Genomic DNA, 57,671 nt, shown 5'->3' on the forward strand with positions numbered 1-57,671 from the left:
GCTTCCAGCCGGTGGGTTCCGCCGAGCGGGAATGCACGGAATACCGAGAGATCCAGGTTCCAGCCGCCACGACCGCGGAATTGGTTCAGGAGTGTGTTCCCGAAGCGGACACCCTCGGGCTGCGTCCAAGCGCTGGGATCGAAGTAGTAGCCCGCCGCACCGATCTCGCCAATTTCGTTCACCTCGCCGACGAGATCCGCCGTTTGCGTGTTGCCGGGTGTATTCAACACGGTGTCGTCTGCCGTGACCGTGAACGGCGAGCCACTGAACGCCGCAAAGATCCCGTTGATCTGCCAGTCGTTGATCAGGGCCTTCGCGAGACCGCCGTGGCCTCCGTCGCTGTGCCACGGAAGCTGATAGACAAACGCCATCTGGAGGACGTGGGGCCGGTCGGTGTCCGCGCGCGCCCAGTTGCGCGCTTGTGCCTCCGGCGTTGGAAGCTCGTACTGGCGCTCGGGATGAGGTCTGAGCGCCATCGACCGGCTATAGGTGTAGTGTCCCTTGAGGAGCAGCCCGTCGGTCAGTGGCCTGGTCACACCAATCTGTAACGCGTGGTACGTCGTCTTCCGATACGGCGCATAAGTGGTGATGTCGAGCTGTCGTCCGTGCGACTGGAAGTAGGGTCGATCCGTCTCCCCGCCGCCGAGCTGCTGCACGTTGTTGATGTTGATCGTCGTGCCTTCTGAAGGCGGGAGACCATCGACCAGCCTGTTGCCGACATAAGCGACGTCGATTGAGAGGTCGAACGGCAGCCGCCGCTCCAGCGCCACGTTCCATGAGTGCGTCCGTCCCCGATGCGTGGACCCTGGCACCGCCGTCTGCATGCCGACGGTGTTCGGCAGCGGCACGCGGCCGCTGCTCAAGTCCGGGCCTTCCAGCAGCGGTATACCCTGATCGAGGGTTCCGTACCAGCCGAACTGGGACATCTCCGCAGGCGTCTCGAAGCTCCCGTTGAGGACGAGCGGATAGCTGAAGTCTCCGCGGAATGCCTCTTGCGCAGCCATCCCTCGAGCGTCGAGCGTGCTACCGTAACCGCTCCGAATCACCGTGTCGTCGTCCAGGCGGTAAACCGCGCCGACGCGCGGCGCAAACGCGTCCTTCGGCGCCTCCAGACCCATGTTCTCTGGATTGCCGCCAACGCCGCCAATCAGGACATCAAGCGTCTCCAAGTCGAGCATCTCGATCTGCCGGTCCGCGCGCTTCATGATCGGGTAGTACTCCCAACGCATGCCCAGATCCAGCGTGAGATTCTGATTCACCGTCCAGCGATCGCGGAAGAAGAGCGCATGCTGCCACTCGCGTCCGGTGAACAGCTCGTATTGGTAGCTCTTGCCTGCGGTGCCCACGAGGCCGAGCAGAAACGCTGCGTACTCGTTGTAGAAGTTCGCTGTCTGCGATCCTGCCCCGAAGGTCCTGGTCGCGTTCTCGGCAAAAACGAAGCTCCCGCGCGGGTTGGCCCGCTCGGGCTGCCAGTTGTCCAGGGTGAGGTGGTTCAGGAAGTATCCGCCCTTCAGCTCGTGCCTGCCGGCAAGCTTCGTGATGTTGGTGCTGAACGATTGCGTCTTCTCGTCGCGATAGGTCGGGGTCCACGACGGTGTGTCACCGAGCGCGCTGAACCCCGTCGAGAATTGCGGCATGCCGGCGTAGCGCGGATCCCCACGCCCCTGGTCGTTCGTGCCAGGAATGCCCAGGTCCAGGCCCAGCATGCCCAAGCCGAAGTCAGGTGAGCTGACGAACTGATCGAAGACCGACGCACCGAACGAGCTGTCCAACAGCAGCGTTGGGGTGAGAGACCAGGTCTGCCCCGCGGTGACCAGATACACCTTCGTGTCGCCGCCATCGCCATCATTGCTGCCAATCGGGAACGTGAGCAGGTCGTCGACCAGCGCATTCATGTGGCTGAACTTGCCCCAGATCTGGTGCGCCGCCGTTCGGTTCCAGTTGATCTTCAGGTCGTAGTGGTGGCGATCGGTCGTATTGCGGCGCGTCGTCCGATAGTTGTCAGTGAGACCGCCCGCGCCCGTGCCTTCGACGTTGGGCAGGGGATACATCGCGAGCAGCTCCTTCGAGATCGGGTGAATCCGATCGGGCGCGATGACACTGCCGGGAAACGGCGTGCGGCCCGTGCCAGTAGTAGGATCGCCGCTCATGGGATCATAGATGCGCTGCCGCGTGCCGTCCGCATTCAGCGCGTTGCTGAAGTCGCCGTTGCGTAGCGCCGGATCCGGCACGTCGTAGAACTCGAACTCCTCGAGCCGGCTGATGTAGCCCTCGTACGATCCGAAGAAGAACAGCCGGTCGCGGCGGATCGGACCGCCGAGGGTCCCACCGAACGTCTGGCGCTCGATCGGAAGCTTTTCAGGCGCTTCACCGCGGCCGAAGTAATACGGGGTCGCGTTCAGCGACTCGTTGTTGAAGAACTCGAACGCCGAGCCCTTGAAGTTGTTCGTGCCCGACTTGGTCGTCACGGTAATCGCCACCCCGGCGGTCATCCCTTCTTCAGCGTCCATGCTGCTCGTCGTGACGTTGACCGTGTCGAATCGTCTCGGCGGGTGGGACGTAAACGTTGTGGTGCGGCAGCCCGACGTTCACGTTCCTGGCGCCGTCGATCAGCGTGGTGTTGGCGGCGCCACCTTGCCCGTTGACGTTCATGTTCAGTGTACGTTGCGGCGTGTCGGTCTCGGCGTTCTGGAAGGCCGGCGGCAACGAGCCAGGCACGAGCACCACCAGCGATTGATAGTTTCGGAACTGATTGAGCGGGAGGTTCGTGATTTCCGTGGAGTTCACCTCCGTGCGAACATCTGCCTTGTCCGTCTGCAGGAGCTCGGCGGCCGACGTGACGGTGACGCCTTCACTCAACGCACCGACTTCCAGTTTCAGGTTCACGCGGCTGATTTGACCGACCGTGACGGGCACGTCGGATCGAGTCGCTTCACGAAACCCCTCGAGGGCGACCTTGACGTCATACGGCCCAGCCAGGACGTTCACGAAGTTGTAGGCGCCCCCGGCGTCGGTGGTTGTCTCGCGCGTGAGGTTGGTTGCCTTGTTGACGATCGTCACGGTCGCGCCAGGGATCACCGCCCCTTGCGCATCGACGACGACGCCGAGGATGCTGCCGTACAGGAGCTGCGCCGACACGCGCTCTGCCGCAAGAAGGAAAACGGACAGCCCAATGACGACCAGACAGAAACGCGACCGGAACGGACCCGAGTGATCCCTCACAGCTCACCTCCTCACCTGAGACGTCCGGATTGTAGCAAGAACGGATCCGCTCTATCCCCTACATGAGTGGGGGGTAGCTGGCTGAGCAAACAACGGGGTACGCGCAGTTCCGGGCGGCTACCCAACCGTTGGCGCTGAGGGACATCTATGTCGGAGGCCGCGTTTGGTCCCGCATTACTGCGGAGATGTCGCTCGACGTGGCGGCGCCGGCATAGCGTCGTCCCTCGAGCGTGCGGGTGGCTCTGCCGTCACCGCAGCAGACGGTGTGACCGCCCCGGGATCTGCGGTCTTGGTTTTGGAGGAGATGTGGAGCTTCTCCCGACGGCCGCCTTTGTGAAGGGCGCCCCGGCGGCGGCCGTGCCGCCGGATCGGGACCGTGACCTTGACGCAGGTCCCGGTGCCAGGGGAGGAGGCCACCTCGAGCTCACCATCGAGCGCCCGGGCGCGCCGCTCCATGCTCGTCAGGCCGTTGCCTTCACATGCCTCCTGCTCGAGACAAAACCCCTTGCCATCGTCCCGAATCGCTAACGCAACGCTCCCCGCGTGGATGCGAAGGTCGATCTCGGCCGTTGTGCAGGCTGCATGGCGGATGACGTTGTTGACCGCTTCCTTGAAGATCAGGAACAGCTCGCGGCGGACGTCGGTGCTGAGCGGGAGGTCCTCGTCCGACGCCGGGGCGACGAAGCGCAGCGCAATCTCGCGCGCCGTGAACACGTCGCTGGCGAAGCGCCGCATGCGCAGCACGAGATCGTGGAGTCGGTCCTTGGTGGGATCGATCGCCCATACGATGTCACTCATCGCGTCGACCGATTCTTGAGAGATGTTGGCGATGGACGATAGCCGCTCGGCAACCTCGGGGGACTTCTGCGCCACCTGCTGCGACGTGACACCGCTCAAGAGCGCGACCTTGGAGAGGTTCGAGCCAATATCGTCGTGCAGATCCGTCGCGATGCGCACGCGGACGCGTTCGAGCTCGACTAGCCGCGACACGCGATAGCGGTGAACGACCACAGCCAGCGCAGCGATGGCCAGCGCACCCAGCACGAGGAACCACCAGCGGAGCCAGATGGGCGGGAGGATACGGAAGGTCACCGACGCCGGCCGCGCGCTTACGACGCCGTCTGCCGTGACCGCGCGGGTGAGAAATCGATAGCTTCCAGGCGCGAGCCGTGCGTACCGCACGCTTCGCCGGTCTGTCGGCGGGCTCCACTCTTCGTCGGCGCCTTCGAGCTTGTACTGGTAGCGAACCTGACCGCCCGTCCGGAAGCTCGATCCCACGACGTCAATCTGCAATGGCCCCGCGCCTGGGATCACCCCGAGCACGACGGCGGCCTCGCCAAGTACGCTCAGCGGTACGGCGCGATCATCGACAAGGGTGCGATCGATAGCGACCGCTGGTGCCCTCGTGGGCGGGTCGGGCGTGGGAACGTAGCGCGTCAAGCCGCTCGACGCGCTGCCGAACCACAATGCGCCGCGTCGATCGCGAAACGCGTTCGCAACTTCGTCGGAAGCCAAGCCATCTGACTCGGTGTATCGCCTGATGTGACCAGTGGTTGGATTCAGGCGGTTCACGCCCTGCGCGGTGGCGAAGTAGATGCGCCCAAAGGTATCTTCAGTGACATCGTACACTTGATTCGTGGTGAGTCCCTGCGCAGTCGTGTATCGCGTGCCTCGGAGCGGCACCCCATCAGGCCGATCAATTCGAAGAACGCCACCGATATTGCCCGCCACCCACAGTCGACCCGAGCGGTCGACATAAAGCGACGTGTATCCCGCAGGAATGCCATGACGCTGACCAAACACTGTGAAGCGGCCGTTGCGGTATCGGACCAAGCCGCCGGCGCGCAACCCGACCCAGAGCGTTCCCGAATGGTCCTCGGCAAAGTTCATTGGGGTGTCAAACGCTGGTAACCCATCGGCATCTGAGTAGATCACCAGGCGGTCAGTCGTGCGTTCCCATCGAGCCAGGACCCGATGGCCGACCTGGAAAGGGCTAATCCAGATGTCGCCCCTGGCATCCTCGTACAGCTGCGTGACGTCGTCGTTGGGCAGCCCGTCCCGAGTGTCGTAACTTCGCAGCGGGCGCGTCTGAGGCAGATCTGCTAGCCGAGCACTGGCTGGGAAGCGATGCAACCCATGGCTGGTGGCCACCCACCACTGACCGGTGCGATCCTCCAGAATGTCGCGCTGTTCCCACGACTGTCGCCCGGTCACGACGAACCGATCGCCGTCAAGGCAACCCAGGAACGCGCCTAGCGCGCGCGCGCACAGCCGGCCGTCACGAGTCTCGAAGAGCGGACCTCGCAGGCCACTAGCACCTTGCGGCTCGGTGAAGGGTTGAAAGCCGTTTCGTGCGAATCGCATGGCGCCATTGGCCAACGTCCCAGCCCATATATGACCGTCGTCATCTTGGATCACCCCTGCCACGTCGCTCCAACTCAAGAGAAACGGGATCTCGTGCGACCGGAAAGTCCGGCCATCGAACTCGACGAGCCGGTTGAAGCCCGATATCCACACGTGGCCATCACGGGCGAGCGCCAATGCGAACACCGCTGTCGGAATGTGATGAACCCCGCCGCTCCACGTCTGCGCCTCCCCGGGCCTCGTTGGAAGCACGATGGCACCGTCCTTCGCAGATCGATCCCCCACCCGAAGTGTGACAAGGTCGTTCTTGACGTTGAGTGATGCGGCCGGCTCCGGCATGATTACACTCAGGCCGTGGTCGTGTCCGATCCAAAGCCGACCCGCCGCGTCCCGCGTCAACGCCCATACATGACCGATGTCCGCTGGCCAGCGATAGCGCACGAGGTCGCCATCCGGCAGTCGTCGCGTAAGCCCAGCGCCACTTCCAATCCACAGACTTCCTTCCCGATCCTCAACCAAGGCGAACACACGTATCGACCAGTCTCGTGGCCGCTCGACGAGTGACACGCGAGTAGGTCGCAATGGCTCCCGCAAGTCATTCAGCACGAAGAGTCCGCCGTCGGTCCCCACCCACACTTGGCCCTGTCGATCCTCGAGGAGTACGTTCACGCGGTTGCTCTGCGCCTGCTCGCTGACGGGATGGGCGCGGAATCGCCAGGCATGCGTGCCTGAGGGCGGAGCGGAGCGTTGACGCGATCTCGCCGCGTCCGGCCGCGACGAAACGTCGAACGTGATGACGCCGACACCGTTGCTTGCGATGAGATATCGCCCGTCACGTGTAATAAGCAGGTCGTTGACGACGGAGAACGGGAGTCCCTGGTCAGGGCCGTACGTTGTGAATCGGCTACCGTCGAAACGACTCACACCGTTGGCAGTGCAAAACCAAAGAAAGCCTTTCGGGTCACGGACGATGCGGAGAACCCGGTTGGATGCCACACCCTGTGCGCGGGAGAACGTGCGCATCGGTAGGCCTTCAGCCGTGCTGCCAGTGGGCAGGAGCAGCAGGACGAGGAGTGAGCAGGCGAACGGCACCCAAAGCAGACCGAGGCCGTAGCTGCGCCGTAGCGCCGGGAGATGGCGTGCGGACAGGACCATGGTTGCACCCTTTAGTATGAGAACGCCCGGGCTCACCGATCCGAACAGGCGTAAGCTCAGAAATTGCGAAAGCTCAGCCGATAACTGCTTTGTGTTCTGATGTAAAGCAGAGCTGCTCGTCTATAGCAGAGATACAGTGCGTCCGCACCAAGATACATATCCTGCTGGCGGGCGGGTGGCTGGGTGGGCAGAACCGTGCTTCCGCGGCGGCGCTGCGCTGTCGCAAAGACCAGCCGCAGCACCGCGAAGGGTCCACAGTATGACGTTTCGAGGGTACCGTACGTTCTGCAGTGCCGTCCGTTCTCTACCTTTCGATGCCGTTCCGGGTGAGCGCCGTGCGCATCTCGGCATCGGTCTTCAGCTCGTTCTTCACCGAAAACGCGCTCGAGGAGCTTGCCAGCGATTGCGCCAACATGCGGTCCACGTCACTCTGCACGACCCCCGTCAGCGTTACCTGCCCGCGGCTCACGACGATGTGAATCGGCGGGTTGGGCTGCGTGGCGTACTGCCAAAACGACGGGTTGCCGTAGATGGCGCGCGCGATGCGGAAGCGCAGGTCGTCGTCGAACTGCGAGACCGGCAGCACGGTGATCTCGTTGCGCACGCTGCGAACGCCGTCAACCTTCGCGACAAGCCGCTCGATGTCCTTGACCTTGTACGGCATGGTAACGCTGCCGCTGAGCGTGACGACGCCATCGTCAACGGCCGCGCGGATATCGTCGAATACCGTGAAGTAGACGTAGTTGTTGGCTACCGCCGCCGCATCCCGAAAGATGCGCGCATCAGTGCGTGCGTCGGCGTACAGGGGAACCGCACCAAGAAGGATGCCCATCAGGCCTACAGATATGAAGTATCGAACAAACCGTCTTGCCATGATTGTTAGCGCTGTCGGTCGCGGGCCTCGTCCAGCGCCCTCCAACATCCCTGGAATATCAAAGGTCGTGCCAACGAGACAGGCGTCAGGCGTCAGGGATCAGGGATCAGCAGGCGTCAGGGGGGCAGGAAACAGGCATCAGTAGGGGCAGATCAGGGGACACTGGGAGGCGTGACGCCTGATGCCTGCTGGCCCCTGACCCTGACGCCTATCTCAATGGGTGAGGCGTTCGAGCAGAATTAGCGTTCCAAGTCCGGCGCCAATCAAGATGACCTGGGCGACAGGATGCACTGCCACGTGTCCGCGGTGGAGGCTCGGGATGAGGTCGGCCATGGCCACGTAGAGGAAGCTCCCGGCCGAAAAGGAAAGCACGTACGGGAGGACGGTCGGGATCGGTCCGAGCGCGAAGTACACGCTCAACGCTCCGAGCATTCCCGTCGCACCAGAAGCGAGGTTCAGGGTGAACGCGCGCCGCTTCGAGAAGCCAGCCCCGAGCAGAATCGCGAGGTCGCCCAGCTCCTGCGGGAGCTCGTGGGCGGCAGCGGCAATGGCGGTCGTGACCCCCAGGGCGGGTGAGGTGAGAACGGCGGCGCTGATGATCGCCCCGTCGACGAACGTGTGAAAGGCGTCGCCCACGATGACCAAGGATGCGGCACTGGAATGGTTGGACGTGTGGGCCGGTTCGTGAGAATGCCGCCAGAGCAGCAGTTTCTCGAGGATGAAGAACGTGAGAATGCCGGCAACGAGCGAGCCGAACACCTCGGTGGGGGGGAGCACTTCGAGCGCTTCAGGAACCAGTCCCAGTAGCGCCAGGCCAAGCAGCGTTCCAACAGCGTAGCTAACCAACCACGAGACGAGGCGATCGCGAACGCGACCGTCGAACAGAAACAGGATCGAAGCGACCAGCGCACCTGCGAGACTACCAAGGGCGCTGAGAAGCAGCGCAAAGACGAGTAAGGGCACGCGGGGATATTAGCAGGCGTCAGGGGTCACGATGCAGCAAGATAGCCTCGCCTGGCCCGCACGGTGTGGCCACGCTTGTCGACCTCGACCCGAATCGTGTGCCACTTACCATCCTTCTCGCTTCGCGGCGGCGCGTATGCAAGCAAGTACTGCCGGCTCAACTCGTCGGCGATGCTCGCCACTGCCGGATCGATGTCATCGAACTCCGAGACGATTTCCGTGCGTCCGCCCGTCTGGTCGGCGAACTCGCGCAGCGCGCGCACGTTCAGGCCGTAGTCGCCTCGCATAACCCGTCCCCGCGGCATGGTGGGCGGCCGTCTCGTTGGCGGCCACTGCGGCCTGCCGCCCGGCACTGGAAAGGGTCGACCGATCGGCGGGAACTGTTGACCGCCGCCACCGCCACCCATCAACGTGAAGCTCGAACCGCCGTTGCCCTCGATGCCAATCGCATAAACGAGCACCTCACTTTGCTGGATGAGCGTCTTGAGGTCGCCGACGCTGGTGTGGCTGGTCGTGTCGTTTCCGTCGGAGAGGACCACGACTGCCTTCTTGCGATTCCGGCCGCTCTGCGCTTTCTCGACTGCATCGCTGACTCCATCGTAGAGCGCCGTTCCGCCCTGCGGCCGAAGCTGGCGTAGCGCCTCACGCAATGACGCGCGATCTCGCGACCAGTCGTGCAGCTCCTCCACCTGATCTCCGAATATCGAGATGAAGACCTCGTCATCCGGACCGAGGCGCTCGAGAAAGCGTGCCAGCGCCCGTCGCGCGGCGACAATCTTCTCTCCCGCCATGCTGTTGCTCGTATCGACCACGAGCCCCAGGCTCACCGGAACACGCTCGGCGGAGAAATGCGTGATGGTCTGGGCTTCGTCGTCCTCGAAGACAGTGAAGTCTTCCTTGCGTAGGCCAGAGACGAACCGGCCGTCGCCGTCCGTCACGGTGGCGGTGACGTTGATCAGCTCGACGCCGCTGCGGAACCGAAAACGCTCATCCGGCTCTTGCTGTGCGGCCACCGTCCCAGACGAGACCGGCCCGGCAAGCACGGCGAGGACGGCCACTGACCTAAAGGTCCGGCGTGTCATGGCGCTCCTCCTGCGCGGCGAAGATCGACATGCGGCGCCGCGCTGCCGTTATTCTGCCGGAAGCTCACACGCAAGCGGCTCGCCCCGGCAGGCAGTGATGCGCGCACCGTGAAAGGCGCCTCGGTGCCAGGTGCGAGCGATGACAGTTGGTCCGGCGCGCCCGTGTGCCGCAGCGGCCGGCCCTGTGTATCGAAGAAGAATACAACCGCAGTAATCCCACGGCGCACATCCGCATCCGCAGGATTGCGCACGACACCGCTCACGACGACGGTGTCACGCTCCTGCTCGTGCTCGAGCGAGAGCAGCTCCAGCGGCGCAGAGGCCGCAGCGGTTGCGGCTGGCTGGCGGGCTCCTGATGACGACGATAACGCCGAAACCGCGACGAGACCACCGCCGAGCAGCACCGCAACCCCGACCACGAGCGCCCACAGCGGGACGGGCCGCGCCGCGCCAGGCGCAGTCTGCTGAGCGAAGAGAGTGGACACCAGCACTTTTTCGTCGTGCACGAATGTCTCTGGGTCGTCAGTGGGCGAGATCGGGCTGGATGCTCCAGCGGTCTCTGCTGGCACGGGAGGCGCGGCGTGCGGCTCGCGGCCAGGTTCGCGCGTCGAGCCATCCGCGTGACCCGGCGAGACAGCTTCCGAGGAGCCATGCGATGGCAGGGCCCCGATCTCCGCCATCAACACAGCCACGCGGGCGTCGGAGCGCCGCTGTGCCTCCTGTGTGACGCGCCACGCGAGCACCGCCGCGGCAACCGCCGCCGCGAGTGAGAGGAGGGTGATGAGCAGCATCGTGTTGATCCGAGCGCTATCTCAGGTTGAAGTCCACAGCCACTTCGACCAGGACATCCACCGGGACGTCCCTCAGTGTTGCCGGCCTGAACCGCCATTGCTTGACGGCTCGCATAGCTTGGTCGTCGAGGCCAAAGCCCAGCCCGCGCAGCATGCGAACGTCCCCCACGGTCCCGTCGCGTTGGACGACGACTTCGAGGAGGACCTCGCCAATGATGTTCCGGCGCCGGGCCTCCTCGGTGTAGTCCGGCTTGACCTCGCGCACGATGACGGGCGGCTCTACACCGCTGCCCGGTCTGTACGGTCCCCCTCCGGTGCCGCCGCCGAAGCCCTCCCCGGCACCCGAGCCTTCGCCGTCGCCGCGGCCGACGCCCGCACCATCACCTGCGCCTTTGTCTTGACCGGCGCCCTGGCTTTCTTCCTCGGCCTGCCGCGGCTCGAGCACGCCGGTCTGCTCCTCGGTTTCGGCGGGCACGGCAACGATTGGTGCGCGCAGCGGCTCGAGGTGCATGGGCGGCGGGGGCTCCGGCTCTGGGGGCGGCTCCACCGGAGGTGGGGGCTCCGGCTCGGGCACTGGGCTGCTCAACAGGCTCGTGCCCTTTCGCTTCGCGCGCGGCACCGGCTTCGGCTCCTGCTGGCCGCCGCCACCTCCGCCGCCACCTGGGCCCGGCAACGACAGGTATACGAGCCGCGCCGGTTCCTGCTGCAGGTGGCCCACGTCGGTCGTTTCTTCGCCGCCAACGCCCGGTATCGCCAGCAGAATCAGAAGCAGAGCGACGAGCCCATGAACGGCCGAAGACACCGCCACCGCGCCTGGCGCTCGCCGCATCGGGAGGCGTGTCGCGAAGAGCGCCACCGCCCTGGAAACAAAGGCGGATCCTGCATGCGGTGGCGAGATCGGCTCGCCAGCCTTCAGAGCACGGCCGACCCGAACCGCCCCGGCGTGCGCGATGAATTCGCCGGCGACCGTCGCAATACGTCCTTCGTCCAGGAGCGCGCGCACCCGTGCCACCGGTGTGCCCGCGGCTCGCGCCAGCTCATGCGGCGTGTAGACGTCAGGGCTCTCTGGCGCTGCCTCTCGTGTGAGCGCCGAACGGATGTGGGAGACCGTCGCCACGTGCTATTACCATGGGCAAAAAGCTTGCCTGGCGCCAAGGGGCAAAGGACACAGGGGCGACAGGCCAGGGACGGGGGCCAGGGACGGGGGTCAGGCCGCCGCGTCACCCACCGACGACAAGAACGGGCGACGAGTTGGCCCCCAAGGGTGACAGTCTGAACCTCCTACCCTCGTCCCTTCAAAGCTTCGACAAAGACCCAGCCATCACGTTCGGCGAGAATGCGCGCGGCGGGGAAGGCGCCACCCAGCGCCTGGCGCAGCTGTTCACCGCGACCCACCGGCGTGGGCGGCTTGCCCATGAGGCGCCGGCGTGCGCAACCGGCGAGCGCGACTACCCGGCCGCCGGGCCGAAGCACGCGGCGCACCTCGCTGTAGTCGAGCGGCGGCAACGATGCACTGGCGTCGACAATCGCGACGTCGAAGGCGTCAGCGTCGAACGGAAACCCAGCCTGGAGGTCTTCCGTGGTCACCTCCACGAGCACACCTCGTTGTTCAGCCGCCTGCCGGACACGGGCCGCGGCAGCTTCGTCTGCAACGAGTGAGCGTGCGCTGCCGCTCAACCCGGTTCGTGTCGCGAGGAGCGCGAGCAGCCCCATATCGGCACCGCCTATGTAGAGCAGCCGATCGCCGATCCGCACGCTGCTCATCGAGACAGGGAGGTCGTATTGACCGCTGTTCCCACTCAACCAACGGAAGACCGGACTGTCGCGAAAGACTCGCCCCCACATCCTTGACCCCTTGACCCCTTGATCCCTTGACCCCTTGACCCCTTGACCCCTTGACCCCTTGATCCCTTTGATCCGTCCCTGCCCTTGGCCCTAACCCGATGATATAGTGACCTGCCGTGAACAGCTCACCGGAGATTGCACCAGCGCACGGAAAACTTGGCGTCCTGCTGGTCGGCCTTGGCGCCGTCAGCACAACCACCATTGCGGGCGTGGCAGCGGTCCGCAAAGGCCTCGCAAAGCCGATCGGATCGCTCACGCAGATGGCGACCATCCGACTCGGCAAGCGGTCCGAAGGACGCTCGCCGCTCATCTGCGACTTCGTCCCACTCGCGTCACTCGACGACCTGGTGTTCGGCGGATGGGACATCTTCGAAGACAACTGTTACGAAGCGGCCACGACCGCCGGCGTGTTGGACGAGCAGCTACGAGCTGCGGTGAGGCCGGAGCTCGAAGCCATCACGCCTTGGACGGCCGTCTTCGATCGCCGATATGTCAAACGGCTCGACGGTTCGCACACCAAGAAGGGCCAGACGAAGCGCGATCTCGCCGACCAGGTGCGCGACGACATCCGGCGCTTCAAAGAGAGCCATGGTCTCGCGCGCCTTGTGATGATCTGGTGTGGCAGCACCGAGATCTACATGGAACAAACACCGGCTCACCAGTCGGTCGAATCCTTCGAGCGGGCGCTTGCAGCCAACGACGAGTCGATCCCGTCGAGCATGGTCTACGCCTACGCGGCGATTCGAGAAGGGGTGCCATTCGCCAATGGTGCACCCAACCTCACCGTCGACGTACCGGCGCTCGTAGCGCTGGCGGCGCGCGAGCAGGTGCCGCTCGCAGGCAAGGACTTCAAGACAGGCCAGACGCTCATCAAGACCGTGATTGCCCCGGCCCTCAAGGCCCGCATGCTGGGCGTGCACGGTTGGTACTCGACCAACATTCTCGGTAATCGCGACGGCGAAGTCCTCGACGATCCCGAATCGTTCAAGACGAAGGAGACCAGCAAGGCGTCGGTGCTCGATTACATTCTCCAGCCCGAGCTCTACCCGGATCTCTACGACGACATCTGCCACGTCGTTCGCATCAATTACTACCCGCCGCGCGGCGACAACAAAGAGGGGTGGGACAACATCGATCTGTTCGGCTGGCTCGGCTACGACATGCAGCTGAAGGTGAACTTCCTGTGCCGAGATAGTATCCTGGCCGCTCCGATCGTGTTGGATCTGGCGCTCTTCCTCGATCTCGCACAGCGATCGGGGCTCGTAGGCATCCAGGAGTGGCTCTCCTTCTATTTCAAGAGCCCGATGCACGCACCGACCGTGTATCCTGAGCACGATCTGTTCATTCAGCTGATGAAGCTGAAGAACACACTCCGGTACTTGCGCGGCGAGGAGCTCATCACACACCTCGGGCGCGAGTATTACGACTGACGTGTCGAGCAAACTGCAGCCTGCACTGCTTGCCGGCTTGACGATTGGCATCCTTTCGGGGTTGCCGTTCGTCAACATGGTGAACGTCTGCTGTTGCCTGTGGGTGGTGGGAGGCGGTGTGCTGGCCGCGTACTTGCTCCAGCAGAACCAACCACTCCCCATCTCGTACGGCGACGGTGCGCTGGTCGGATTGCTCGCGGGCATCCTGGGGTTCCTCGTCTCGAGCTTGGTTGGCATGTTCGTGAGCTTGCTACCGCCACCGATTGGCGGTCCATTTCACGAGCGCCTCTCGGAGATGATGCGTGAGATGCCGCCCGACGCGCGCGAGATCATCGAGCAGGTAGGCGTTGGCGCTCTGAGCGTCTTCTTTGCGTTCATTGGATTCTGCGTGACGGCGGTCATGGCCGCGGTCGGTGGTCTCATCGGCACGGCGATCTTCCAGAGCAAGCTGCCTCCGGGCGGAACGCAGGAAGGGCAGCTCGTGGTCCTCCCACCTGGCATTCCACAGACGCCAGGGGAGCCGCCCACGTCGCCGCCGCCACCGATACCACCGGCACCACCAGCACCGAACGCGTAGCAGCCGCCGATGGAGATCTTAGGTAGGGACGCCTCGCCGGAAAAGGAACCGGGTACCTTTTCCGGCAAGCGCGCCTTACCTTTGAGGAGGAGGCATGAGACGTACGAAGCTGCAACCGGGCGTCGTAGGCGGGCTCCTGATCGGCGTGCTCACGGCGATTCCGTACGTTCAGGTGGCGAACTGCTGTGGCCTGTGGCTGGTGAGCGGTGGCCTCGTCGCGGCCTATCTCGCCGAGCGGCAGCGTCCCACCCCGCTCTCGTTCACGGACGGCGCCGTGGTGGGAATGATGGCTGGTGTGACCGGGTTCGCCACGAGCCTCGTATTATCGATCCCGTTTGCCAGCGCCGGCGTGGCAACGCCGTCGCTCTCCCGACAGCTTGCCGAGCTGATGGATCGTCAACAGGATGGGAGCCAGGCGGCCATGATGGTGGTTCTCACGCTCATCTTCTTCCTCCTCTGTCTCGTTATTCCCACGCTTGGCGGGATTCTCGGCGCCGCGCTGTTTCGTGAGGAGGCCAGCCGGTGACGTGGCGCAGCTGGACGCCCGCTGTGATCCTGCTGGCGCTCTGCACGGGCGCATGCGGCGAGGAGACGGAGACGTCCCAACCGGCCAGTGCGGCAGCCGAGCCACCGGCCGAGGCGCCGAAGCCCCTAGCCGAAGCGGTTGGCGACGAGCGCACATTGAAGGTGCAGGTGATCTCCCTCAGGCGCGACTCGGCCGCGACGATTGCGCTGGAGCTCGCACTGCTCAACACGTCGAGCGAGCCGGGCTCGATTGACTTGAGCCAGCGCTTCGCGTCGGCGGCGCCTGACCGCGGCACCCTCGCCGATGTCTATTTGGCGCAGGCCAGAGCGAACCAGGGCCGTAAATTGTTCGTCCTACGAGATGGGCAGGAGCGCCCTGACACGTCGAGGGATCTCAGGGCGCTCGAGGCGGGCCAGCGGAGGGTCGTGCGCGCTCGATTTCCGGCGCCGCCGGACGAGGTTCGAGAGCTCGAGGTGCACGTTCCTCTCGTGCCGGCGATGCGGGTCCCGATATCCTGAGGGAACGACTATGGCGTTAATCGAGACGCGAGACCTGTGGAAAACCTACTTGATGGGCGCAGAGGAGATTCATGCGCTGCGCGGCGTATCCATTGAGATCGAGCGAGGCGCGTACGTCGCCATCATGGGGCCTTCCGGGTCGGGCAAGTCGACCCTCATGAACCTGATTGGTTGCCTCGACACGCCGTCGCGGGGGACCTACCTCCTGAACACCAAGGAGGTCAGCCAGATGGACGACGACGAGCTCGCACGAATCCGTAACGAGGAGATTGGATTCGTGTTCCAAACGTTCAATCTCTTGCCGCGTGCGACGGCCCTTCACAATGTGGAGCTCCCGCTCGTCTACGCGGGCGTGGGCTCTCCAGACCGTATCCAGCGCGCCACCGCTGCCCTCGAGCGTGTCGAGCTCGCCGACCGCATGGGACACCGGCCAAACGAGCTCTCCGGCGGCCAGCGTCAACGTGTCGCGGTCGCGCGTGCGCTCGTCAACAATCCGTCGATCCTCCTCGCCGACGAGCCGACCGGCAACCTCGATACGAAGACCGGCGACGAGATCATGGCCTTGTTCGATCGCCTCCACAAGCAAGGCCACACCATCATCCTGGTCACCCACGAGCCCGACATCGCCGCGAACGCGCAGCGTGTCATCAACCTTCGCGACGGCCACATCGAGAAGGACGCCCGCAAGGCAAAGAGGGCGCCTTCCCGGCCGCGTGGCCCGAAAACTGCCGTCGACACCGCCAGTAATCAGTAATTGGAACCGGGTACCTTTCGCTCGGGGCCCCGCGCTATGCCCCTGGGAGCGGTGAAAGCTGGTCGCCCAGGATCAGTCGCCGCTTGCCCTGTTCGAGATCGAGCAGGTACTGCTTTCGCCACAGCCCGCCGCCATATCCACCTAGCTTGCCATCTGCGTTGACGACGCGATGACAGGGAATCACGATGGACACACGGTTGAGACCATTGGCATGGCCAACCGCACGAGATGCGCCTGGGCTGTCGAGCTCGCGGGCGATCTGGTTGTACGAGCGCATCTCCCCGTAGGGAATGCGCCGTAGCGTGTCCCACACACGCCGCTGGAACTCGGTGCCGGGGGAGTCCAACGGAAGTGTGAACTCGGTCAGTGTTCCCGCGAAATAGCAGCCAAGCTCGTCGCTCAGCTGGTCGAGTAACGCGTGCTCTCCGTGCACCAGACGACACTGAAAGCGTTGTCGAAGGCTCGCGACTTGGGTTGCAAGGCGCCGAGGATTGCTGAACTCGAGCAAGCAAAGTCCACGTGTGGAAGCACCTGCAACGAGCAGGCCCAGTGGGCTCTCCACCCAGGACATGACGATGCATTCATCGCCACGAGTCGGCGCGGACGGGGCGCCGAGCAACCGTGCAAACGCGTCGCGGAAACCGGGCTCCATGTCGCTCACGGATTGAAGGGTTGAGGTCATGATGTTCTGTCTTTGTGCACCGGACCACTTAGATTGCCGCCCAGTGATCCTGCGCCACCTCGCGCAGATTGGTATCCGGATCGAATGTTGTCTGATCGAATCTTACCCGAGTGCCGCGCTGGCCGGGATCCGACCCCAGCGCTGCCGACAGCAAGGCGCGGGTGTAGGGATGCTGCGGCGTCTCGAAGAGGCTGGCCGACGATGCGAGCTCCACGATACGTCCACGGTACATGACGGCGACGCGTGCGCAAAAATGCTCGACCAGGCGCAGGTCATGCGTAATGAAGAGATACGTCAAACGTAGCCGTCGCTGAAGATCGGCGAGAAGCTGGACGATCTGCGCTTGGACGGGAGCATCGAGCGAGGATACTGGTTCGTCGCACACGATGAACGACGGATTGAGCGCGAGCGCGCGCGCCAGACCAATACGTTGACGTTGACCACCGCTCAGCTCGTGCGGGTAGCGCCGGGTCATGGAAGCGTCGAGGTCCACCTGCTCGAACAGCTCAGTGACGCGTGTCTGGCGCTCCAATCGCGACCCAAGCGCGTGAATGATCAACGGCTCCTCGACGATGGGCCCGACCCGCATCCGTGGATTGAGCGACGAGTAAGGATCCTGGAAGACCATCTGCATCTCACGGCGAGCGCGGCGCAAGCGCTGACGTGAAAAGGCGAGCACGTTCTCGCCGCGGAACCGGACCTCGCCGTCGGTCGGCTCCACGAGCCGCAAGAGGCAGCGTCCCGTCGTGCTCTTCCCGCTGCCCGATTCGCCGACCAAGGCCAGCGCCTCCCCTTCATCGATGGCAAAGCTCACCCGATCGACGACCCGCACATCGTCTGAGCGCCGAAAGAGACTTTGGCCTCGAGGATATGTCTTGACGAGACCGCATACCTCGATCAGCGGGCAAAGAGAGCCGTTGCCTTCTGGCCCTCGATCGCCTGCCGCCTTCACCTCGCCAATATTGTCCGCGCCCTCCACGGATGTCACCTTGTCACCCTGTCACCCCGTCACCCGCCCGCCCAGTCGCCCAGCGCGCATCAAATCGACCGTATAAGGGTGCTGTGGCGCCTCGAACAACGTCCGCACGGGTGCCTCCTCGATGATGCGTCCAGCTTGCATCACGGCGACACGATCGGCCGTGTGCGCAACCACATCGGGGTCATGCGAGATCAAGAGCAGCGCGAGGCCATGCTTCTTTCTCAGCTGTGCGAGCAGGTCGAGAATCTCCGCCTGAATCGTGACGTCCAGCGCAGTCGTCGGCTCGTCGGCAATGAGCAGCACGGGCCGACAGGCCAGCGCGAGGGCAATGAGCGCACGCTGGCGCAGGCCTCCCGAGAGTTGATGGGCGTATTGGTCCAGGCGCCGCGCCGGGTCGTCCACCGCGGCTTCGGTAAGCAGCTCGACCGCACGCGTTCGCGGATCGGGCACGGTCATGCCGTGCACGCGCAAGGTTTCTTCTATGTGCCGCCCGATTGTCAGCACCGGGTTGAGCGCGCTCATGGGCTCTTGGAAGATGAGCCCAATCCGTGCGCCACGCACCAGCTGCATCTCTGGCTCGGAGAGCGTGGTCAGCTCTCGCCCCTCGAAGCGAACGGAGCCGCCCAGGATTCGACCCGGCGGCGGCGTGAGCCGCAGGAGGGCCAGAGCGGTCATCGTCTTGCCGCACCCAGATTCGCCGACCAGCGCCAGCACTTCACCGCGCGCGATAGTCAAGCTCACTTCCGAGACGACGTGAACCCACCCGTTGGGGGAGGGAAAGCCGACCGTGAGCTGATCGATCTCGAGCAGAGACTGGCCGTCGCGTGTCATGGTCCGACGAAGCTGCGAGATGAGAGGGCGCCCTGACCCTGACCCCTTCAATCCGAAACCTGCTGATGTTCTCCAAACACCGAGCGGAGGGTGTCCGCGATCTCGCCGAGCGTGGCGCGTGCCTCGACCGCAGCGACGATCGGCGGCACCAGATTCGACACATCGCGTGCGGTGCGGGCGACATGTTCGAGCGCCAGGCGACAAGCGGCTTGATCTCGGCCGGCGCGTACAGCGCGCACACGCTCTATTTGCTTCCGCTCGATCGCTGCGTCGATGGCGAGCACCTCTGGGCGGACCGGTTCGCTCGCACAGAAGCGATTGACGCCTACGATCACCGTCTCTCCCTGCTCGATAGCCTGCTGCGCAGCGTAGGCCGACTCCTGAATCTCGCGCGACACGAGACCGGACTCAATGGCCGTGAGGGTGCCGCCGAGCCGATCGATACGATCGATGATCTCGCACACCTGCTGCTCGATCCCGTCCGTGAGCCGCTCGATGGTGTACGCACCGGCGACCGGATCGACCGTGTTCGCCACACCGCTTTCGTGGGCGACGATCTGCTGCGTGCGCAACGCGATCCGCGCGGATTCTTCGGTGGGAAGCGCCAATGCCTCGTCGCGCGCGTTGCAGTGGAGCGACTGCGTCCCCCCAAGCGCAGCCGCCAGCGCTTGAATCGTCACGCGGACGATATTGTTGTTCGATTGCTGCGCGGTGAGCGTGCTGCCCGCTGTTTGCGTGTGGAAGCGCAGTTGTTGGGCACGGGGGTTCGTGACGTCGAACCGCTCGCGCATCAGGCGGGCCCAGAGACGGCGTGCGGCGCGGAACTTGGCCACCTCTTCGAGAAAGTCGTTGTGACAGGCAAAGAAGAACGAGAGACGTTGACCGAGCGCGTCGATGTCGAGGCCCCGCGCGCGTGCGGCTTCGACGTACGCGATGGCGTTGGAGAAGGTGAACGCCAGCTCTTGAACGGCGGTCGCACCTGCCTCGCGAATGTGGTAGCCGCTGATGGAGATCGTGTTCCAGTTCGGCAGCTCGGCCTCGCAGTACTCGAAGATGTCGGTTACGATACGGAGTGAGGGCCGCGGTGGATAGATATAGGTGCCGCGGGCTGCGTACTCCTTCAAGATGTCGTTTTGTACGGTGCCGGAGAGCGCTCGCGGCGCGACACCCTGGCGCCTTGCCGTGGCGATTGAGAGCGCCAGCAAGATGATGGCGGTCGCGTTGATGGTCATCGACGTCGACACACGATCGAGCGGAATACCGGCAAAGAGCTCCGCCATGTCTTCGATCGAGTCGATTGCCACACCCGCGCGGCCCACCTCCCCCGCCGCAAGCGGATGATCGGAGTCGTAGCCCATCTGCGTGGGGAGATCGAAGGCGACGCTGAGGCCCGTGACGCCGTGCGAGAGGAGATAGCGATACCGTTGGTTGGATTCGCCCGCCGTGCCGAAGCCGGCGTACTGCCGCATCGTCCACAGACGACCGCGGTACATCGTGGGATGGATTCCACGCGTGAATGGGAACCGGCCCGGGTACCCTCCGTCGCGCGTATACTCCCACGGGCCAAGATCAGCTGGTGTATCCACAACGTTTGGCATTTCTCGAACTCTTGGCTCACAAGCTCGATGGTAGGGCGCGTCAGCCTCCCGCGCCGTCGGCCGCCTCGGCGAGGCGGCCCTACCTAAAACTGAGGGCGGTCCCCTATCTCCCAAGGTCCCCGTGTGCTGCACCAAGCACTATTGTAAACACGGTCGTTTCTTGACAGTGTTGAAGGCGACAGCTAGAATCGCAAATAAATCCCACACTGCTCGCCGCATAGCCATGAATCGCCCGCAAGCGCCCGATCGTCGATCTCCTGCCCTTCTCGAGATCGGTCGCGCCACGGGCTGCCGCCCGGCACCCAGCCCGGTGGTGGCGAGGAGATGAGTCGATGGACGATACCGTCAATCGCCTAGTCAAGGATCTCGCCGATGCCATCGCGGCGGCCGTTGCCGCGGATCCCGCAGTGGCAGCAGTTCAAGCCCGTGCGCGCGCAGCCGGGTTCGATATGCGGGTGTCCTTGGAAGCATCGGTGGGATTTGCCCGACTGAAGGGCAAGGCGGTCGCGAAGAGCTCGACCACCAAAGGGGTCACGCGGCATCAGGCCGAACTGGTCCTGAGCGCCAACGATCGACGATTCTTGCGCTCCCTCCGAATTGCACCTGACGAGTTCGCCGAAGAGGTAGAGTGAGACAGTGACGCGCGGCCTTCCGCCTTCGCATAAAGCTTCGGCGGACTCGCCGTAGCCTTGGCGGAGCCGGTCAGGCCCCGCGTGCCTGTCCTTGGCTCGCCACGCGCTCGGCTGCTCGCCTGACGTCGTCTGGATCGCCAAGATAGTAATGACTACGCGGTGCAAGCGAGCCATCCAGCTCATATACGAGCGGAATCCCAGTCGGAATGTTCAAGCCCACGATGTCGGCGTCTGAAATGTTGTCGAGGTACTTGACCAGAGCGCGCAGACTGTTCCCGTGGGCTGCGACGAGCACACGCTCGCCGCGTTGGATGGCAGGCGCGATGGTCTCGTGCCAATAGGGAAGAAAGCGGGAAACCGTATCCTTCAGCGCTTCGGCCGACGGCAGCTCTTCGGGGCCGAGCGCGTGGTAACGGCGATCGTGCAACGGATGACGGGGATCATCCATCGTGAGGGGCGGTGGGGGGATGTCGTAGCTGCGGCGCCAAATCTTCACCTGTTCCTCGCCGTGTTGCGCCGCCATCTCCGCCTTGTTCAGGCCTTGCAAGGCGCCGTAGTGCCGCTCGTTCAGGCGCCAGTCGCGGTGCACGGGAATCCACATGAGATCCATTTCGTCGAGCGCGATCCACAACGTGCGGATCGCCCGCTTGAGCACGGAGGTGAAGGCGACGTCGAACGTAAAACCTTCTCCTGCGAGCAGGCGAGCACCGCGGCGTGCTTCCTCGACGCCGCCCTCGGAGAGATCGACGTCGGTCCAGCCGGTAAAGCGATTCTCTTTGTTCCACACGCTCTCGCCGTGGCGGAGCAGTACGAGTCGATGCATGGTGCCTTCCGCTTTCAACGACCTTCGTGGCTCGCCTACGCTGCGGCGAGCTGCTTGAGGGCCGCGCGGCCCGCGTACTTGGCGCTCGTGCCCAGCTCTGTTTCGATGCGCAGCAGCTGATTGTACTTGGCTGTGCGATCGCTCCGGCTTGCCGAGCCCGTCTTGATCTGACCAGCACGTGTTCCCACGGCGAGGTCCGCAATCGTGCTATCTTCGGTCTCGCCTGAACGATGTGAGACGATCGTGGCGTAACCTGCCTTCCAGGACATCACCATGGCTTCCAGCGTTTCGGTCACGGTGCCCACCTGATTCAGCTTCACCAGCAGCGCATTTGCGATACCTTGCGCGATGCCTTCTTGGAGAATGGCCGGGTTCGTGACGAACACATCGTCACCAACGAGCTGAACCCGATTTCCCAGCTTGGCCGTGAGGATCTTCCAGCCGTCCCAGTCCTGCTCCGCGAGCCCGTCTTCAATGGAGACAATCGGGTACTGCCGCACCCAGTCCTCGTAGAGTGCGACCATCTCGTCCGATGTGCGCGTCCGGTCCCCCGACTTCTTGAAGACGTACGTGCCGCCGCTCCAGAGCTCACTGGAGGCCACGTCGAGCGCGAGTGAGACCTGGTCGCTGGGCTTCAGGCCTGCGCGTGACACCGCTTCGAGCACCACCTCCAGCGCTTCCTGGTTGGAGCGCAGGTTCGGCGCGAAGCCACCCTCGTCACCAACGCCCGTGCCGAGGCCCTTGTTCTTGAGGATCGCGCGCAGGCTGTGGAAGACCTCTGTGCCCCACCGCAGCGCCTCGGCAAACGAGGAAGCGCCGACCGGCATCACCATGAACTCCTGACAGTCGACGTTCGAGTCGGCGTGCGCGCCACCGTTGAGAATGTTCATCATGGGGACTGGGAGCAGGTTCGGTGCCTCGCCGTCTGCAAGCGCGCGACGCAGCCCGCCGATGTGCTCGTACAGAGGCACGCCGGCTGCTGCCGCCGCCGCCTTGAGTGTCGCCATCGAGACGCCGAGGATCGCATTTGCCCCTAGACGTCCCTTGGTCGGCGTGCCATCGAGATCGATGAGCAGCCGATCCAGCGTCGTCTGATCGACCTCTTTTCCCACGACCGCTCGGGCGATCTCACCGTTGACGTTGCCGACGGCCTTCTGGACACCCTTGCCCAAATAGCGAGACTTGTCACCGTCTCGAAGCTCGAGCGCTTCCCGCTCACCGGTCGATGCGCCGGACGGCACCGCCGCCCGGCCTCCCGCGCCACCCTCCAGCTCTACGTCGACTTCCACCGTCGGGTTGCCTCGCGAGTCGAGAATCTCACGCGCAACCACCTGTCGGATCTTCACACAGCCTCCTTGAAGCCACTAATTTCTACCTGCCTCCGACCTCTAGCCCCGCCCTGCGATCGGCTTCCTCTTCGATCGCAAGCGCCTCCGCAGGAGGTGATACCACGCGGGGCTCATCGTCGGCGGTGACGACGACGACGCCCGTTTCGGTCACGGTGTGGCGCTTGGCGTCCTCCTCGAGGTCGTGGCCGATGCTGGCGCCACGCGGAATGAACACGTCGCGGTCGATGATGGCGCGCCGGATGCGTGCGTGCCGGCCAACCCGTACGCCAGGCATCAAAATACTTTCTTGGATGTGACAGAAGCTATGGACCCGCACGTTCGGGCAGAGCACGCTGCGGTCGACGCGACTGCCGGAAATGATGACGCCGTTCGAGATGACCGAGTCGAGTGCCTGCCCGCAGCGTTTGCCCTCCTCCGCGAAGACGAACTTTGCCGGCGGCGCTTGCATTTGATAGGTGCGAATCGGCCATTCGGGATCGTACAGGTTGAACTCCGGATTCACCTGACACAGATCCATGCTGGCCTCGTAGTAGGCGTCCAGCGTGCCGATATCCCGCCAGTATTTTGCCGCCTTCTTGTTCTCGTCGTAGAAGCGATACACATAGACCGGCACCTGTTCGATGAGCGCCGGAATCACGTTCTTGCCAAAATCGTGTGCCGTCGACCGTGCGGCGTCCTCCTCCAGCGCGCGCACCATCACGTCCGCGTCGAAGACATAAACGCCCATCGAGGCCAGGGCGCCACCGGAGCCGGGTGCAGGCGCCAGGTCCTTTGGCTTCTCGAGAAAGCCGACGACCCGCTCGGTCTCATCCACCCGGAGTATGCCAAAGCGCGACGCATCTGCCACGTCCACCTCGATCGCGGCCAGCGTCAGTGCGGCGCCCTTTTCGCGGTGAAAACGCAGCATCTTCGCATAGTCCATCTTGTAGACGTGGTCGCCCGACAGCACGATGACATGCTGGGGCGCCTCGCGCTCGATCGAATACAGGTTCTGGTAGACCGCGTCCGCGGTGCCGAGATACCAGTTCTCGCTCACGCGTTTCTGGGGGGGAATGATCTCGACGAACTCTCCGAGCTCTTCCGACACGACGCCCCAACCCATCCGAATGTGGCGGTTGAGCGAGAGGCTCTTGTACTGCGTGGCGATGAAGATCCGGCGAAAGCCCGCATTCACGCAGTTGCTCAGCGTGAAGTCGATGATGCGGTAAGGGCCCCCAAAGTAGACAGCAGGCTTCGCGCGCTCTCTGGTCAACGGATAGAGGCGTTCCCCGACACCTCCCGCGAGCACGATGACGAGCGTGTTGTCCTGCATAAGGGCGTGGGGCCAGCGGCGGAAAGGAGCCGCGAATCAGGCGGATGATATCACGGTGAAAAGGTTCAAGGTTCGAGGCGCAGCGTGCGAGGTGCGAGGGCAAGATTCTCGATTGAAAATTCAACGTAAACGGCTCAAGGCCAGCTGGTTACGGGGACCTCGAACCTCGAGCCTTGCCCCTCTTATCTCGAACCTCGAACTTGAACCTTGAACCTTCGTCGAGCGACCGATATGATGAGCCGATTTCGGCGGTTGGAGGAAGATTCATGCTGTCGTTGGCGAGGCTCGTTCGAACGCTCTGGGTGTCCAGCCTGATGTGGGCCATGGTGGCCCTGTCTGCCGCGGCCCAGAACACCGCCCAGCCTCAGACCGGCGCCCAGCCGGCACAAGAGAAACCGCCAGAGCAGCAACAACCACCAGAGGCCGCAGAGCCGGACAAAGCGGTCGTCGAGCAGGTCAAGCCGCTCTACGCGCTGGTCAGCGAGGCCATGAAGAGCGAGACTGCCGGCGCGTCGGCCTGGAATGTCGATCCGAGCGGCAAGCAACCACCAAGCGCCACCACGGCACCGTCCGACCCGACGCTCACGACCGACTTCGTGGGCTTCCCGGACAATCAAGTTTACGTGCCGTTTCAGCTCACGCTCGATTCGCAGGCGATTCCCTCGCCTGCGGTAGCGGTGTATGTGCGGGCCGTTGCGAAGGCGCGACAGGCACCAGGCGGTAGCGAGGCGAGCGCCGCTGGACAACAAGCGACAGAGCAGAAACAGGAACGGAGCGAGGATCAAGCCGGCGAAGATGCCGGCGAGACGAAGTTCCCCTTCGAGGATTATTACGTCGCGACGGCGAAGCAACTCGGGCCGAACGAGCCAAGCGTCCTGAGCGGTTATGCCCTGCTCCCAACCGGTTCATACGATCTCTATGTCGCGCTGCGTGAGCGGGCTGGTGACGCGTCCAAGCCGTTCCAAGCCATTGTCGTGAAGCAGGCGCTAGACGTCCCGGACTTCCTTGGCGGCGACCTCACCACGAGCTCTGTGTTACTCGCCAAGAACATGGAGGAGTTGCCCAACGAGCCCACCCCGCAAGAACGGCACGAAAATCCCTACACTCTCGGCCGGGCGCGGCTCAGCATCGCCGCGGACGGCCTGTTCACGCAGGGAGACGAGGTCAACCTCGTGCTGTTCGTCTACAACTTTGGCACGGACCCCAATCAAAAGCCGGACGTGACGGTCGAGTATCAGCTCTTCGAAAAACAAGGAGAGGCCGAGAAGGAATTCGTGAAGCTGGAGCCTCAAACGTACGACGCATCGACCGTGGATCAGAGCGCCGATCGGCTCGCTGTAAGCTTGAGCTTTGCGGTGTCGGATCTCAAGAAGGACGGCGATTTCCGACTCGTCATCAAGGTGACGGACAATATCAGCGGGAAGTCCCTCACGCGGGATGCCCCGTTCAAGGTCGCGGCGTCGTAGAATAAGGAGGCAGTCCCGGACCGAGGCTCAGGGCTGCACCCTGTCGCCCGGACCTAGGGTCCGGGGGAAAGAGGGGGGTTTCGATGACTCGTCCGCCCGTCCTCGTCGCGGCAGTGATGGTCGGTGTGTTGAGCTCGGCGATCCCGGGCGGCGCGCAGCCGGTCGCCCGCGTGGCGAGGTCGGGCGAGGTGTCGATCTTGTCGCTTCGCACGGCGACGCTCACCTCGGGCCGGATCGAAGGGGTTGTCACAGACGACCGGGGCTCCCCGCTCTCTGGCGTGGCGATATCGGCATTTGGGCCGGACGCCCTCTTCACGCTCAGCGACCCATTAGGGCGATTCTCCTTCTCGGCTGTTCCTGTTGGCATCTATCTCCTGCGCGCTCAGCTGCCTGGCTACGCGGCGTCTCTGCGTGGACGGATCGAGGTCCGACCCTCGACTCCAGTGCGGGAAGTCTTCCAGCTCGCCCCGCTCACCGGCGTGGCAGTCACAGCGCAACCGCGGTCGCTGCTCACAGCGGGGTTTGGTGGGAACACGACACAGCCGAAGGCAGTCGAGCCATCGGCCAATGACGCAGAAGCCGAGACGCCTGACGACAGCGCGCGCGCGTGGCGCTTACGTCACACCAGGCGGTCTGTGTTGCGCAGTGCCGAGGGTGACGTGGTCGTCGCCGGCACCAGCCTCGACGACCCATCCTGGCTCGTCGAGCGGGCCTCACTGTTGCGCCGCATGCCGGGAGCGTCGCTGGGGAACACGGGGCTGTTCGCAAACGACGCCTCGCTGTCCGGTCAGTTCCGTCTGCTGACGGCAAGCCACTTCGCTGGCGACGGTCCGTTCGACTGGCTGACGGCCGAGAACACGCCGCGCGGCGTTGCGTACGGCACGCTTGGTGCGCCGATCGGCCAGAACGGCCGATGGGAAGTGCAGGGGGCGCTCACCAACGGCGACATTTCCTCCTGGATCCTCGCCGGCGCGTACACGCGCGCGCCATCCAGCGGCCACGCGCTCAACCTCGGCGCCTCGTTCAGCGCACAGCAGTACGACGAGGACACGCCTGCCGCGCTTCTCGCAATCGACGAGCAGAGTCGCAGCGTCGGTGTGGTGCACGCCGTCGACCGCTGGATGCTCTCGCGTCGGGCGATGTTCACTTACGGCGCCCGCTACGCCTGGCACGACTACCTCGATCGGGAAGGCCTGCTCAGTCCAACTGCAGCCTTCGTCTTCTCGCCGATGGCCGATACGTGGGTTCGAGCCGCAGTCTCGCAGCAGATGCTGGCGCCTGGAGCCGAGGAGTTCGAGCCGCGCGGCATGACCAGCTTCGTTCTGCCGCCACAACGCACGTTTGCGCCGCTGGGCGCCGACGACAACTTCAGCGTCGAGCGCACACGGCACATCGAGCTCGGCATCGAACGAGAGGTGGCCTCCTTCGTGGTCGGCGTGCGTCGCTTCGAGCAGGCGATCGACAACCAGCTCGTCGCCTTGTTCAACTCCAGCGACTCGCCCGAGCCCATCGACGCTGACCTTGGACACTATCGCGTGGCCAACGCCGGCAATCTCACTGCCGGCGGTTGGGCGTTCAGCGTTGCGCGGCCCGTGGCAGGCCCGGTGCGCGGCGAGGTCGAGTACTCGGTGGCAACGGCCGAGTGGGAAAGCGTTGGTGACAAAGCGCTGCTGCTCCTGTGGGCGCCCGACGCCGTACGTCTCGCCCATGAGCGCATTCACGACGTGACCGCCACCGTTGCCACCGACGTCGCTCGCACCCAGACGAACGTCGTCGCCGTCTACAAGATCAACACCGCGTTCACCGACCGTAACGTGCCGGATGCAGCACCCGGCGTTGCGTATCGCTTCGATGTGCAGGTCACACAGCACCTCCCGTTTCTCACCACGGGCCACACGCGTTGGGAAGCGCTGGTCTCGGTGCGGAACCTGTTCCGCGAAAGCGTCCCCGGCGCCTCTCTCTACGACGAGCTGCTGGTGGTCGGCCCGCCGAAGCGTATGGTGGGCGGGCTGCTGGTGCGATTCTGACCATTCGACTCGTCTGACGGCCCGCCTTCGGCGAGCCGTCAGGCTCGCTCATGGCGAGCGCGCCCTACCAGCCTGTCACCCCATCATCTGCCACCCCGTCAGCCATAACTCTCCTTGATTCAAATTCTTGGACATTCCATACTCGATTCTTGGAGCCGCCTCTGCATCCATCGGGATTGGCGCCTGGAAACGCCCGCGTCTAAAGGTCCCGAGCGGCCGCAGCCAGAGCGGACCGTGGTATGTCCTTTGCTTCCCTGGTAACACGCCCCACAACTCGACCGCTTCCCTGGGTGTTTGGCGGTCTGCTGGTGCGTGTTTCCTCCATGTTGGACCGTCTCTCGCACACCTCGGCGACGCTTCGCGGGCGGTTCGGCCCCTGGGTCCATGGCACGTTGGCTGTCCTCGTGGTGGCCGCCCTGCTGGCGCTGGCCGTGAGCAACTTCTTCGCTCAGGCGACCTTGCGGGCGGTCGAGGATGGTGTGCTCTGGGAGGGGCGTTCCGACGGTGTCGTGGCGATCGAGGTGGCCGCCGATAGCGCCGGCGCGCGCGCCGGCCTGCGGTCCGGCGACATGTTGCTGGCCATCAATGACCAGCCTGTCGAGAATGCCGAGCAGGTTTTCAACTGGCAGCACGGAAGCACGCGGGGCACGCGGCTTCGATATCAGATTCGTCGCGCTAGCGGCCCGAGCATTCAGGAGATCGAGCTCGCCCCGGCGCCGGCTGGTCACCGGTCGGTGTACTTTCCGTTCGCCGCGGTTGGTATCTTCACGCTGCTCGTCGGCTGTTCCATTCGACTGCAGCGGCCTCACCATCAGGCCACGCTCCACTTCTTCTGGCTCACCATCGCCTTCTTTGGCATTTGCGCCTTCTCCTATACGGGCCAGCTCGATCGGCTCGACTGGGTCTACTACTGGGCAGACGTGGTCGCCATGCTGGCGTTGCCGCCGCTCTTCATGCACTTCGCGCTGGTCTTCCCAGAGCGGCCGAGCGCCTGGGTGCGCACGGCGGCTGGGCGCGCACTCGTTCCGCTTCTCTATGCACCGGCGGTGTTGCTGGGCGGCGCGCGCGCAGCGCTCTTCCTCTCAGAGGTGAACGGCGAGACCTTTTCGCGGCTGCTCGAGCAGATCGATCGCTTGGAGATGGTGTACCTGGCTGTGGGACTCATTGCCGGGCTCGCCATCATGGTGCACGCGCTGCGGCGGATGCGATCCGTGACGGCGCGTCGGCAGCTTCGCTGGATCGTCTGGGGCACGACGCTCGGGGCGCTGCCATTCATCGCCGGCTACGGCCTACCGTGGATGTTGGGCTTCGAGCCGTGGGGGCAGCTCGGGCTGCTCGCTATCCCGCTGGCGCTGGTCCCGCTGGCTTTTGCATCGGCGGTGGTGCGCTACCGCCTGATGGATGTCGAGGTCATCATCAAGCGCACGGTCGTGTACGCCACGGCCATTGCGGCGATTGCGGCAATCTACGCGGTGCTCTTGAAGCTAGCCAGCGAAGTGCTCCTCGGTGGCTCGCAGCCGACCAACTCGGTCATTGCCATCCTCGCCACGCTGGTGGTCGTCCTGCTTGCGCCCATCGTGAAGAACGCCATTCAAACCGCGCTCGACAAGGCGCATTACCGCGATCGCTACGACTACCGGCGCGCGCTGATTGGCTTTGCCCGCGACCTCAATCGCGATCTCGACATCCATCGGCTGAGCGAGCGTCTCGTCCATCGCGTCATGGAGACGCTGGACGTCGATCGAATGGCGCTTCTGTCGACGCCGCTCTCGGAGCAGCCGGGCGCGCTGGCCGCCATTCACCAACGCGGGTTTGGCGACGAGCTGGTGCGATTGCCGCGCGAGTCCGGCATTGGCGAGTGGCTCGCCGCCGGACACACCGTCGCCCTCGACGAGCTCTTGACCGCGCGCCGCTTCAGCGCCGACGAGGTGCGGAGCTGGCGTGAGCAGGGTGTCCACTACTTCGTGCCTTGTCACTCGAAGGAGGGGCTCATCGCGGTCATGGCCCTCGGCGCTCGGCCGACCGGTGAGCCCTTGAGCAGCGAGGACATGACCCTGCTCTCGGCCGTGGCGGGCCAAGTGGCGACCGCCATCGAGAACGGCCGCCTCTATCATCAGTTGCACGAGAAGGCGCGTGAGCTCGACCGCTTGCACGGCTTCAACGAGAACGTGCTGCGGTCCCTGCAGGACGGTCTTCTGGTGACCGACCTCGACAACCGCGTCGTGCGTTGGAATGTGGCGATGGAGCGGCTCTACGGATCGAGCGCGGAGGCAGCCATCGGCCGGCCGCTGGACGAGCTGTTCGACTCGGCGTTTCTCGACACGGTCAGCCGCGCGCAGCAGGGGGGAGGACCAGGCGCGATTGCGTATCGTGTGCCGCTGGCGTCGCGTCATCCCGACCAGCCGCGGACACTGCTCGTCAATGCGGCCATGGCGCCTTTACGCACCCCCGACGGCGAGACCGCTGGCACGATTCTCATCATCGAGGACACGACACAGCGGGTCCAGCTCGAAGAGCAGCTCCAGATCTCGGAGAAGATGGCGTCGCTGGGTTTGCTCGCCGCCGGCGTCGCCCACGAGGTGAACACGCCGCTCACCGGTATCTCGAGCTTCACCCAGATGCTCCTGGAGCAGTCGGCGCCTTCGGATCCCAAGAGACGCCTTCTCGAGAAGATCGAGCGCCAGACGTTCCGCGCAGCCAAGATCGTGAATGGTCTGCTGAACCTGGCTCGACCGGCGCAAGTCGATGCGGCGCCCATCGACGTGCATCTGGTCATCAATGACGTGCTCTCGCTGGTCGAGCACCAGTTCCGAACCAGCCGGGTGCAGGTGCGCAAAGCCTTCGACGCCAATCAGCCGGTTATCAGGGCCGTGGAGCACAAGCTGCAACAGGTCTTTCTCAATCTGTTCCTCAACGCGCGCGACGCCATGCCCAAGGGGGGCTGGCTCTCGGTGGCGACACGCAGCAGCGACGCCGACGTCACCATCGAGATCGCCGACACCGGCAGCGGGATCCCGAGCGAGCATCTCTCACGAATCTACGACCCCTTCTTCACGACGAAGCCAATCGGCGAGGGAACCGGTCTCGGCCTCTCCATTACGTACGGCATCGTGCATGACCATGACGGTACGATAACGTGTGAGGCGCGGCCCGATCAGGGCACGAGGTTCACGCTGACGTTTCCGAGAGCCTCAGCTTTGGGAGCGAGGCGGAGCGAAGGGTAAAGGGATCAAGGGGTAAAGGGATAGGATAAAGGGATTGAGGGATCAAGGGAGACTGCGGATGTTGGGCGCCGCCGTCGCTTGAACCCCTGAATCCCTTCAGCCCTTGGTCCCTTCGGCCTTTACCCTTGAAAAGAACATGAAGCAGCACGGAACTGTCCTGGTTGTTGACGATGAAGAGGTGATGCGTGAGGTGCTCGAAACGCTTCTAACGCGTGAGGGGTACCAGGTACGTCTTGCCGCGAGCGGATCGGAGGGCCTCGAGATTGCCCGCTCGATGCCGTTCGATGCGGCCATCGTCGACATCATGATGCCTGGCCTCGATGGCATCAGCACCCTGGAAGAGCTCAAGAGGATCGATGAGGAGCTCCCAGTGCTGATGCTGACGGCTTTTGCCTCGGTCGAGACCGCCATCGCGGCAATGAAGCGGGGCGCGTTCGACTACATCTCCAAGCCGTTCAAGAACGACGAAGTGCTCGTGGTCCTCCGTAACGCGGTCGAGCGCCGGCGCCTCGTCAACGAGAACCGCGCGCTCAAACAGAGCCTCCAGCACGGCGCGATCAAATTCGACAGCATCATCGGCCGGAGCGGGAAGATGCGAGAGGTGTTCAACCTCGTCATCCAGGTCGCACCGAGCCGTTCGACGGTCCTCGTGTGCGGAGAGAGTGGCACAGGCAAGGAGCTGATCGCACGAGCCCTGCATACGCACTCCACGCGCGCCGAGAGGTCGTTTGTCACCGTGAACTCCGGTAACCTGCCGCCCGACCTGCTGGAGTCGAACCTCTTCGGTCACGTCAAGGGGGCGTTCACGGGGGCGATCGCGCCCAAGAAGGGGCTGTTCGAGATTGCCGACAAGGGGAGCATCTTCTTCGATGAGATCGGCACCGTGCCCGTCGACACGCAGGCCAAGCTGCTGCGTGTGATGCAAGAGCGCGAGTTCATGCGCCTCGGCGGCGTGGAAACGATCAAGGTCGATGTGCGCATCATCGCGGCGACCAACGTCGACCTGCAGCAGTTGACAGAGGAGGGGAAGTTTCGAGAAGATCTCTACTACCGACTGCACGTCATCGCCGTGGCGCTTCCTCCTCTCCGCGAGCGCAAGGAGGACATCCCGCTGCTGGTGCAGCACTTTCTGGAGAAGTACGGCGAGGAGAACAACCGCAAGGATATCGAGCTCGCACCGGACGCACTGGACCTGCTGATGGAGTACGGCTGGCCCGGCAACGTGCGGGAGTTGGAGAACGTCGTCGAGCGGGCGGTCGTCCTGGGCTCAGGTGACCGGATTGGACCCGAGCTCATTCCGGATCAGGTCAAGGGCCAGCGCCGCTTCCAGCTTCCTTCCATCGTCGTGCCGCCCGACGGCATCTCGTTCAAAGAGGTGACCGGCAACTTCGAGCGGCAGCTCATCGAGGCGACGCTCGAGGCCGCCGGTGGCGTCCAGAAGAAGGCGGCGGAGCTCCTGCACATCAAGCCGACGACGCTCAACGAGATGATCAAGCGATACGACATCCGGCCACGCCGCAAGAGAGCTGGCGCAGACGATGGTGGCCGCGTCTCGGTGGCTGAGGAAGAGGCGGGCGTGGAAGAGTCCGCAGGACAGGTGCCCGCCGCGGTCGGCGAGTCACGTGAGGACTAACAAGTTCCGCCCTGTACTTTGCGCTCGCTGCTCACTGGGTTCAGCGCTTTCCGGGGCCGTGGGACGCGGCCCGCGTCGCTCGAACACCCGGTTCCGCCGGCCGGAAAAACACCTCTCCGGCGGCTTGTCACAGCAGGCGTGGGGCCCCCGAGTACCCCACGCCGGACTCGGCGCCTCCGAGGTGTTTTTCAGACTATCGCGTGACGGCCGGCTCCACAGGGTGTTCTCCGCGACGCGTGCCGCGTCCCCGGCGCCCACCTCACGACAGCTCCCACGCTGATTGGGACCGTGCTGATTGCACGGCCACAAGGCTGCCGGCCGTCCTTCATGGTGCCTGGGCAGTGCCCGAGCTGGAGGCGATGGCGGTGCCGGCACCGCTGCCGCCGTGCACAACGTCGCCCGTGTGAACGTACGCTTCGGGTTGACTGCGCGACACCCACAGTGGTGCAGTGTGCGGCGAGGGGAGAAACTTCGGCAACTTGGTACGAGAGATCGACCACATGATGGAGGAGCCCTCGTGGGCGGCAGCGTGAAATCTGCCTACGCGGATGACGAGTGGACGCCCGTCTCACACAGAATCACAACGCGCGGACGTGACATAATTGCTCCGCTTTGTAACGTCCGCGCTCCGTCCGCATCCGGGCCCTCGTCGAGCGTGACGCGTAGATTGTTAGTCGCGAGAGTGCGCAGATGGGCAATGGTGAAACCTTTGTTGCGCATGCTTCGATGCCGCGAGCCATTGGCGACACGATCGAAGCAGCAGTTCGACAGATCCAGGACCGCTCAGGCCTGTCCACGATCAAGACTTGGATAGAGACTGACATAGCCGGTCGCTTCGTTGGAACGGAGGTCCTCGGCGCGATAGCAAGTTCAACACACTTCCTTGCAGATGTGACGGTTCTCAACTTCAACGTGACCTACGAGATTGGGTACGCGATCGGCCTTGAGAAACCCCTGGTCCTCGTACGAAATGCAGCAATTCAGGACGCTGGGCCCACTATTGGCGAGGTCGGTGTCTTCGATACCCTCGGTTACCGGACTTACGAGAACTCGTCAGACCTCTCCGCGATCTTCCGGGCCATACCTGAAGCCAAGCCTATCAGATTGCCTCCAGCTGAGCTGAATCGCAAGGCGCCAGTGTACGTCACCGACGCGAAGTTCAAGACCGATCCGGCGACACGTATTATCGCCAGAGTAAAGAAGGCCCGTTTGGGCTTCCGGAGCTTCGACCCGAATGAACAGCCGCGCTTGTCTGGTCCCGATGCGATTCGTCAGGTCGCACAGTCGTTTGGCATCTTGGTTCACTTTGTTCCCAACACGGTTGCCGACGCCCGCGTTCACAACCTTCGAAGCGCTTTCCTCGCTGGCTTGTCCCATGGGATGGGGAGAGTCACTCTGCTATTGCAGAACGGGGATGAGCCAGTGCCTATCGACTACAGAGACCTCGTTGTTGCGTTCTACCATCCCGACCAGATTGACGAATCAGTAGCAGAGTTTGCGACGAGGGTAACCGAAGCCTTTCAGGTTTCCGTTGAATCGCCGGTCCGAGTGCCCAGGAACCTTCTGGAGAAGGTGAACCTTGGAGCGTCGTCAGCTGAGAATGAACTACGCGACCTCGCGGAGTACTACCTTGAGATCAACGCATACCAGCGCGCCCTGCGCGGAGACGTGCGAGTTGTCGTTGGGCGTAAGGGGTCAGGTAAATCGGCTATTTTCCATCGCGTGAGGGATCGCATTCGGTCTGCCAAGGGCAACATCGTTCTGGATCTCAAGCCAGAGGGCTACAAGCTCTTGAAGTTCAAGGAGGACGTACTCAGGCTCATGACGTCTGGCACCCTGGAGCATACGGTCACGGCGTTCTGGGAGTACCTGCTGCTGCTTGAGATTTGCTACAAGATCCTTGAAAAGGACCGAGTCCCTCACACTCGTGATCCGCGACTGTTTGAGCCGTATCGCTCTCTCGCGGGTGCCTATGATTCCGATCTCTACGTAGGCGAAGGAGATTTCTCTGAACGTCTATCGGTATTGCTGGAGCGCATTGGGTCGGAATTCAAAGCCAAATACGGAAGCGATGCTCATGTACGGCTGTCTGAGGGTCAGCTTACTGAATTGCTCTATGTCCATGACGTGAGGGCGCTCAGGGAGCAGGTCGAGCGCTATTTGCAACTGAAGGATTCGCTATGGTTGCTATTTGACAACATAGACAAGGGCTGGCCGGCTCATGGTATCCAAGGCGAGGACCTCGTTATCATTCGGGCTCTCTTGGAAGCGACACGAAAGATTGAAAGGCAGCTTGAGCGCCACGAGGTCGCGTGTAGGACGCTCGTGTTCCTGCGAAACGACGTATACGAGCTTCTCGTTCAGCAGACGCCAGACAGGGCAAGGACACGAAGGTCGCCTTGGACTGGACGGATGCGGATCTTCTGCGTGAGTTGCTCAGGCGCCGTTTCGTCTTTAATGGGTTCGACGAGAATCAAGCGTTCGAGGACATCTGGCGCTCGCTGGCGGTGAGCCATGTCGCCGGAGAGGAGAGTTCTCAATACGTGATCGAGCGATGCCTGATGAGGCCTCGGGCTCTACTGGACTTGCTCAATCATTGCCGAAGCGTAGCAATCAATCTTCGGCACGAGCGCATTGAAGAGTCGGACTTCAGGAAAGGCGTAGCGGCATTCTCTGCGGATCTTTTGGCTGAGATCGGGCTGGAGATCAGAGACGTGCTGGTTGAGGCCGAGAATGTTCTCTACGAATTCATCGGCAGCAAGGAGCGCATGCCGTCTTCGGACGTGGAGGCCATTCTGTCGAAGGTTAGCGGGTCAGAGCAAGAGAGAGACGCGTTTCTTGAGATCCTCTTGTGGTACGGAGTGCTGGGCTTGGTCAGATTGGACGGAGAGGTGACCTACATCTATTCGGTCAGCTACGACTTGCACCGCCTGCTCGCTGTTCGGCAGAGGTTGAAGGAGTCAGGCCTAGTCTACGCCATCAATCCGGCCTTCGTGGCCGGCCTAGATGTCGAGGTGTAGCCCGCAGGTCCCCAAAGGCGACTGGGCGCACTTTCAGAGTACCGTAATCTGCTTACAGTCGACCAGGGGTGTAAGCAGAGACCGCGACCACGCAATGAGCTTAACAAGACTACGCCTCATGAGAGGGGTGAAGTGCCGAGAGGTGGGCGGCCCGGACGCGGAGCGCGTCGCGGAGAACACCCTGTGGAGCCGGCCGGCACGCGATAGTTTGAAAAACGCCTCGGAGGCGCCGAGTCCGGCGTGGGGTACTCGGGGGCCCCACGCCTGCTGTGACAAGCCGCCGGAGAGGCGTTTTTCCGGCCGGCGGAACCGGGTGTTCGAGCGACGCGCTCCGCGTCCGTGGCCCCCGAGCGTCCGAAGGCCGTCATAGCTCGATTGGGTCTGTCGGTATATCGCAGCTCTATGTTCTCGTAGATAGTCCGGACCCTTAACTCCTCGCAGCGCTACTGAGCCTGCCGCAGATCTTCCACGAGCGCTTGTCCCGCACGCCGAATGTGACGATCCAGCAGTGACACGAGACGAGCCGTGTCCCGGGCTTCGATCGCCTCCAGGATGGCGCGGTGCTCGCGCCGCTCTTCGACGAGCCGGGGCTCGTCCGGCCGCCGGCGCAAGTGAATGCGCGCAATGGTCAGGTGCGCATTCTGATTGCGATAGAGCTCGGCGAGTCGCCGATTGCCCGAGGCTTCCACGAGCAGCGTGTGTAGCTCGACGTTGTGCCGTTCGTGTTGCAGGCGATCGCGATCGGTCGCCACGGGCCGATCGAGCGCCTCGACGATCGCGGTGAAGCGGGCGAGCAGGCCAGGCGTGAGGCGGGCGCCGATCGTCTCAGCCGCCAGGCACTCCAGGGCCCGGCGGATTTGGAAGATCTCGGCGACCGCCTCCGGCGTGAGGCCCGCGACAAATGTGCCGCTGCGCGGACGGATCTCGATGAGACCCTCGGCGGCCAGGCGGTTCACGGCGTCTTTGACTGGTGTGGCACTCACGCCGAGCTGGTGCGCCAAGGCCCGGACGTCGAGACGCTGGCCCGGGCGAAAGACGCGGGTGAGGATCCTCTCGCGGATCACCTCGAACACCGAATCCGACGCGCGGGCACGATCGAGCTTGGGAAGTGTGGGCACGGCCGCCATGTGTAATGCCGCAGATCCTGAATTGTAATATCAGAGCCCTGACCGCTCGTGTTCTCCGTCTCCGTCGAGTTGCCGCGAAAGCGCGAGGAGCGCTGGACCCTGTCCCCAGGGATATACGCCGAAGGCCCGCGTGGCGTACATCTCGCGTGATCCTATCGGCGTCGCTTCAGTGACCAATTGCAGGGCACCCGTCTGATCGATGAGCGCCGGGATTGCCTCCCGGGCGCGGCGTTCCATCGATTCATGTGTCGACCGGTCGAGAAGGCCGGATCGAACAGCCCCGGGAAGCGCGGATGCGACCATCGCCGCCAGCGTGGATTCCGCGAATGTCCGCTCGTCATCGATGATCGTGTGCCACAAGCCATCTGTCCGCTGAGCTCTGGCAAGTCCGTCGGACAGAGCCCGCAGCCGCTGGTGCAGCTCCAGCCGCGCCGGATGTTCGGATGGGAGCTCGACGAGTGTGTCGACCAGGCCCAGCAGCGCCCAGCCGTTGCCGCGAGCCCAGCGCTCGCCATTGGGACCACAGCGTAGCTCGTGACCGTGCACGAAGAGACCGGTCCTCTCGTCTTGTAGCAAGCGCGCGTAGGCCAGGAGCTCGCCAGCGCCCTGATCGTAATAGCGGTCTTCGGACGTGGCCGTGGCGAGTCTGACGAGAAAGGGCGGATCGACGTGCATGCAGTCCACCCAGATTTGATGCTGCCAGCCGGCCTGATCGGGGCGATGCCAGCGCGCACCGGATTCATGCTGCGGAAAGGAGGCGTGCAGCGCTGCCAGCCCGCGGGCCGCTTCGAGAAACGCGGGATCACCGGTTCGTCGCCAGAGCGCCAACAGCTCACATCCCGGGCCGACGTGGTCTGCAGCGGAGCAGGCGACACCTCGTCCGAACCACGCCCGGAGCAGGCCATGCACGAATGCTGGGGCGGCGGCATCCCCGACAGCATCGGCGAAGACCATGAGGCCACGCAAGGCAATCGCTTCCCCAAAGCCCCAGACGCGAAAGTTCCAGGTCATGGTGCGTCGCGCCACGCGCCGCAGCCTGTCGACGCTCACCGCAGGAGCCGCGTCGTTGTGGTGCGAGCCGTTCCGCCACCTGGCTGGGACAGCTCGACGTAATATTCAAACGCATGCTCTTCGTCTGGGATTGGCAGGCTGAACTCGAACGGATGCGCGTCATCGACCATCGACGCCCAGGATTGCCCGGCCCGGTAGTGAAGCGTCGCGGACGTGATCTGTTTCTCCGAGGCTTGGAGCCAGACGAAGGCGTTGGTCTCTCGGCGACCCATCGAGATCATCATGCCAGTGACGTTACCGAGCGACGTCGCCTGCACGCGGTGACTCTCGGCGCTCAGGGGCTTCGTCGCCTGGTCGAAATAGCTGTCGTGGAGACGCGTGAACACCGGCATCTCCTCGACCACGAGCGCGGTGAGGCCCCTGGGCGAGATGGGGACCGTCAACCGTCCGTCGATGGCGGCAATGGTATCCGAGACCTTTCCGTCGTGCCACACACGAACGCGGTAGCGCTTGCCGACGGAGTACGGGAGGTAGTCTCGGTTCAGCTGAATCTCGGCTTGTGACCGACGAGGCGATTCGTTCGCGAGTGCGAGGTAGAAGTTGCCGTTGCCGTAGCCGGAGAGATAGTTGATCTGCGGATCACCGATCGAGACGATGTGCTTCGGCATCCACAAGCGGACGCCAGAATCGCCATAGAACGTGCCAGGACGGTCTCCGTAGACCTTGCTCTGCAGATACGCATATCCCTGCGCATACCGGGACGGGAACGTGATCTCATGCTTCGATCGCACCTCCACGTCGGACACCAGGTAGTCGACGAGCAGCGCAATGTGCGGCCACACGTGGTTGTAGTAGACCTGGTTGTACGAGAAGGCGCCAAACAGACGCCGTGGATAGTCGGCACGCGCGTACACATCGCTGAACTCGACGTTGATATCGTAGCCGGGATAGTTGGCGTATCGGCCGATGACGGCGGATCGCGCGACGGCACGCAGGAACGGATCGTTGCTTGCGTCGGCCACACGCAAGAAGTACGCAGCGTAGTGCGCCAGAAGGACGGCAGGATTGCCCTGAAAGGTGGTCGAGGCCTCCGGCGTGAGACCAATCTGTGAGACACGCCACGCTGGAAGCGTTTGCTCGGGCGTGCGCATGTGGAAGTTGCGCCCGCGATACCCCCATCCAATCGGCGCCTTGTTGTCGAGGTCCACGGTGACGCTGCCTGCGGGGGGCGTGGGATACAGCCAGCAGAACGAGGCATAGCGCTCGGCGCCACGGGTCGCCGCGTCCAGGTACCGCTGATCGCCCGTTTCCTCGTACAGCTCGAAGAGGTCCACCCATTTCGGTGCGAAGTCGGTCCAGAACTGCCCGCCGGTCTCGACGTGGACGTCCGTGAAGTCGGTTTGTGGCGTGTCGATGCGTTCTTCGACGTAGGCGTCCGCAAGTTGCCTGGCCGTGTCGAGATAGCGCTGTTCTCCCGTGAGCCGGTACAAGGCGAGATTGTTCTGGAACGTGTTCGTTTCGCTGACCATGTCGAGGTTGAGCGCCCGAGGTGTCTTGGCCATCTCCAATGCGTAGCGATGAAACACCGGGCTACGTTCCCGCGTGACGTGGAACAGCTCGGCGAGCTCGCTGACTTCAGCGCTCGGCCCGTTCATGTTGTGCGATGCGCCCTGCCCCTCGATGTGCGTGGCCTCGGAGAACAGATACTTCTCGCGCGACATCAAATACTCGGTGACCGGAAGGGCGCGTCGGCGATAGATCGCGGGGTCGTCTCGCAGCAGTGCAACCGACAGGGGATGGAGCGCCGACACCACCTTGACCGTGCCCTCGACGTCACTGGCGTAGTCGAATCCCTTCAGATCCGGAACCCAGCCCGAATACTGATCGTCCATCGCGAAATCGATCATGTTCGTGATCGTGTCGTTGAGCGAGTGCTCCGTGTTCTCTCGAAGATCACGGAAGTCGAAGAGCGACTTCGCGATGTGCTGGAACGCGGCGTACCAGTTGCCGTTCACCAGGACGGGACGCATGCGAAACGCAAAAGCTCGACCTGCTTCCATCCGTGACCCGGCCTTGCCGAAGAGCGGAGCAAACACCATCGGCTGCGCTCCGCCGGCGGGGTTGCGAAGCATCAGCCCGAATCGAGAGTTGTCGATGTTCGGCAACCGGTACGGGCTCTCGGCGGGATCCGTGGCGAGGCCGAGCGTGGCGCCGTTACGCGATACGAGCGTCGCGGGCAGAGTGGCCATGAACTCTGCCGTCAACAGCGGCGCACGCGGAAAGCGTTTTTCCTGCCAGACGAGCGGCTGCCAGAAGCCCTCCGCCGTGGGCGGATCCGTCTCCGGCGCTCCCGTGTATCCGATGGTGTACCAGCCAGCCCGCTTCGGCGTGAACCGGAAGGAGAGAATCGGCTCCTTTCCGTCTCCGGCCGGCTCGATTGTGGCTTCGAGCGCGAAGTCGTCCCGAGCCGGGAAGATCCACTCTATGGCGCCCGTGCTCGTTGTATTTGCGGACGCAGCCTCGACGGTCTGCACGGTTCCGGCTTCGAACAGCACGTCGGTGCGTCCCTCCGAGCCCTGCTTCTGCCACGAAGGCAGCGCATACGCTTCGGGATCCGTCATCTGCGTGCGTCGACGTGGATCGGAGAACGCCCGGGTCATCGCCATCTCAGGGTCCGCATCGGCTCGGATGACCGTGAAGCGAGGCCGAAAGCGTTCCTTCATCGGGCCACGCGTCACTTCAACACTTCGATCCGGCAGCGGCCGTATCGAATACGCTGACTCGTCTGCCGAGAGAAGCGCCATGCTCGCGACGAGCAGCGTCACGACGAGCGAAGCAGTCATCGGGTCACTCCTCAAGTCGCCCAGGTCAGCGCCCGCATGGGGACGCGTTCTCGCAGCGCCGCCAGCTCGCGCAGGCCGATCTCGTCCAATGTACGCGTGGGGTGGCGGACGCGGGCGCTGGCAATCACACCGCCTGCCGCGAGGTTGTGCTTCATTGCAGAGACGCCGAGCCCAGGCTGGAGCTCGTAGCGGATGATCGGTAGGTACCGCGTGATCTCGTCACGCGCGGTAGCCTCGTCTCCGGCCTTCCACGCCTGATGGACGCGCACGAACATGTCCGTGAGATCAGAGCCGGGCATGATGCCGCGCGCGCCCCTGTTCAATTCCTCGATCAGGAATTGGCCGTTGAGGCCGCCAAAGATCGTCAATTGGTCGCCGGCCAGGCGGCGGACTTCGGTCATCTTCGGGCCCGTCGGCGGCGCCTCGATCTTGGCGTAGCAGGCGCGTGGCAGCGTTCCAGCGAGCCGTGCGAGGAGCCCCGGAGCCATGGCGACGCCGGTCATGAGCGGCGCGTCCTGCACCATGATGGGAATCTCGAGCGCCGCGTCGATCGCTCGGTAGTACTCGAAGATGCCTTCGGCATCCGGCTTCAGGTAGTAGGGAGGGACGACCATCACGCCCGCCGCCCCTTCCTTTTGGGCCTGCACGCTGAGCGCCACGGCGACGTCGGTGCCGGTGTGTCCTGTCGAGACGATGATCGGGATGCGGCCATCGACCTCACGCACGATCGCGCGCAGGAGGGTCAGGCGCTCCTCGCTGCTGAGCGTGTACCCTTCGCCCGCCGTGCCAAAGAGGGCGAGACCCTGGGCGCCGCAATCGAGCAGGAAGCGAACCAGGCAGAGCTGGCTGTCGAGGTCGAGCCCGCCAGCTTCGTCGAACGTCGTGTTGACGATGGGGAAGATGCCTTCGAAGCGATTCACCCGGTTCCCCCTCCTTTGCCCTCGCCACTTTCCCTGACCGCGGCAAGCGTAGCACATTCAGTCTTCGATGTGACATTGTAAATCTGAAATGTTCCATTTGATATTAAAAAGGCCCTGTGCTACCGTTTGCTCCCAGCCAACCACAAGGAGCTGCGCCATGCCCGTGAACGCTCGCCCCTGTCGCTGGGGGCAGGTCGCCATCCGTCGCGCCTGCCGCTGGGTTTCTGTGCTGACCTTCTGGTTGATCGCGGTCACGACCGCTTTCGCCCAGCAGGGGCGAGGTACCATTCTCGGCACCGTCACCGACAGCACGGGGGTCGCGCTGCCTGGCGTGACGGTCGAGGTCGCGAACGTCGCCACGGAGGTGTCGACGAGCGTGACGACCAACGCGCAGGGCGCCTACGCGGTGCCGAACCTGCTGGTAGGTGAATACACCGTCACGTTCAGCCTCGAAGGCTTCACCAAGATCGTCCGCGCCGGCATTCTCCTCGAAGTGGACCAACGTGCCCAGGTGGATGTGCGGCTCGAGGTCGGCTCGGTGAGCGAAGTGGTCGAGGTCAACGCCAGCGCGTCTCGCGTCGACACCACCACCGCCACGCTTGGCAAGGTGGTCGAAAACCGCCAGATACAGGAGCTGCCACTGAACGGCCGCAACGCGCTCTCGCTGGTGCTGCTGACGCCTGCGGTGCAGTCGGGCGTCGGGCCGTCGGCCAGCGGGTTCGGCGATCGCGGCACTGAGCTTGCGCTGATCCGCATCAACGGCAGTCCGCTGGCCGCGAATAACTTCCTCGTGGACGGCCTGAGCAGCACGAACCCGTACTATCCCGATCTCAACATCAGTCCGACCGTGGACGCGGTGCAGGAATTCAAGGTCCAGACCAGCACGATGTCGTCGGAATACGGCTTTACGCTCGGCGGCGTCGTCAACCTCGTGACAAAGTCCGGGACCAACAGCTATCACGGCACGCTGTACGAGTTCGTCCGCAACGACGCGCTCGATGCGAACAGTTGGCAGAACAACCGTACCGATAGCGAGAAGGCGCCGCTCGACTACAATCAGTTCGGCGGCTCGCTCGGCGGGCCGGTTCGCCTCCCCTCATGGCTGGGGGGCCTTGACGGCCGCGGGCGCAGCTTCTTCTTCTACAACTTCGAAGGATATGAGTTCACCACAAGCCGCAGCGGCTTTCTGACGGTGCCGACCGAGGCCATGCGCCGCGGGGATTTCTCGGAGTTACGTGACGGCGAGGGCCATCTCATCACGATTTTCGATCCTGCCACGACGCGGCCGAATCCCAACGCCAATGGCTTCATCCGCGATCCCTTCCCCGGAAACATCATTCCAGAGGACCGTCTCGACCCGGTCGCACAAAACATCACGGCGTTCTATCCGTTGCCGAACCGCACGCCGGACAATGCCCCCTCGCGACTGAACAACTACGTCGGTACCGTCTCGAACGAACGCGAGTTCCGCCAACACGTCGCACGCATCGACCACGGCATCTCGGATCGCAATCAGCTCGCCGTCCGCTACGTCTACTCTCGGCAGTTCACGGACCAGGGCACGTCGAACCTCTACCCAGATCCGGTCGTCCGGACACGGAACGATCCGTTCCGCGGCCACAACATCGTCGTGACCGACCAGCACACCTTCTCGCCGACGCTCTTGCACGAAACGCGATTCGGGCTGGCCAAACAGGTGTTCGACTTCACGGTCGTAAGCTTCGGCGGCAACTGGCCGCAGCAACTCGGACTGCCGGCGAGCGTGCCACCGGATACCTTCCCGCAAATCCGCAATGGTCTACCCACTTTCATGACGGGCACCGTCGGCAACCGCGGCGGCGAGGTGTGGCAGCTCGCGGATACCTTCACGTGGCTGCGCGGCAATCACTCGCTGAAATTCGGCACGCAGCTCAGGTGGACCGAGGCCGAGAATTTCCAAGCGGCCGATCCTTCCGGTGACTTCACCTTCTCGAGCAGCCTGACCAACAACGCCTCGCCGGATCCCACCGCGCGCATCAACACCGGCGATGGGTTTGCGACGTTCATGCTCGGGGCCGTCGACGAAGCCAACGTGACCACCCATCTCCCTGAGGAGCAGGTCGGCGGCGCGGTAGCCTTGTTCTTCAATGACGAGTGGCGAGTCTCGTCGCGGTTGTCCGTCAGCCTCGGCGTGCGCTACGACCTGCAGCAGCAGCCGTCCGAGCGGAACTGCGGCACGTCGAACTTCAATCCGTTTGCCACCAATCCCACCAACGGCCTGCTCGGTCGGACGGAGTTTGCCTGCGTCGACGTCGACCGTCCGTTTGCCCGCACGGACACGAACGACGTGGCGCCGCGCGTAGGCTGGGCCTGGGACGTGCTCGGGGATCAGTCGACCGTGATACGAGGTGGCTACGGCATGTTTTATGCTGGCGCGTTCCAGTTCGGCATCCTGAATCTTGAAAGCACGAACGGCTTTGGGACGACCTCGACCACGTTTCTGCCGCCAGGCAACAACACACTGCTGGCGGCCTTCCAGTTGCACGACGGCTTCCCGTCGCCGCCGCTGACGTCACAAGGCGCGGACTTCGGGCCGAACCTGTTCGCCCTCACGAACAATGCCCAATATCGCGCGGCGGACCAGCCGACGCCGGTCTCGCACCAGTGGGGCCTGTCCCTCCAGCGGCAGCTCGCTGGCAGCTGGATCGTGGAGGCGGCATACTCCGGAAACCGCGGCCTGCACCTGATCGCCGGGAACTACGATTTGAACCAGGCAGACCCCGCGCTCATCCGCGAGCTCGGCTTGGCGGGCGAGCTCGATAACCTGGTGCCGAACCCGTTCGCTGGACAAGTGCCCGGCGAGCTCGGCGCGGCGGAGATTACCCAAGAGCAGGCGCTTCGCCCGTATCCGTACGTCGGCGACATTCCCGTGCGATCGCCGCACCTGGGCTCGTCAACGTACAATTCGCTGTTGCTCTCGGCGCAAAAGCGCTTCTCTGACGGCTTTTCGCTCCTGGCCTCGTACACCTATGCGCACTTCGAGAGCGATTCGGTGCGGAACCCCATCAACTTCGTCGCGACGGAAGGCGGGGGTGAGTTCGACTTTCAGAATGGGCGGTTCGACCGGGACGCCGAGTGGTCAGAGGACCCCTCGAACGCCCCACATCGGCTCGTGCTCAGCGGTGTGTGGGATCTGCCCATCGGCCGAGGACGCGCCGTCAACATCGACAATGGTCTGCTCAATGCGATCGCCGGCGGTTGGCAGCTGAACGGCATCGGCACCTTCGTCTCTGGCGCGCCGCTCATCGTCCGCGGCGCGAGTAACGGCCTGGCCGATCGGCCGGATTTGCTGCGAGACCCGTCGTTGCCGGACGATCACGTGGACGAGCATCCGGAGCGGGGCGTGCTGTTCTTCGACCCGACCGCCTTCGCCAATCCGGAGCCGTTCACCTTCGGGAACACACCGCGCGCCGTCAGCAGCGCGCGCACGCCCGGTGCGGTCATGGTCGATCTGTCGCTGTTCAAGACCGTCCGGTTCTCGAACGGCACCGCGCTGCAGTTTCGTCTCGAGGCGTTCAACGCGCTCAATCATGTGAATCTTGGACGGCCAGCCATGTCGTTTGGGGCCGGTCCGGACGGCCTGAACAGCAGCGATAGCTTTGGCCGCGCCACGACAGCCCGCGCGCCGCGCCAAGTGCAAGTGGGGATAAAGCTAATTTTCTGAGGGAGCCTGCATGCGCTTCTTTCGACGCGCGTTCTTCAGCCGTCTCGGCTGGCTGGTGGCTGGTGGCGTGCCGGCAGCGCGAGCGGCCACGTCCGAGGCCGTCAGTCTGCCCGCGGACCAGGCAGCCACAGGGCCAGCAGACGAGGCGGAGGTCATCCGTGCCGACTACGACCTCATTGTGGTTGGGGGCGGCATCTCGGGAACGTCCGCCGCGATTAGCGCCGCCCGCAACGGCCTACGCGTCGCCCTCGTGCACGAGCGTTCCATGCTCGGCGGCAACTCGTCGAGCGAGGTCAAGCTCTTTCCAGAGAACAACGGGGGCAACCAGCCGTGGATTCGAGAAGGCGGCATCCACGAGGAGTTCCACACCGAAGAGCGCGTCCGCAACCATCTCGCCTACGTGGAAGGCACGATGAACTGCCATTGGGACCTCGTGCTCTACGAGTGGGTCATGCGTGAGAAGGGCATCCGCCTCTATCTCAACACCCACATGCATCGCGTGCTCATGCGCGACGAGTCACACATCCGTGCAGTGCACTGTATCCAGCTCGGGACCGAGAAGACATTCGAGCTGAGCGCACCACTCTTCCTCGATGCGACCGGTGACGGCGTCCTCGCGCACCGCGCGAAGGCAGACGTCAGATGGGGGCGCGAATCTCGGAGTGAGTACGGTGAGGCGCTCGCGCCGGAAGAAGCGGACGAGCGGGTGATGGGGAACACGCTGTTCTTTCGAGCCCTGGACACCGGTCGTCCCGTGCCGTTCAAGCGACCTGAATGGGCCGCCGAGCTTCCGACAGAAGCCGACCTCACGCGGCGAGGTCACAGTTTCATCGATGGCGGCTACTGGTGGATCGAGGTGGGCGCGCCGCATCACCCCATCACGGACAACGAAGAAATCCGCCACGAGGCACTTCGCCAGTTGCTCGGTGTCTGGGATCACATCAAGAACAAGGGCGACCATGGCGCCGAGAACTACGGCCTCGAGTTCGTCGGCTTCTGGCCCTACAAGCGGGAGTCTCGCCGCGTCATCGGCGACTTCGTCCTGACGCAGGCGCACGTGCAAGACCCGACCCCGTTGGACGATACGGTTGCGTATGGGTGTTGGGGGATCGACATCCACACGCAGGGTGGGATACTGACACGCAACGTCGAGCCGTATCCGCCGCCTCGCACGGACGAGAACTGGGAGACCTTGGGAACGGCGGTGTACGGCATTCCACTGCGCGCGCTCTACTCACGGAAGATCCAGAATTTGATGATGGCCGGACGTCCAATCAGTTGCTCGTACGTGGCATTTGCCTCGTCGCGCGTGCTATCCACGGGCTCGATTGTCGGCCAAGCCGTCGGCGTCGCCGCGGCGCTGTGTCGGAGGCACGAGACCACGCCGCGCGACGTCGCTCGTCGTCATGCCAAGGAGTGCCAGCAGATCATCCTGCGTCAGGACGGCCACATTCCAGGCGTCGAGAACGAGGATCCAGCCGATCTGGCACGCCAGGCGCAGGTCACCGCCAGCAGCGAATGGCCTCTGGTGTGGCCGGAGCCGAACGACGAGCGCGAGCTCACGACGCCTCACGCACAACTGTTCCCGGTGTCCGGCGACCGCATCGACAGCGTGAAGCTGCTGCTTGAGTCGAAGCTGGATCGAGCCGTGACGCTCGATGTCGGCCTGCGCGCCGCGCCGCACGTGTGGGACTTCCGATCGACCCGCGACCTGGCCACGGCGCGGACCACGATTGATGCCGGACAGTGCGGGTGGGTCACGGTGCCCTTGAAGGCCCGTGTGGAGCAGACGAGGCTCTATTACGTGCACGTCAGCGGGCAGCCGGGCATTTTCTGGAAGCTGTTCAAGGAGGTCGACGGTGAGCCGAATCGGTGTCCGCCAGCCACGTGCCCGGCGACCCTGCCCGGCGAGCGACGGTGGCGGCCCCTCACCGGAGGCTATAGCTTGTGCCTCGATGTGGCGCCGCAGTCGAAGCCTTTTGATCCAGGCAACGTCATTCGCGGTACGAACCGGCCAGACCGCTGGTCGAACGTGTGGATCTCCGATCCAGCCCAACGACTGCCTGCCTGGATTGCGCTACAGTGGCCGGCGCCGCAGTCGTTCAACACCATTCATGTCACCTTCGACACCGATGCGAATCGCCGCGTGACCTTGCCGCTGTTTCGCTATCCAGACTGCGTCCGCGATTATCGAGTGGAATGTTGGTCGAACGGCGCCTGGAAGACTCTGGTGGAAGCTCGCGACAACTACGTTCGGCGGCGGGTGCACCGCTTCGACACCGTGCAGTCCGAGCGCGTTCGGTTGACAATATTGGCAACGAACGGCGCCCCCTCGGCGCGTGTGTACGAGATGCGAGTGTACCTAGAATGAACGTCACTGCCCAGTTCATGTACTCGTGATGTGCGTCGGGCTTGCCGATGGACTACACCGACGGCCCCCTTGATCCCTTGATCCCTTGACCCCTTTCTTCTCCCATGCGTCTCGCTGACAAGATCGCTATCGTGACGGGCGCTGGCAGCGGGATCGGCCGCGCCATCGCGACCCGCTTCGGGCGGGAGGGTGCGCGGGTGACAGTGGTCGATCGGAGTCGCGAACGCGTTGACGAGGTCGTTGCCGCCATTCAGCACGCGGGTGGCGAGGCACTGGCAGCCGTTGCCGACGTAACCGTAGACGCGGAGGTCGGCCGCTTCGTGAAGGCGACGACCGAGGCAGCTGGCCGTCTCGACGTGCTCGTGAACTGCGCCGGGGTGACGGCATTCGGGACGGTCGCGGACAGTCCGGCCAGCGAGCTCGACCGGGTGCTGGCCATCAACCTGCGAAGCATTTGGACCGTCTCGCAGGCTTGCATCCCACACTTGCGCCGCTCCGGCGGCTCGATTGTCAACATGGCGTCAATCACGGGCGTTGTCGGCGCGCCCGGCATGGCGGCGTACGCCACGTCGAAGGGAGCCGTTATCACACTGACGCGCACGCTCGCGCTGGAGGTCGCTGAGGCCGCCATTCGCGTGAACTGTATCTGTCCCGCCTCGATCGACACACCGATGCTCCAGGCGTCCTTCGAACGTCAGGCCGATCCAAGCGCTGCCCGAGCGCGCAATGTCAAGCGGCACCCGCTCGGACGGCTCGGCACGCCAGAGGATGTTGCCAACCTGGCGTTGTTTCTCGCCTCGGACGAAGCCAGCTTCATCACTGGTGGCACCTACGTCATCGATGGTGGCGCGTTGCTCGCGCGGCGCTGGCAGGACTAGTGGGCTGTATCAGTCATTTGTGAAGTGGCTTGCGGAGCGCGGCGCCCGGCTGGCCAGGCGCGAGGAGGGAGCATACAGGCGGTATATGACCGACGAGCAACGCAGCCAGGCGGGATGCCCCGCCCGCAAGGCACTTTACAAATGACTGATACAGCCCACTAGCCGTGCACGATCCGACCAGGCCAACGGCGTCGCGTCCGATGCTGAGGATCCCCCATCTGCGATGGGGGATCCTCGGCCTCCTGTTCCTGTCGACGGTCATCAACTATATCGATCGTCAGGCGCTGTCGGTGCTTGCCCGCACAATCCAAGACGAGCTCGGCATGGACGACGTCGCGTATGCGAGGGTTGTGCAAGCCTTTCTGCTGGCGTACACCCTGTCATATCTCGTGTCAGGGCGCATCACGGACTGGTTGGGGACGCGCACCAGCATGGCGGCGTTCATCACCTGGTGGTCGCTCGCGAACGTGGCCACAGCATTTGCAACCTCTGCGTTCACGCTCGGCTTGTATCGATTTCTGTTGGGGGTGGGAGAGCCGGGGAACTACACGGTCGGACCAAAGGCCATCGCCGAATGGTTTCAGCCTCGCGAGCGCGGCCTGGCGTACGGCATCTACACGATGGGCGCGACCGTCGGCGCCACCCTGGCACCGCCGCTGATTGCGTGGGTCGCGGTGTCGCTCGGCTGGCGTGCGGCCTTCGTGATTACCGGTGCTCTCGGCCTGATATGGATCCTGCCCTGGCTATGGCTGTATCGCGCGCCCTATCAGCATCCGCGCCTCACTGAAGCGGAGCGACTTGTCGTGCCAGCGCCGGACCCGGTCCGCGCTCAGGCGCCCATATCCGAATGGGCTCGGTGGCGACCGCTCCTGTTGCAGCGAGATACCTGGCTGCTGCTCGCCAGTCGTGTCTTGACGGATCCGGTGTGGTACTTCTATTTGTTCTGGTTTCCAAAGTACCTGACCGACGCGCGCGGGCTCTCGCTCGTCCAGCTTGGGCAGGTCGCGTGGGTCGTGTACCTGGCGGCCGATCTCGGCTCCGTTGGTGGCGGCTGGCTCTCGGGCCGTTTCATTGCGCGCGGCGCTGCACCCATTGCCGCACGAAAGGCCGTGCTCCGTGTTGCTGCGGTGCTCGTCCTGATAGGACCGTCGGTGGCCTTTGCTCCCTCGATTCCTCTCGCGCTCGCCGCTGCGTGCTGCGTCGCGTTCGCGCATCTCGCCTGGCAGGCTACGATCGGCGCGCTCATCGTGGATCGGTACCCGCAGGCTTCGCTGGCGACGACCTTCGGCATCATCGCGGCGGGTAGCGGCTTCGGCGGCATGGTTTCAACGGGAATCGTCGGCTACCTCGTCACGACGTATTCGTACACACCCGTGTTCGTCGGGATGGCGGCGCTGCATCCGCTGGCGTTGTTGCTCGTGTGGCGCGTGCGAGCCGGTCGCCATGACAGGTAGCGATGACAGCGCGTGCCTCAATTGGGGAAACCATGAAGATCACAAACGTCGAAGCCTTCGCCATTCAAGCAGAGCCCAGTGACAAGAGGGCCTATTGGGGCAGCCGCGCCTGGGGAGAGAGCCGCCCTACGCAGCGGAAGACCGAAGTCTCCACCGAATATCCCCCTCCACAGCGACGTCGTCCTATCTATTCACGGACGATCGACACCGTCCTGGTGCGCGTCAGCACAGACGAGGGTCTCATTGGTTACGGCGAAGCCAAAGCCCCTGTTGCTCCACAAGTGACCAGGCAGATCATCGATCTACTGCTCAAAGACGTCGTGATGGGCCAGGATCCGCGTGACATCACGGTGCTGTGGGAACGCATGTATGCCGGGATGCGCGTGCGTGGCCACCGTGCGGGCTTCTACCTCGAAGCGATTGCCGGCCTGGACATCGCTCTGTGGGATCTGGCGGGCAAGGCCGCCGGCGCTCCAATCCATCGGCTCATGGGCGGGGCATTTCGCAATCCGGTCCGCGTGTATGCATCGGGACTGCCCGCGCTGGACATCAATCGGTCCGACGAGCAGTTCGAGGCGCTGGCCGAAGAGGCTGCGGACATTCAGCGCCGTGGGTTCACCGGCTTGAAGATGGCGCTCGGTCGGGGAATCGAAGGCGATTTGAAGTCGGTCCGGATCGTGCGGGAGAAGCTCGGCGACGAGTTCATCATTCATGCCGATGCCGCTGGGGTGTACGATCGCGCGCAAGCCTTGCGGCTCGGCAGGGAGCTCGAAGCGTTGAATCTCGGCTTCTTCGAGCTCCCGATCCCGCCCGAAGACATTGAGGGCTACGCCCAACTGGCGAACGCGCTCGCGATTCCGATTGCGTGCGACACGCTGATGATCCGGCACGAGGCGGCAGACTATCTGCGGCGCGGCGGACTGGACATCGTGCAACCGGACGTGTGCCGCGCCGGCGGCATCACCGAATGCCGCCGCATCGCGGAGCTCGCCGACGTGTTCGGCGCGGCATTCGCACCGCATCTCAGCATCGGATCAGCCATTCAATTCGCCGCCAGCGCGCATCTCGCCAGCGCGATGCCCAACACCATCACGTGTGAATACTGGATCGGCGACAATCCGCTTGGTAATTGCCTGCTGAAAGAACCGCTCCGATTGGAGAACGGCTACCTGCACACACCGGACGCGCCCGGGCTGGGCATCGAGCTCAGACCAGAGGGCCTAGCGCAGTTTGGAGTAGTGCCGCACCCGGCGGAGTAACGCCGCTGGCGGGTGAGCGGCGTCTGCGATGAGCCACCCGATCATCCGGTCCGGTGGGCCGAACAAAACGATGACACGAGCGTCGCGCGCCGCGCTGGGATGCACGCCGTTTTGCACGACATAACCGGCTGCCGCCCCGGGGAGGAGGGCGGCCGATGGAACCTCCAGACGCGCGATACCTGTCTCACGCAGGACGCGCGCGGCCCGCTGGCACGCGGGCCAGGTATTCGGGTCCCCGGTGAGCACGTGCGCCGGCAGATCGACCCGAGCAGCGCTTGTCTCCTCGACCTCGACTACCCACAGTGCCCGGCGGATGGTCTCGAGATCCGCCGTGTCGGTGATCTCCTCGTGCCGGAGCAGCTCGGCCCAAGCACCATCCGGCGTGTCCGCGAAATAGCGTGCCGGGCCTTCTCCCGGACCGTGCCACCGCCCCTCAGGCTGCGCGGTGCTTTCCCAGGCAAAGGGGTACCGCGGATCGGCCTGGCGAAAGAGCTTCATGTACTGGCGAGCGAGACGAGCGATTGAGCAAGGGCCCGCACGCGCTGCGGTCCTGGATCCTCGGGTGCCCATGCGCCCCGGAGCAACGAGGCTGGGCTCTTTCCATCCAGGGCGGTCCGACGTCGGTCGAACCAGCGGCGGATGCCGATCTCGTTGTACGTGCCGGCCAGGTCTCCGACGATGAGCGCCAGCCAGTGGAGTCGCGCAGCCACCTCGTCTGGCGTGGTACGCGCGCCGCTCTGATAGCGCCGCAGGCTCGAAAAGGACACACCAAGCAGCGACGCGAGCTGCTCGCTGTCGAACACGGCAGAGATCGCTTTCCACTCGTAGACCGGTGCGGGCGACGCTTCCAGCGCCGCGATCACCATCGTCAGAAGCTCCGCGAGCTCCGCTGGCGTGGGCTCCTCGACGTTGGCAAGGGCGCGGGCCGCGTCGCGGGCAATCCCCGCTCGCTCGATACGGCGTGCCAGCCGCTGAAGGCCTGCGGCATCGAACGGCACGACGTCAGCCGTACGGCCAAGGCCCATGGCCTCCGCGCGCCGCGCGGTCTCAATCGCTAGCCGCAACGGGCTCCCGACCGCATCAGGAACAGGAACGGACGACATATGGAATATCTCCAGGTCCCGATTCTATTCTGATCGTTGGCCGCCGTCAAGGCTCGGTGACACGAGAAAACGCGACGCTAATCGAGGATCCGCTGAAGGGCGCCGGCCCCCACCAGCGCCATCAGATAGCCGGCGAGAATGTCGCTGGGCCAATGGGCGCCGAGGGTCACCCTGGCCGCACCGGCTGCGAGCAGGATGACCACGCAGCCGGTGGCGAGCAGCCAACGCCGGGGTCGGCGGACGAGCGCCAGCAACGCCAGCGATCCCAATACCGATCCGTAGACAATGGCAGCAGTCGAGGGGAAGGAGGCGCCGGTCGGCTGTCCAACGACGTCCACGAGCGATGCCGCCGGGCGCGGCCGCGCCACGAGCGCTTTCAGCCAGTCACCCAACGGGGGGAGCGCAAGCGTGGCCACCAGCACCACGGTCGCGCCACGCCAGGTCGCGACATACCAGCCGAGCAACGCGCCAGCGCCGGCCAGCACGTACTTCCACGGGGCCCCGGCCGCCTCGGTCAATGCTTGGGCCCATGCCACGCCGGGTACGCTCGTCTGCACGAGCCGCGCGAGCGCGACGTCGCCGGGAAAGTATGGATAAAGTGCCGCCGCCGCCGAGAGGACGAACAGGACGGCCAGGCCCATCAGGAGTGTAGAGGCTCGCATGCCGCTCAGTATAGAGCCGGCCGGGCTCACTGTGCTGTGTGTGGCAGCTGCGCCGGGTCCGCCACCCACTCCGCGATCTGCTCGCGTGTCCAGTGGTGCTTGTCGTTGAGATGCACGATGAGCCAGCCGATCGGCAGGCGCTTCATACACCCTTCAGGGCAGCGCCGAATCACGCCTTCGAGGCAATCGAAGAACCGATCCAGTCGCATCGGCCGCAGGCCTTCGGCAGCTTCAGGCAAGCGATAGATTCCCTCGTAGGCCGCGCCGAGCGCACAAGAGCTCTGCTGGCCCCTGTAGTACTCGCCGAATGCTTGGATTGGCCGCCGCTTTGCACCCACCAGGATCGCATCTGCGAGCTCGCGCTGGTCGTCTCTTGCGGGTTCCACCATCACATGCCTCCGCGACTGCAAGACAACGGAGAACCTGAACCGAGAATATAGACAATTCTACTGCGGATCAGAGAAAAAGGTACCCGGTTCCTTTTCCTAGGCGGCGCGAACTGCCGCTATGAGCTGCTCGTACTTCGACAAGATGACATCCCAGCGGTAGTTGCGGCGCACATAGTCGCGCCCGTTGCGGCCCATCGCGGAGCGCAGCCGCTCATGGGACAACAGCAGCTTCAGGCCCTCGACGAACTCGTCCTTGTCCGCGTAGTAGAGCCCCGCATTGCTCGTCCGACAATGCTCGACGACCACTTCGCTTCGAGCGTTGGCGAGAATCGGCGTCCCAACCGCAAAGGACTCGAGCGCGAGCAGCGACAAGCTCTCGAATGGCGACGGCACGGCGACCACGGTGGCAGCTTCGAGCGCCGCGGCGCGCTCCACTTCGGAGAGCAGGCCCGCAAAGCGTACGGACGGCGCCTCCGGAATCGGCATCAGCTTGGCGCCCATGAGCACGAGCGTTGCGTCGCCACCCTCGGCCGCGTACGTGCTGAAGTACTCGAACAGCTCTTCACAGCCCTTGCCAGGATCGATGCGCCCGCCGTAGAGGATCATCGGGCCATAGAGCCGATGCCGGCGACGGAACGTCCAGCCCCGCTCACGGCTCCAACCGTTGTCGCGCCGCCGCTGATGCGGCGGCGACGCGGCGCCCGCCTCGTCCGAAGGATCGCGGCGCAGCGATTGGCCAGACGACGGCGGCGGAAGGTCGACCCCACAGCCGATGACGTCTTCCACGCGCGCGGTGATACGAAAGGTGTCGGTCACGAACCGCCGCTCGGCGTTCGTCTGGTACGCGATCGCCGCCGGCAGCGAGAAGACCTCTTTGTAGAGGTCGAGACGGATAGCCGGCTCGTCGTGCGCCGTGGGGACCAGGATGCTGCGCGAGGGCGCGATCTTCAGCCCGAGGACGGTGGGTGCGTACAGATACGTGAAGAAGATCAACAGGTCGTAGGAGGAGTGGCAGCGCTCGAGGTACTCGACGAGCCCGGGGCACCACGGTCCCTGCTGCGTGAGCCATTCGCGCTCGTCATCGGCGGTGTGCGGATAGTGAAAGATCCAATCCGAATAGCGGTTGAACGACTCGATGTCTCGCTCCCGGACGCTCGGGAACCTGCGAACGGTCACACCGCGAATGCGGTCAGCACCCTCGGCATACTCGTTCTTCCAGGTCACGTAGTTGCGGGCGCACGTGGTGAGAACCTCGACCTCGTGGCGCGACGCCATCCGCTCCGCGATGAGCCGGCAAGAGTACTCGGAACCGCCGAGGATGTCTGCGCCGTACCGCTGGACAATGAACGCAATTCGCATAGATCTCACCGCTGCCGACCGACACGAGCGAGCAGGCCGTCGAGGTGGCGCTCGATGGCTGCATCCGAAAAGGCCGTGAGCCGCGCCCGCTGTCCGGCGATGACGCGCTGCCGCACCTCGTCATCGTAAGCGAGAATTCCCAGCAACTCGGCCGCATACTCCAGATGTTTGGGTGAGAAGACAACACCCGCTCCTCCCAAGGTTTCTTGTACCGCTCCTGCGGCGTATGCGAGCACCGGAACATCAGCCGCCATCGCTTCGACGAGCGGCACACAAAATCCTTCGTGATCGCTCAGGGACAGATAGACGGACGCGCACCGATAGAAGGTCGCGAGATCGTCGTCTGGGACCGGTCCGGTGAAGATGAACCGGTCCGGCAACATCTGGAACCGCGCGATCAGCGCACGTAGCGTCGCGTAGTATGCGGGTGCCGCGTCGCACTTGCCGACAAAAATGAAGCGATAGTCAGCATCCACGTACCGCTTGTAGTGCTCTGCCAACCGCAGGATGTCTTCGAGGCGCTTGTTCGGCGCCACGCGTCCCACGAACAGGAAGTTTACCAGCCCATCGTCGAGCACGCGCTCGAGGGCCGGCCGGCGTGGCGCCTCGGTGATGCGGGTCGTGTTGACGGCAATCGGCATCACGCCCGTCGGGGCGAAGCCCAACGCCTCCAGCTCCTGCCGGTTGTACTCGGAGTCTCCCAGCGCCAGATCCACCTTGCCCACCAGCGTGCAAAGCTCCGCTCGGCCCAGCTCGGCAAGTCGGTACAGGCTGCTGTCGTAGGGGGCAAAGAAGGAGGCAGGCGTGATGTTGTGATATTGGAGCACGCGCGTGTGCTCCAGGGCACCAAACGCATCTGTCATCCGAGACGGCAGCGCAAAGTGGAAGATCGTGACCTCTCCCGACCGCGCCGCCGGATGGCCGAACGGCCGCACGTCGCCACGGAGGTCGTCATCCATGGTCAGCGCGAAGATCTCCGATTCGTGCCCGCGTGCACGCAGGAGATCGCGCACACGCCGCGCACTGTCCCCAATGGCGTCGCCTCGGTGCGCGGCAGGTACCCACTGGTGAATGATCATGACAGTGACGAGTGACGAGTGACTGTCACTCGTCACTCTCCAGCGGCAGCGCCAGAAACGCCGCGGGCCGAGACTGCCGGAGCTCACCGAGACGCTCGTGGCGCTCGAACTGCTGCCAAAAGTCAGGTGTCACATGGGGTGTCCTCGATGGCGCTGCGACCGCCTGCTCGACGAAGCGCAGCAGCGATCGCGCGAAATCGCGCCGCTGCAGACGCTCCAGCGCTGCGTCCTGGGCGGCTATCAGGCGCGCCTGGAGCCCCTCGTCCTGCAGGACCGTGTCCATCAGCGCCGCGACCGAGACGGGCTCCTTGGTGTCGTACAAGAGCCCGGCCCCGTCCAGCGTCGCCGGCACGGCGGCGGCGGCGTACGCGATCACAGGCACGCGTTTGTAGAACGCCTCCACGAGCGGCACGCAAAAGCCTTCGTGCTCGCTGGCGCACAAGAAGAGATCGGCGACGTCGTAGAAGGCCGTCAGCTCCTCGTTGCTGACGTGGCCAAAGAAGAACACATCCGGCGTGCGGAGTCGCACGACGAGCTGTTGCAGCATGGCGTAGTACGACTCGAAGCCGGCATGCGATCCGACGAGCAGCAGCCGCGAGCGGGGGTTGTACAACGTCCGGTAAGCGTGGAAGAATCGAATGAGGTCATCGATCTTCTTGCTCGGAACGATGCGCCCCACGAACAGGATGTTCGTCCAGTCGTCGTCGAAGCCGCCAGCCATGAGGCACTGCGGCGTGACGTCGAGATGTGAGAAGTCCGGCACGACCGGAAGGACGCCCGTCTGCGGGAACCCGAGCCCCTCGAGCTCTTGACGGTTGTACTCGGAGTCGCCGACGGCGAGCACGCAGCGGTCGGCGTACGCGGAGAGCTCGCGTCGTCCCATGAAGCACTGCTGCACCAGGTGCGGGTGCACACCGAGGAAGTACTGGGGCGGCGTGATGTTGTGGTACACGAGCAACATCTTCGCGGGGAGCGCATAGGCGACGCGCGACGCCATCGCGCCAATCGAGAAATGATGGATGAGCACGTGATCCGCCGCGCACGCGCCGATGAGGTCACGGTAGTGCCGGCTCGTCGCGCTGACACGTGGCTCGGCAGTCTCGACGAAGATATCCGATTGATAACCTGCCTCGCGCAGCACCCGCTGGATGCCGATCACTTCGTGGCCGATCGCATCTCCATAGGCCAGCGAGGCGAGAACCTGATGCACCGGACAATGGCTCATCTCAAATCAATTCTGAATGCCCAGTAACGCCCGACCCAAAGGTCCGGCCTACAGAGGGGGCCGCCTTCTCCGGACGTGGGGCGGGACGACCTGATGACGGCGGGGCCGGGCCGCTCCAGTGGGTACCGCTGCCAGGACGTCGTTGGCTGGCGCGAGCCTCCGTCGGCGGCGTGCGAGCCAACCAGGCAACGGTTCGAGCGTACTGAGCGCCTGGCCGCGCCGATCCGCTGCGGCGAGGCTGGTCAGCATCGCTTCGTACTTGTGGTCGATTACGGGCCACGCGTAGTGGCGCTGGAAGTACTCGCGACCCGATTGGCCCAGCCTTCGATTCAAGACGCGGTCGGTCCAGAGCAGGTGGAGCGCTTCACTGAACTCGATGCCGTTCTCATAGAAGAGTCCGGCGTTGCTCCGGAGGCACTGCCCCGCCAGGACATCACAGCGGCCGTTGGCGAGCACCGGGCGGCCGAGCGCCCATGCCTCGAGGGCGACCATCGAGAGGCTCTCGAAGAACGATGGCGTCACCAGCGCCTCGCACGCCGCAAGCGCATCGAACTTGTCGTCGTCGGGCACGAAGCCGAGATGATGAATGGAGGCATGTTCCGGGATGGGCA

44 protein-coding genes (1 of these 44 running past the window's edge) are annotated in these 57,671 nt (G+C 64.1%); 16 read left to right on the forward strand and 28 right to left on the reverse strand.

Translation table 11 applies throughout. From position 1 onward, the window contains the following. The 9 genes from GEV06_09795 to GEV06_09835 all read right to left on the reverse strand — a co-directional run. A partial coding sequence (locus tag GEV06_09795; GenBank protein ID MPZ18190.1) for a hypothetical protein occupies positions 1–2,510 on the reverse strand: 2,510 nt, incomplete at its 3' end. Continuing rightward, positions 2,500–3,222 (reverse strand): hypothetical protein, encoded by a 723-nt coding sequence (locus tag GEV06_09800; protein MPZ18191.1) that lies wholly within the window; start codon positions 3,220–3,222, stop codon positions 2,500–2,502. The genes GEV06_09800 and GEV06_09795, both read right to left, overlap by 11 nt. Before the next feature lie 174 nt (positions 3,223–3,396). Next, positions 3,397–6,741, reverse strand: coding sequence for a hypothetical protein (locus GEV06_09805; protein MPZ18192.1), 3,345 nt, complete (start codon positions 6,739–6,741; stop codon positions 3,397–3,399). Between the two features lie 304 nt (positions 6,742–7,045). Then, complete coding sequence (locus tag GEV06_09810; protein MPZ18193.1) at positions 7,046–7,663, reverse strand: BON domain-containing protein; 618 nt, start codon at positions 7,661–7,663, stop codon at positions 7,046–7,048. A gap of 165 nt (positions 7,664–7,828) precedes the next feature. After that, entirely contained in the window at positions 7,829–8,578 is a 750-nt protein-coding gene (locus GEV06_09815; protein MPZ18194.1) for a ZIP family metal transporter, read from the reverse strand. A gap of 26 nt (positions 8,579–8,604) precedes the next feature. Next, positions 8,605–9,660: a VWA domain-containing protein gene (locus GEV06_09820; protein MPZ18195.1), complete on the reverse strand. Its 1,056-nt coding sequence runs from the start codon at positions 9,658–9,660 to the stop codon at positions 8,605–8,607. Beyond that, on the reverse strand, positions 9,657–10,451 hold the full coding sequence (locus GEV06_09825; protein ID MPZ18196.1) for a hypothetical protein: 795 nt from the start codon (positions 10,449–10,451) through the stop codon (positions 9,657–9,659). The genes GEV06_09820 and GEV06_09825 overlap by 4 nt, the downstream gene beginning before the upstream one ends. 16 nt (positions 10,452–10,467) lie before the next feature. Continuing rightward, complete coding sequence (locus GEV06_09830; protein MPZ18197.1) at positions 10,468–11,568, reverse strand: TonB family protein; 1,101 nt, start codon at positions 11,566–11,568, stop codon at positions 10,468–10,470. Positions 11,569–11,732: 164 nt separating this feature from the next. After that, complete coding sequence (locus GEV06_09835; GenBank protein ID MPZ18198.1) at positions 11,733–12,215, reverse strand: hypothetical protein; 483 nt, start codon at positions 12,213–12,215, stop codon at positions 11,733–11,735. A gap of 245 nt (positions 12,216–12,460) precedes the next feature. Here GEV06_09835 and GEV06_09840 point away from each other — a divergent pair, with 245 nt between their 5' ends. From GEV06_09840 to GEV06_09855, 4 genes are all read left to right on the forward strand, one after another. Further along, positions 12,461–13,726: an inositol-3-phosphate synthase gene (locus GEV06_09840; GenBank protein MPZ18199.1), complete on the forward strand. Its 1,266-nt coding sequence runs from the start codon at positions 12,461–12,463 to the stop codon at positions 13,724–13,726. Between the two features lies 1 nt (position 13,727). Continuing rightward, a complete protein-coding gene (locus GEV06_09845; protein MPZ18200.1) occupies positions 13,728–14,303 on the forward strand; it encodes a hypothetical protein in 576 nt (191 codons plus the stop codon). Positions 14,304–14,397: 94 nt separating this feature from the next. After that, positions 14,398–14,829, forward strand: coding sequence for a hypothetical protein (locus tag GEV06_09850; GenBank protein MPZ18201.1), 432 nt, complete (start codon positions 14,398–14,400; stop codon positions 14,827–14,829). Positions 14,830–15,189: 360 nt separating this feature from the next. Continuing rightward, positions 15,190–16,101: an ATP-binding cassette domain-containing protein gene (locus tag GEV06_09855; GenBank protein ID MPZ18202.1), complete on the forward strand. Its 912-nt coding sequence runs from the start codon at positions 15,190–15,192 to the stop codon at positions 16,099–16,101. 34 nt (positions 16,102–16,135) lie between these two features. Here the strand turns inward: GEV06_09855 and GEV06_09860 are convergent, their stop codons facing one another. The 4 genes from GEV06_09860 to GEV06_09875 form a co-directional block, all read right to left on the reverse strand. Beyond that, positions 16,136–16,783, reverse strand: coding sequence for a methylated-DNA--[protein]-cysteine S-methyltransferase (locus GEV06_09860; GenBank protein ID MPZ18203.1), 648 nt, complete (start codon positions 16,781–16,783; stop codon positions 16,136–16,138). Positions 16,784–16,811: 28 nt separating this feature from the next. Continuing rightward, the gene (locus GEV06_09865) at positions 16,812–17,681 is read right to left on the reverse strand and encodes an ATP-binding cassette domain-containing protein (protein MPZ18204.1); all 870 of its coding nucleotides are present in this window, start codon (positions 17,679–17,681) and stop codon (positions 16,812–16,814) included. 102 nt (positions 17,682–17,783) lie between these two features. Beyond that, entirely contained in the window at positions 17,784–18,593 is an 810-nt protein-coding gene (locus GEV06_09870; protein MPZ18205.1) for an ATP-binding cassette domain-containing protein, read from the reverse strand. 47 nt (positions 18,594–18,640) lie between these two features. Continuing rightward, a complete protein-coding gene (locus GEV06_09875; protein MPZ18206.1) occupies positions 18,641–20,191 on the reverse strand; it encodes a methylmalonyl-CoA mutase in 1,551 nt (516 codons plus the stop codon). 332 nt (positions 20,192–20,523) lie between these two features. On the opposite strand from GEV06_09875, the gene GEV06_09880 reads away from it, so the two are divergent. Then, positions 20,524–20,823: a hypothetical protein gene (locus tag GEV06_09880; GenBank protein MPZ18207.1), complete on the forward strand. Its 300-nt coding sequence runs from the start codon at positions 20,524–20,526 to the stop codon at positions 20,821–20,823. A 70-nt stretch (positions 20,824–20,893) separates the two neighbouring features. Here GEV06_09880 and gpmA read toward each other — a convergent pair whose 3' ends face one another. The 3 genes from gpmA to glgC are packed head-to-tail and all read right to left on the reverse strand — an operon-like array spanning position 20,894 to position 24,307. Next, positions 20,894–21,646 (reverse strand): 2,3-diphosphoglycerate-dependent phosphoglycerate mutase, encoded by a 753-nt coding sequence (gene gpmA / locus GEV06_09885; protein MPZ18208.1) that lies wholly within the window; start codon positions 21,644–21,646, stop codon positions 20,894–20,896. A gap of 35 nt (positions 21,647–21,681) precedes the next feature. Next, on the reverse strand, positions 21,682–22,992 hold the full coding sequence (locus GEV06_09890) for a phosphopyruvate hydratase (protein ID MPZ18209.1): 1,311 nt from the start codon (positions 22,990–22,992) through the stop codon (positions 21,682–21,684). A gap of 25 nt (positions 22,993–23,017) precedes the next feature. Next, positions 23,018–24,307 (reverse strand): glucose-1-phosphate adenylyltransferase, encoded by a 1,290-nt coding sequence (gene glgC / locus GEV06_09895; GenBank protein ID MPZ18210.1) that lies wholly within the window; start codon positions 24,305–24,307, stop codon positions 23,018–23,020. 266 nt (positions 24,308–24,573) lie between these two features. Between glgC and GEV06_09900 the strand changes: the two genes are divergently transcribed. The 6 genes from GEV06_09900 to GEV06_09925 all read left to right on the forward strand — a co-directional run bounded on the left by GEV06_09900 (position 24,574) and on the right by GEV06_09925 (position 35,677). After that, on the forward strand, positions 24,574–25,773 hold the full coding sequence (locus GEV06_09900) for a hypothetical protein (GenBank protein MPZ18211.1): 1,200 nt from the start codon (positions 24,574–24,576) through the stop codon (positions 25,771–25,773). An 83-nt stretch (positions 25,774–25,856) separates the two neighbouring features. After that, positions 25,857–27,800, forward strand: a complete 1,944-nt coding sequence (locus GEV06_09905; protein ID MPZ18212.1) for a TonB-dependent receptor — start codon at positions 25,857–25,859, stop codon at positions 27,798–27,800. Positions 27,801–28,039: 239 nt separating this feature from the next. After that, positions 28,040–31,024 carry a PAS domain-containing protein gene (locus GEV06_09910; GenBank protein MPZ18213.1) on the forward strand — a complete coding sequence of 995 codons (2,985 nt, stop codon included), beginning with the start codon at positions 28,040–28,042 and terminating at the stop codon, positions 31,022–31,024. Between the two features lie 136 nt (positions 31,025–31,160). Then, a complete protein-coding gene (locus GEV06_09915; GenBank protein ID MPZ18214.1) occupies positions 31,161–32,657 on the forward strand; it encodes a response regulator in 1,497 nt (498 codons plus the stop codon). A gap of 726 nt (positions 32,658–33,383) precedes the next feature. Further along, the gene (locus GEV06_09920; protein ID MPZ18215.1) at positions 33,384–35,168 is read left to right on the forward strand and encodes a hypothetical protein; all 1,785 of its coding nucleotides are present in this window, start codon (positions 33,384–33,386) and stop codon (positions 35,166–35,168) included. A 32-nt stretch (positions 35,169–35,200) separates the two neighbouring features. Further along, the gene (locus tag GEV06_09925) at positions 35,201–35,677 is read left to right on the forward strand and encodes a hypothetical protein (protein MPZ18216.1); all 477 of its coding nucleotides are present in this window, start codon (positions 35,201–35,203) and stop codon (positions 35,675–35,677) included. Positions 35,678–36,120: 443 nt separating this feature from the next. Here the strand turns inward: GEV06_09925 and GEV06_09930 are convergent, their stop codons facing one another. Genes GEV06_09930 through GEV06_09945 form a run of 4 tightly spaced genes read right to left on the reverse strand, consistent with a single transcriptional unit; the run spans position 36,121 to position 41,635 of the window. Beyond that, positions 36,121–36,804: an FCD domain-containing protein gene (locus tag GEV06_09930; protein MPZ18217.1), complete on the reverse strand. Its 684-nt coding sequence runs from the start codon at positions 36,802–36,804 to the stop codon at positions 36,121–36,123. 30 nt (positions 36,805–36,834) lie between these two features. Beyond that, positions 36,835–37,854, reverse strand: coding sequence for a hypothetical protein (locus GEV06_09935; GenBank protein ID MPZ18218.1), 1,020 nt, complete (start codon positions 37,852–37,854; stop codon positions 36,835–36,837). Then, a complete protein-coding gene (locus GEV06_09940) occupies positions 37,851–40,658 on the reverse strand; it encodes a hypothetical protein (protein MPZ18219.1) in 2,808 nt (935 codons plus the stop codon). Before GEV06_09940 ends, GEV06_09935 begins: the two co-directional genes overlap by 4 nt. Before the next feature lie 11 nt (positions 40,659–40,669). Beyond that, entirely contained in the window at positions 40,670–41,635 is a 966-nt protein-coding gene (locus GEV06_09945; protein ID MPZ18220.1) for a dihydrodipicolinate synthase family protein, read from the reverse strand. A gap of 31 nt (positions 41,636–41,666) precedes the next feature. Here GEV06_09945 and GEV06_09950 point away from each other — a divergent pair, with 31 nt between their 5' ends. From GEV06_09950 to GEV06_09970, 5 genes are all read left to right on the forward strand, one after another. After that, complete coding sequence (locus GEV06_09950; protein MPZ18221.1) at positions 41,667–45,281, forward strand: hypothetical protein; 3,615 nt, start codon at positions 41,667–41,669, stop codon at positions 45,279–45,281. Between the two features lie 10 nt (positions 45,282–45,291). Further along, positions 45,292–47,652, forward strand: a complete 2,361-nt coding sequence (locus GEV06_09955) for an FAD-dependent oxidoreductase (protein MPZ18222.1) — start codon at positions 45,292–45,294, stop codon at positions 47,650–47,652. A gap of 104 nt (positions 47,653–47,756) precedes the next feature. After that, positions 47,757–48,530, forward strand: a complete 774-nt coding sequence (locus GEV06_09960; GenBank protein MPZ18223.1) for a glucose 1-dehydrogenase — start codon at positions 47,757–47,759, stop codon at positions 48,528–48,530. A gap of 200 nt (positions 48,531–48,730) precedes the next feature. Beyond that, entirely contained in the window at positions 48,731–49,984 is a 1,254-nt protein-coding gene (locus GEV06_09965) for an MFS transporter (GenBank protein ID MPZ18224.1), read from the forward strand. Positions 49,985–49,986: 2 nt separating this feature from the next. After that, entirely contained in the window at positions 49,987–51,243 is a 1,257-nt protein-coding gene (locus tag GEV06_09970) for a mandelate racemase/muconate lactonizing enzyme family protein (protein MPZ18225.1), read from the forward strand. Here GEV06_09970 and GEV06_09975 read toward each other — a convergent pair. From GEV06_09975 to GEV06_10010, 8 genes are all read right to left on the reverse strand, one after another. Then, positions 51,205–51,741 carry an RES domain-containing protein gene (locus GEV06_09975; protein ID MPZ18226.1) on the reverse strand — a complete coding sequence of 179 codons (537 nt, stop codon included), beginning with the start codon at positions 51,739–51,741 and terminating at the stop codon, positions 51,205–51,207. The genes GEV06_09970 and GEV06_09975 overlap by 39 nt on opposite strands. Beyond that, positions 51,738–52,346, reverse strand: a complete 609-nt coding sequence (locus GEV06_09980) for a hypothetical protein (protein MPZ18227.1) — start codon at positions 52,344–52,346, stop codon at positions 51,738–51,740. Before GEV06_09980 ends, GEV06_09975 begins: the two co-directional genes overlap by 4 nt. Positions 52,347–52,423: 77 nt before the next feature. Then, on the reverse strand, positions 52,424–53,008 hold the full coding sequence (locus GEV06_09985) for a phosphatase PAP2 family protein (GenBank protein ID MPZ18228.1): 585 nt from the start codon (positions 53,006–53,008) through the stop codon (positions 52,424–52,426). Between the two features lie 26 nt (positions 53,009–53,034). After that, positions 53,035–53,397, reverse strand: a complete 363-nt coding sequence (locus tag GEV06_09990; GenBank protein MPZ18229.1) for a hypothetical protein — start codon at positions 53,395–53,397, stop codon at positions 53,035–53,037. Between the two features lie 96 nt (positions 53,398–53,493). Beyond that, positions 53,494–54,756, reverse strand: coding sequence for a glycosyltransferase (locus GEV06_09995; GenBank protein ID MPZ18230.1), 1,263 nt, complete (start codon positions 54,754–54,756; stop codon positions 53,494–53,496). 5 nt (positions 54,757–54,761) lie between these two features. Beyond that, a complete protein-coding gene (locus GEV06_10000) occupies positions 54,762–55,835 on the reverse strand; it encodes a glycosyltransferase (GenBank protein ID MPZ18231.1) in 1,074 nt (357 codons plus the stop codon). Positions 55,836–55,860: 25 nt separating this feature from the next. Further along, on the reverse strand, positions 55,861–57,060 hold the full coding sequence (locus tag GEV06_10005) for a glycosyltransferase (protein MPZ18232.1): 1,200 nt from the start codon (positions 57,058–57,060) through the stop codon (positions 55,861–55,863). Positions 57,061–57,108: 48 nt separating this feature from the next. Further along, positions 57,109–57,671, reverse strand: the end of a protein-coding gene (locus tag GEV06_10010; GenBank protein ID MPZ18233.1) for a glycosyltransferase. The gene runs 784 nt beyond the window's last position; only the last 563 of its 1,347 coding nucleotides appear in the window; its start codon lies off the right edge, out of view; it ends in the stop codon at positions 57,109–57,111.

The organism is Luteitalea sp. (genome assembly GCA_009377605.1).
Classification (GTDB): Bacteria; Acidobacteriota; Vicinamibacteria; order Vicinamibacterales; family Vicinamibacteraceae; genus WHTT01.

What these genes read in the sequence shown, in the direction of transcription:
- GEV06_09805 (MPZ18192.1), bottom strand. Translation starts at nt 6,741, where the DNA reads ATGGTCCTGTCCGCACGCCATCTCCCGGCGCTACGGCGCAGCTACGGC.
- GEV06_09810 (MPZ18193.1), bottom strand. Translation starts at nt 7,663, where the DNA reads ATGTTGGAGGGCGCTGGACGAGGCCCGCGACCGACAGCGCTAACAATC.
- GEV06_09820 (MPZ18195.1), bottom strand. Translation starts at nt 9,660, where the DNA reads ATGACACGCCGGACCTTTAGGTCAGTGGCCGTCCTCGCCGTGCTTGCC.
- GEV06_09825 (MPZ18196.1), bottom strand. Translation starts at nt 10,451, where the DNA reads ATGCTGCTCATCACCCTCCTCTCACTCGCGGCGGCGGTTGCCGCGGCG.
- GEV06_09835 (MPZ18198.1), bottom strand. Translation starts at nt 12,215, where the DNA reads ATGAGCAGCGTGCGGATCGGCGATCGGCTGCTCTACATAGGCGGTGCC.
- GEV06_09850 (MPZ18201.1), top strand. Translation starts at nt 14,398, where the DNA reads ATGAGACGTACGAAGCTGCAACCGGGCGTCGTAGGCGGGCTCCTGATC.
- GEV06_09855 (MPZ18202.1), top strand. Translation starts at nt 15,190, where the DNA reads ATGGGCAGGAGCGCCCTGACACGTCGAGGGATCTCAGGGCGCTCGAGG.
- GEV06_09860 (MPZ18203.1), bottom strand. Translation starts at nt 16,783, where the DNA reads ATGACCTCAACCCTTCAATCCGTGAGCGACATGGAGCCCGGTTTCCGC.
- GEV06_09870 (MPZ18205.1), bottom strand. Translation starts at nt 18,593, where the DNA reads ATGACACGCGACGGCCAGTCTCTGCTCGAGATCGATCAGCTCACGGTC.
- GEV06_09875 (MPZ18206.1), bottom strand. Translation starts at nt 20,191, where the DNA reads ATGCCAAACGTTGTGGATACACCAGCTGATCTTGGCCCGTGGGAGTAT.
- GEV06_09880 (MPZ18207.1), top strand. Translation starts at nt 20,524, where the DNA reads ATGGACGATACCGTCAATCGCCTAGTCAAGGATCTCGCCGATGCCATC.
- gpmA (MPZ18208.1), bottom strand. Translation starts at nt 21,646, where the DNA reads ATGCATCGACTCGTACTGCTCCGCCACGGCGAGAGCGTGTGGAACAAA.
- glgC (MPZ18210.1), bottom strand. Translation starts at nt 24,307, where the DNA reads ATGCAGGACAACACGCTCGTCATCGTGCTCGCGGGAGGTGTCGGGGAA.
- GEV06_09900 (MPZ18211.1), top strand. Translation starts at nt 24,574, where the DNA reads ATGCTGTCGTTGGCGAGGCTCGTTCGAACGCTCTGGGTGTCCAGCCTG.
- GEV06_09905 (MPZ18212.1), top strand. Translation starts at nt 25,857, where the DNA reads ATGACTCGTCCGCCCGTCCTCGTCGCGGCAGTGATGGTCGGTGTGTTG.
- GEV06_09910 (MPZ18213.1), top strand. Translation starts at nt 28,040, where the DNA reads ATGTCCTTTGCTTCCCTGGTAACACGCCCCACAACTCGACCGCTTCCC.
- GEV06_09915 (MPZ18214.1), top strand. Translation starts at nt 31,161, where the DNA reads ATGAAGCAGCACGGAACTGTCCTGGTTGTTGACGATGAAGAGGTGATG.
- GEV06_09920 (MPZ18215.1), top strand. Translation starts at nt 33,384, where the DNA reads ATGCCGCGAGCCATTGGCGACACGATCGAAGCAGCAGTTCGACAGATC.
- GEV06_09930 (MPZ18217.1), bottom strand. Translation starts at nt 36,804, where the DNA reads ATGGCGGCCGTGCCCACACTTCCCAAGCTCGATCGTGCCCGCGCGTCG.
- GEV06_09940 (MPZ18219.1), bottom strand. Translation starts at nt 40,658, where the DNA reads ATGACTGCTTCGCTCGTCGTGACGCTGCTCGTCGCGAGCATGGCGCTT.
- GEV06_09945 (MPZ18220.1), bottom strand. Translation starts at nt 41,635, where the DNA reads ATGTGCTACGCTTGCCGCGGTCAGGGAAAGTGGCGAGGGCAAAGGAGG.
- GEV06_09950 (MPZ18221.1), top strand. Translation starts at nt 41,667, where the DNA reads ATGTTCCATTTGATATTAAAAAGGCCCTGTGCTACCGTTTGCTCCCAG.
- GEV06_09955 (MPZ18222.1), top strand. Translation starts at nt 45,292, where the DNA reads ATGCGCTTCTTTCGACGCGCGTTCTTCAGCCGTCTCGGCTGGCTGGTG.
- GEV06_09960 (MPZ18223.1), top strand. Translation starts at nt 47,757, where the DNA reads ATGCGTCTCGCTGACAAGATCGCTATCGTGACGGGCGCTGGCAGCGGG.
- GEV06_09965 (MPZ18224.1), top strand. Translation starts at nt 48,731, where the DNA reads ATGCTGAGGATCCCCCATCTGCGATGGGGGATCCTCGGCCTCCTGTTC.
- GEV06_09970 (MPZ18225.1), top strand. Translation starts at nt 49,987, where the DNA reads ATGACAGCGCGTGCCTCAATTGGGGAAACCATGAAGATCACAAACGTC.
- GEV06_09975 (MPZ18226.1), bottom strand. Translation starts at nt 51,741, where the DNA reads ATGAAGCTCTTTCGCCAGGCCGATCCGCGGTACCCCTTTGCCTGGGAA.
- GEV06_09980 (MPZ18227.1), bottom strand. Translation starts at nt 52,346, where the DNA reads ATGTCGTCCGTTCCTGTTCCTGATGCGGTCGGGAGCCCGTTGCGGCTA.
- GEV06_09985 (MPZ18228.1), bottom strand. Translation starts at nt 53,008, where the DNA reads ATGCGAGCCTCTACACTCCTGATGGGCCTGGCCGTCCTGTTCGTCCTC.
- GEV06_09990 (MPZ18229.1), bottom strand. Translation starts at nt 53,397, where the DNA reads ATGGTGGAACCCGCAAGAGACGACCAGCGCGAGCTCGCAGATGCGATC.
- GEV06_09995 (MPZ18230.1), bottom strand. Translation starts at nt 54,756, where the DNA reads ATGCGAATTGCGTTCATTGTCCAGCGGTACGGCGCAGACATCCTCGGC.
- GEV06_10000 (MPZ18231.1), bottom strand. Translation starts at nt 55,835, where the DNA reads ATGATCATTCACCAGTGGGTACCTGCCGCGCACCGAGGCGACGCCATT.
- GEV06_10005 (MPZ18232.1), bottom strand. Translation starts at nt 57,060, where the DNA reads ATGAGCCATTGTCCGGTGCATCAGGTTCTCGCCTCGCTGGCCTATGGA.